Annotated in this window: 59 protein-coding genes and 2 tRNA genes (1 of these 61 only partly in view); 47 read left to right on the top strand and 14 right to left on the bottom strand. The window is 59.2% G+C overall.

From position 1 onward, the window contains the following. From CUR33_RS10345 to CUR33_RS10185, 33 genes are all read left to right on the top strand, one after another. Positions 1-191: the 3' portion of a VF530 family protein gene (locus CUR33_RS10345; protein ID WP_108490472.1), read on the top strand. Its footprint begins 31 nt before the window's first position; the window shows 191 of its 222 coding nt (coding positions 32-222); the start codon falls outside the window, past its left edge; it ends in the stop codon at positions 189-191. Between the two features lie 93 nt (positions 192-284). After that, a complete protein-coding gene (fliE, locus tag CUR33_RS10340) occupies positions 285-614 on the top strand; it encodes a flagellar hook-basal body complex protein FliE (RefSeq protein WP_090252062.1) in 330 nt (109 codons plus the stop codon). 15 nt (positions 615-629) lie between these two features. Then, complete coding sequence (gene fliF / locus CUR33_RS10335) at positions 630-2,417, top strand: flagellar basal-body MS-ring/collar protein FliF (protein ID WP_289239555.1); 1,788 nt, start codon at positions 630-632, stop codon at positions 2,415-2,417. Continuing rightward, a complete protein-coding gene (gene fliG / locus CUR33_RS10330) occupies positions 2,410-3,426 on the top strand; it encodes a flagellar motor switch protein FliG (protein ID WP_090252067.1) in 1,017 nt (338 codons plus the stop codon). The genes fliF and fliG overlap by 8 nt, the downstream gene beginning before the upstream one ends. 25 nt (positions 3,427-3,451) lie before the next feature. Next, positions 3,452-4,285, top strand: coding sequence for a flagellar assembly protein FliH (gene fliH / locus CUR33_RS10325; RefSeq protein ID WP_289239554.1), 834 nt, complete (start codon positions 3,452-3,454; stop codon positions 4,283-4,285). Continuing rightward, on the top strand, positions 4,275-5,636 hold the full coding sequence (gene fliI / locus CUR33_RS10320) for a flagellar protein export ATPase FliI (protein WP_282876379.1): 1,362 nt from the start codon (positions 4,275-4,277) through the stop codon (positions 5,634-5,636). The genes fliH and fliI overlap by 11 nt, the downstream gene beginning before the upstream one ends. A gap of 3 nt (positions 5,637-5,639) precedes the next feature. After that, positions 5,640-6,092 (top strand): flagellar export protein FliJ, encoded by a 453-nt coding sequence (gene fliJ / locus CUR33_RS10315; RefSeq protein WP_090252074.1) that lies wholly within the window; start codon positions 5,640-5,642, stop codon positions 6,090-6,092. 144 nt (positions 6,093-6,236) lie between these two features. Then, positions 6,237-6,542: an STAS domain-containing protein gene (locus CUR33_RS10310; protein ID WP_090252075.1), complete on the top strand. Its 306-nt coding sequence runs from the start codon at positions 6,237-6,239 to the stop codon at positions 6,540-6,542. A gap of 14 nt (positions 6,543-6,556) precedes the next feature. After that, positions 6,557-8,251 carry an ATP-binding SpoIIE family protein phosphatase gene (locus CUR33_RS10305; RefSeq protein WP_289239553.1) on the top strand — a complete coding sequence of 565 codons (1,695 nt, stop codon included), beginning with the start codon at positions 6,557-6,559 and terminating at the stop codon, positions 8,249-8,251. Between the two features lie 30 nt (positions 8,252-8,281). Continuing rightward, positions 8,282-8,635, top strand: a complete 354-nt coding sequence (locus tag CUR33_RS10300) for an Hpt domain-containing protein (RefSeq protein ID WP_289239552.1) — start codon at positions 8,282-8,284, stop codon at positions 8,633-8,635. 118 nt (positions 8,636-8,753) lie between these two features. Then, entirely contained in the window at positions 8,754-10,004 is a 1,251-nt protein-coding gene (locus CUR33_RS10295; RefSeq protein ID WP_289239551.1) for a flagellar hook-length control protein FliK, read from the top strand. A 233-nt stretch (positions 10,005-10,237) separates the two neighbouring features. After that, entirely contained in the window at positions 10,238-10,765 is a 528-nt protein-coding gene (gene fliL, locus CUR33_RS10290) for a flagellar basal body-associated protein FliL (protein ID WP_289239550.1), read from the top strand. 13 nt (positions 10,766-10,778) lie between these two features. Then, positions 10,779-11,750 (top strand): flagellar motor switch protein FliM, encoded by a 972-nt coding sequence (fliM, locus tag CUR33_RS10285; RefSeq protein WP_289239549.1) that lies wholly within the window; start codon positions 10,779-10,781, stop codon positions 11,748-11,750. Between the two features lie 32 nt (positions 11,751-11,782). Beyond that, on the top strand, positions 11,783-12,253 hold the full coding sequence (gene fliN / locus CUR33_RS10280; protein ID WP_090252089.1) for a flagellar motor switch protein FliN: 471 nt from the start codon (positions 11,783-11,785) through the stop codon (positions 12,251-12,253). A 2-nt stretch (positions 12,254-12,255) separates the two neighbouring features. Beyond that, positions 12,256-12,687 (top strand): flagellar biosynthetic protein FliO, encoded by a 432-nt coding sequence (fliO, locus tag CUR33_RS10275; protein ID WP_289239548.1) that lies wholly within the window; start codon positions 12,256-12,258, stop codon positions 12,685-12,687. Further along, a complete protein-coding gene (fliP, locus tag CUR33_RS10270; protein WP_160087934.1) occupies positions 12,687-13,472 on the top strand; it encodes a flagellar type III secretion system pore protein FliP in 786 nt (261 codons plus the stop codon). The genes fliO and fliP overlap by 1 nt, the downstream gene beginning before the upstream one ends. A gap of 2 nt (positions 13,473-13,474) precedes the next feature. After that, positions 13,475-13,744, top strand: coding sequence for a flagellar biosynthesis protein FliQ (fliQ, locus tag CUR33_RS10265; protein ID WP_167145319.1), 270 nt, complete (start codon positions 13,475-13,477; stop codon positions 13,742-13,744). A 1-nt stretch (position 13,745) separates the two neighbouring features. Next, on the top strand, positions 13,746-14,522 hold the full coding sequence (fliR, locus tag CUR33_RS10260; RefSeq protein WP_090252099.1) for a flagellar biosynthetic protein FliR: 777 nt from the start codon (positions 13,746-13,748) through the stop codon (positions 14,520-14,522). A gap of 3 nt (positions 14,523-14,525) precedes the next feature. Further along, the gene (flhB, locus tag CUR33_RS10255; protein ID WP_289239547.1) at positions 14,526-15,662 is read left to right on the top strand and encodes a flagellar biosynthesis protein FlhB; all 1,137 of its coding nucleotides are present in this window, start codon (positions 14,526-14,528) and stop codon (positions 15,660-15,662) included. Positions 15,663-15,795: 133 nt separating this feature from the next. Further along, positions 15,796-17,919 (top strand): flagellar biosynthesis protein FlhA, encoded by a 2,124-nt coding sequence (gene flhA, locus CUR33_RS10250; protein ID WP_289239765.1) that lies wholly within the window; start codon positions 15,796-15,798, stop codon positions 17,917-17,919. 15 nt (positions 17,920-17,934) lie between these two features. Next, a complete protein-coding gene (gene flhF, locus CUR33_RS10245; RefSeq protein ID WP_289239546.1) occupies positions 17,935-19,236 on the top strand; it encodes a flagellar biosynthesis protein FlhF in 1,302 nt (433 codons plus the stop codon). A 77-nt stretch (positions 19,237-19,313) separates the two neighbouring features. After that, positions 19,314-20,144, top strand: a complete 831-nt coding sequence (fleN, locus tag CUR33_RS10240; protein ID WP_090252106.1) for a flagellar synthesis regulator FleN — start codon at positions 19,314-19,316, stop codon at positions 20,142-20,144. Next, on the top strand, positions 20,141-20,887 hold the full coding sequence (gene fliA, locus CUR33_RS10235; RefSeq protein WP_167145311.1) for an RNA polymerase sigma factor FliA: 747 nt from the start codon (positions 20,141-20,143) through the stop codon (positions 20,885-20,887). The genes fleN and fliA overlap by 4 nt, the downstream gene beginning before the upstream one ends. Positions 20,888-20,984: 97 nt before the next feature. Beyond that, positions 20,985-21,359 (top strand): chemotaxis response regulator CheY, encoded by a 375-nt coding sequence (locus tag CUR33_RS10230; protein WP_090254048.1) that lies wholly within the window; start codon positions 20,985-20,987, stop codon positions 21,357-21,359. Between the two features lie 19 nt (positions 21,360-21,378). Then, positions 21,379-22,167 carry a protein phosphatase CheZ gene (locus tag CUR33_RS10225; RefSeq protein ID WP_160087926.1) on the top strand — a complete coding sequence of 263 codons (789 nt, stop codon included), beginning with the start codon at positions 21,379-21,381 and terminating at the stop codon, positions 22,165-22,167. An 11-nt stretch (positions 22,168-22,178) separates the two neighbouring features. Next, positions 22,179-24,410, top strand: coding sequence for a chemotaxis protein CheA (locus CUR33_RS10220; protein WP_289239545.1), 2,232 nt, complete (start codon positions 22,179-22,181; stop codon positions 24,408-24,410). Between the two features lie 43 nt (positions 24,411-24,453). After that, the gene (locus CUR33_RS10215; protein WP_289239544.1) at positions 24,454-25,569 is read left to right on the top strand and encodes a protein-glutamate methylesterase/protein-glutamine glutaminase; all 1,116 of its coding nucleotides are present in this window, start codon (positions 24,454-24,456) and stop codon (positions 25,567-25,569) included. Beyond that, complete coding sequence (locus CUR33_RS10210) at positions 25,569-26,309, top strand: flagellar motor protein (RefSeq protein ID WP_090252121.1); 741 nt, start codon at positions 25,569-25,571, stop codon at positions 26,307-26,309. The genes CUR33_RS10215 and CUR33_RS10210 overlap by 1 nt, the downstream gene beginning before the upstream one ends. A 12-nt stretch (positions 26,310-26,321) precedes the next feature. Next, positions 26,322-27,191 (top strand): flagellar motor protein MotD, encoded by an 870-nt coding sequence (motD, locus tag CUR33_RS10205; protein WP_289239543.1) that lies wholly within the window; start codon positions 26,322-26,324, stop codon positions 27,189-27,191. A gap of 50 nt (positions 27,192-27,241) precedes the next feature. Further along, on the top strand, positions 27,242-28,030 hold the full coding sequence (locus CUR33_RS10200) for a ParA family protein (RefSeq protein WP_289239542.1): 789 nt from the start codon (positions 27,242-27,244) through the stop codon (positions 28,028-28,030). Positions 28,031-28,117: 87 nt separating this feature from the next. Then, positions 28,118-28,957, top strand: coding sequence for a CheW domain-containing protein (locus CUR33_RS10195; protein WP_289239541.1), 840 nt, complete (start codon positions 28,118-28,120; stop codon positions 28,955-28,957). Positions 28,958-29,062: 105 nt separating this feature from the next. Then, the gene (locus tag CUR33_RS10190) at positions 29,063-29,542 is read left to right on the top strand and encodes a chemotaxis protein CheW (RefSeq protein ID WP_090252131.1); all 480 of its coding nucleotides are present in this window, start codon (positions 29,063-29,065) and stop codon (positions 29,540-29,542) included. A 3-nt stretch (positions 29,543-29,545) separates the two neighbouring features. After that, entirely contained in the window at positions 29,546-29,950 is a 405-nt protein-coding gene (locus CUR33_RS10185; protein WP_090252133.1) for a DUF2802 domain-containing protein, read from the top strand. An 8-nt stretch (positions 29,951-29,958) separates the two neighbouring features. On the opposite strand, the gene CUR33_RS10180 is transcribed toward CUR33_RS10185, so the two are convergent. Next, positions 29,959-30,285, bottom strand: a complete 327-nt coding sequence (locus CUR33_RS10180; RefSeq protein ID WP_289239540.1) for an EscU/YscU/HrcU family type III secretion system export apparatus switch protein — start codon at positions 30,283-30,285, stop codon at positions 29,959-29,961. Then, positions 30,282-31,826 (bottom strand): flagellar hook-length control protein FliK, encoded by a 1,545-nt coding sequence (fliK, locus tag CUR33_RS10175; protein ID WP_289239539.1) that lies wholly within the window; start codon positions 31,824-31,826, stop codon positions 30,282-30,284. The genes CUR33_RS10180 and fliK overlap by 4 nt, the downstream gene beginning before the upstream one ends. Before the next feature lie 163 nt (positions 31,827-31,989). Between fliK and ccmA the strand changes: the two genes are divergently transcribed. From ccmA to CUR33_RS10125, 10 genes are all read left to right on the top strand, one after another. Continuing rightward, the gene (ccmA, locus tag CUR33_RS10170; RefSeq protein WP_090254051.1) at positions 31,990-32,625 is read left to right on the top strand and encodes a cytochrome c biogenesis heme-transporting ATPase CcmA; all 636 of its coding nucleotides are present in this window, start codon (positions 31,990-31,992) and stop codon (positions 32,623-32,625) included. Continuing rightward, positions 32,622-33,293, top strand: coding sequence for a heme exporter protein CcmB (ccmB, locus tag CUR33_RS10165; protein ID WP_090252142.1), 672 nt, complete (start codon positions 32,622-32,624; stop codon positions 33,291-33,293). Before ccmA ends, ccmB begins: the two co-directional genes overlap by 4 nt. Positions 33,294-33,366: 73 nt before the next feature. Further along, on the top strand, positions 33,367-34,125 hold the full coding sequence (locus CUR33_RS10160) for a heme ABC transporter permease (RefSeq protein WP_289239764.1): 759 nt from the start codon (positions 33,367-33,369) through the stop codon (positions 34,123-34,125). Continuing rightward, complete coding sequence (ccmD, locus tag CUR33_RS10155; RefSeq protein WP_090244811.1) at positions 34,122-34,298, top strand: heme exporter protein CcmD; 177 nt, start codon at positions 34,122-34,124, stop codon at positions 34,296-34,298. The genes CUR33_RS10160 and ccmD overlap by 4 nt, the downstream gene beginning before the upstream one ends. Further along, the gene (gene ccmE / locus CUR33_RS10150; RefSeq protein ID WP_090252147.1) at positions 34,295-34,783 is read left to right on the top strand and encodes a cytochrome c maturation protein CcmE; all 489 of its coding nucleotides are present in this window, start codon (positions 34,295-34,297) and stop codon (positions 34,781-34,783) included. Before ccmD ends, ccmE begins: the two co-directional genes overlap by 4 nt. Further along, positions 34,780-36,753, top strand: coding sequence for a heme lyase CcmF/NrfE family subunit (locus tag CUR33_RS10145; RefSeq protein ID WP_289239538.1), 1,974 nt, complete (start codon positions 34,780-34,782; stop codon positions 36,751-36,753). The genes ccmE and CUR33_RS10145 overlap by 4 nt, the downstream gene beginning before the upstream one ends. After that, complete coding sequence (locus CUR33_RS10140; protein ID WP_090252152.1) at positions 36,750-37,286, top strand: DsbE family thiol:disulfide interchange protein; 537 nt, start codon at positions 36,750-36,752, stop codon at positions 37,284-37,286. Before CUR33_RS10145 ends, CUR33_RS10140 begins: the two co-directional genes overlap by 4 nt. Further along, positions 37,283-37,765, top strand: a complete 483-nt coding sequence (locus tag CUR33_RS10135; protein ID WP_289239537.1) for a cytochrome c-type biogenesis protein — start codon at positions 37,283-37,285, stop codon at positions 37,763-37,765. The genes CUR33_RS10140 and CUR33_RS10135 overlap by 4 nt, the downstream gene beginning before the upstream one ends. Further along, positions 37,765-38,967, top strand: a complete 1,203-nt coding sequence (gene ccmI, locus CUR33_RS10130; protein WP_289239536.1) for a c-type cytochrome biogenesis protein CcmI — start codon at positions 37,765-37,767, stop codon at positions 38,965-38,967. Before CUR33_RS10135 ends, ccmI begins: the two co-directional genes overlap by 1 nt. Further along, the gene (locus tag CUR33_RS10125) at positions 38,964-39,290 is read left to right on the top strand and encodes a hypothetical protein (RefSeq protein ID WP_289239535.1); all 327 of its coding nucleotides are present in this window, start codon (positions 38,964-38,966) and stop codon (positions 39,288-39,290) included. Before ccmI ends, CUR33_RS10125 begins: the two co-directional genes overlap by 4 nt. A 6-nt stretch (positions 39,291-39,296) precedes the next feature. Here the strand turns inward: CUR33_RS10125 and CUR33_RS10120 are convergent, their stop codons facing one another. From CUR33_RS10120 to CUR33_RS10105, 4 genes are all read right to left on the bottom strand, one after another. Further along, positions 39,297-39,740: a MerR family DNA-binding protein gene (locus CUR33_RS10120; RefSeq protein ID WP_090252164.1), complete on the bottom strand. Its 444-nt coding sequence runs from the start codon at positions 39,738-39,740 to the stop codon at positions 39,297-39,299. Between the two features lie 75 nt (positions 39,741-39,815). Next, positions 39,816-40,574: an MlaA family lipoprotein gene (locus CUR33_RS10115; protein WP_167354465.1), complete on the bottom strand. Its 759-nt coding sequence runs from the start codon at positions 40,572-40,574 to the stop codon at positions 39,816-39,818. 10 nt (positions 40,575-40,584) lie between these two features. Beyond that, positions 40,585-41,883 carry a serine/threonine protein kinase gene (locus CUR33_RS10110; RefSeq protein WP_167145281.1) on the bottom strand — a complete coding sequence of 433 codons (1,299 nt, stop codon included), beginning with the start codon at positions 41,881-41,883 and terminating at the stop codon, positions 40,585-40,587. A gap of 136 nt (positions 41,884-42,019) precedes the next feature. Next, positions 42,020-42,592 (bottom strand): hypothetical protein, encoded by a 573-nt coding sequence (locus CUR33_RS10105; protein ID WP_167145279.1) that lies wholly within the window; start codon positions 42,590-42,592, stop codon positions 42,020-42,022. A 104-nt stretch (positions 42,593-42,696) separates the two neighbouring features. Here CUR33_RS10105 and CUR33_RS10100 point away from each other — a divergent pair, with 104 nt between their 5' ends. Continuing rightward, positions 42,697-43,065: a hypothetical protein gene (locus tag CUR33_RS10100; RefSeq protein WP_289239534.1), complete on the top strand. Its 369-nt coding sequence runs from the start codon at positions 42,697-42,699 to the stop codon at positions 43,063-43,065. On the opposite strand, the gene CUR33_RS10095 is transcribed toward CUR33_RS10100, so the two are convergent. The 5 genes from CUR33_RS10095 to CUR33_RS10075 form a co-directional block, all read right to left on the bottom strand. Continuing rightward, on the bottom strand, positions 43,066-44,625 hold the full coding sequence (locus CUR33_RS10095; RefSeq protein ID WP_289239533.1) for a glycoside hydrolase family 17 protein: 1,560 nt from the start codon (positions 44,623-44,625) through the stop codon (positions 43,066-43,068). Positions 44,626-44,730: 105 nt separating this feature from the next. Next, a complete protein-coding gene (locus CUR33_RS10090) occupies positions 44,731-44,955 on the bottom strand; it encodes a DUF2061 domain-containing protein (protein ID WP_289239532.1) in 225 nt (74 codons plus the stop codon). A 263-nt stretch (positions 44,956-45,218) separates the two neighbouring features. Beyond that, positions 45,219-45,295 (bottom strand) — tRNA-Pro (locus CUR33_RS10085). A gap of 9 nt (positions 45,296-45,304) precedes the next feature. After that, positions 45,305-45,380 (bottom strand) — tRNA-Asn (locus CUR33_RS10080). 67 nt (positions 45,381-45,447) lie between these two features. After that, entirely contained in the window at positions 45,448-46,644 is a 1,197-nt protein-coding gene (locus CUR33_RS10075; protein WP_289239531.1) for an amino acid aminotransferase, read from the bottom strand. Between the two features lie 176 nt (positions 46,645-46,820). On the opposite strand from CUR33_RS10075, the gene uvrB reads away from it, so the two are divergent. Then, on the top strand, positions 46,821-48,836 hold the full coding sequence (gene uvrB, locus CUR33_RS10070) for an excinuclease ABC subunit UvrB (RefSeq protein WP_289239530.1): 2,016 nt from the start codon (positions 46,821-46,823) through the stop codon (positions 48,834-48,836). Between the two features lie 80 nt (positions 48,837-48,916). On the opposite strand, the gene CUR33_RS10065 is transcribed toward uvrB, so the two are convergent. From CUR33_RS10065 to CUR33_RS10055, 3 genes are read right to left on the bottom strand one after another with little or no spacing between them, the layout of a single operon-like run. Next, the gene (locus CUR33_RS10065) at positions 48,917-49,816 is read right to left on the bottom strand and encodes an EamA family transporter (protein ID WP_289239529.1); all 900 of its coding nucleotides are present in this window, start codon (positions 49,814-49,816) and stop codon (positions 48,917-48,919) included. Between the two features lie 47 nt (positions 49,817-49,863). Further along, on the bottom strand, positions 49,864-51,354 hold the full coding sequence (locus tag CUR33_RS10060) for an MDR family MFS transporter (RefSeq protein WP_289239763.1): 1,491 nt from the start codon (positions 51,352-51,354) through the stop codon (positions 49,864-49,866). Between the two features lie 49 nt (positions 51,355-51,403). Then, the gene (locus tag CUR33_RS10055) at positions 51,404-52,453 is read right to left on the bottom strand and encodes an HlyD family secretion protein (RefSeq protein ID WP_289239528.1); all 1,050 of its coding nucleotides are present in this window, start codon (positions 52,451-52,453) and stop codon (positions 51,404-51,406) included. Positions 52,454-52,559: 106 nt separating this feature from the next. On the opposite strand from CUR33_RS10055, the gene CUR33_RS10050 reads away from it, so the two are divergent. Continuing rightward, positions 52,560-53,480: a LysR family transcriptional regulator gene (locus CUR33_RS10050; RefSeq protein WP_289239527.1), complete on the top strand. Its 921-nt coding sequence runs from the start codon at positions 52,560-52,562 to the stop codon at positions 53,478-53,480. A 32-nt stretch (positions 53,481-53,512) separates the two neighbouring features. Continuing rightward, positions 53,513-54,994 (top strand): glutamate--tRNA ligase, encoded by a 1,482-nt coding sequence (gene gltX / locus CUR33_RS10045; protein WP_289239526.1) that lies wholly within the window; start codon positions 53,513-53,515, stop codon positions 54,992-54,994. Positions 54,995-55,200 lie beyond the last annotated feature (206 nt).

The following is a 55,200-nucleotide window of genomic DNA, read 5'->3' as shown; positions in this document are numbered from 1 at the left end:
GCGTCACCCTTGAAGCCATTCTCACCGCATTAGTGGCTCAGTATGGCTGGGATGGTCTGGCTGAACGGATTGATATCCGTTGCTTCAAGAGCGACCCCAGCATCAAGTCCAGCCTGACTTTTTTACGCAAGACGCCGTGGGCGCGTGAGAAGGTCGAGGCGCTGTATGTCCGTTCGCAAACACGGAAATAGACGTTAAGTCCTAGTTCGGAATTTGGCACCCTTGTTGCAATACCTCTGCAAACGCCGCGAAGCGTCAAAAAACCGCGGCCAGTGGAGGTAGAGATGAGCCAGGGTGTTGAATTCAATCGCTTGATGCTGGAAATGCGGTCCATGCAGGCCGACGCCATGGCGCGTCAGAAGCCTGTCGCCAGCACGCCTGAACCCGGTGCGCCAAGCTTCTCCGAGATGCTTGGGCAAGCGGTGGGCAAGGTCAACGAAACCCAGCAAGCCTCCAACAAACTGGCAACTGCCTTTGAGATGGGCACCAGTGGCGTGGATTTGACGGACGTGATGATCGCGTCGCAGAAAGCCAGCGTTTCCTTTCAAGCCATGACCCAGGTGCGCAACAAGCTGGTTCAGGCTTATCAAGACATTATGCAGATGCCGGTTTAAGGGTAGGGCTGAATCATGGCTGAAGCCGTCGCTGCAAACGTACCTGCCACCACCGGTGGTGATGAGCCGAAGAAACCGCTGTTCGGCCTGACCTTTCTGGAAAACCTCGCCGATATGTCGATGTTGCGCCAGATTGGTCTGCTGGTCGGTCTGGCTGCGAGTGTGGCCATCGGTTTTGCTGTGGTGCTGTGGTCGCAGCAGCCGGATTATCAGCCGCTGTATGGCAGCCTCGACGGTATGGACGCGTCCCAGGTCATGGAGACGCTGTCCGCGTCTGATATCAAATACACCGTGGAGCCCAATTCTGGCGCGCTGCTGGTCAAATCAGGCGACCTGGCGCGCGCCCGTATGCGCCTGGCTGCGGCTGGCGTTGCACCGAAAGACAATAGCGTCGGTTTTGAGATTCTCGACCAGGAGCAAGGCCTGGGCACCAGCCAGTTTATGGAAGCCACCCGCTATCGCCGCGGCTTGGAAGGTGAACTGGCGCGTACCGTTTCCAGCTTGAATAACGTTAAAGCGGCCCGTGTACACCTGGCCATCCCGAAGAGTTCGGTGTTTGTGCGTGATGAGCGCAAACCCAGCGCCTCGGTATTGGTTGAGTTGTATTCCGGGCGCGGCCTGGAGCCGAGTCAGGTCATGGCCATTGTCAATCTGGTCGCCAGCAGCGTGCCGGAAATGGACAAGGCCCAGGTCACCGTGGTCGACCAGAAGGGCAATCTGCTGTCGGATATTCAGGAAATGTCCGAGCTGACCATGGCCGGCAAGCAGTTCGATTACAGCCGCCGCATGGAAAGCCTGTTCACCCAGCGCGTGCACAACATCCTGCAACCGGTACTGGGCTCGGGTCGCTACAAGGCCGAAGTTTCGGCGGATGTGGATTTCAGCGCGGTGGAATCCACCTCGGAAATGTTTAACCCGGATCAACCGGCGCTGCGCAGCGAGCAGTCGGTCAACGAACAACGTACCAGCAGCCTGCCGCCACAAGGTGTCCCCGGCGCGCTGAGCAACCAGCCGCCTGCAGCCGGTGCCGCGCCGCAGCAAGCGGGTGCCGCTGCGCCGGCCGTACCTGGGCCGATTGCTGCCGGGCAGCCGCTGCTGGATGCCAATGGCGCCCAGATTATCGATCCGGCCACCGGTCTGGCCATGTTGGCGCCGTATCCAGAGGACAAGCGCGAGCAGTCCACACGTAACTTCGAGCTGGATCGTTCAATCAGCTACACCAAGCAGCAGCAGGGGCGCCTGCGCCGGCTGTCGGTAGCGGTGGTAGTGGACGATCAGGTCAAAGTCGACGCAGCCACGGGCGAAACCACACGCGTGCCGTGGAGCAGCGATGACCTGGCGCGGTTTACCCGCCTGGTACAGGACTCGGTAGGCTTTGACGCCAGTCGGGGTGACAGCGTCAGCGTGATCAATACGCCGTTCTCCGCCGAACTGGGCGAAGAGATGATTGATATCCCGTTCTACACCCAACCGTGGTTCTGGGATGTGGTCAAGCAAGTCCTCGGCGTGCTGTTTATTCTCATCTTGGTATTTGGTGTGCTGCGCCCTGTCCTCAATAACATCACCAATGGCGGCAAAGGCCAAAGTGACGGCCGTGATGGCGATGTTGAGCTGGGTGAAATGGGCGCGCTGGGTGGTGATCTGGCTGAGGACCGTGTGAGCCTGGGCGGTCCGCAAAGCATCCTCCTGCCAAGCCCGAGTGAGGGGTATGATGCACAACTGAACGCCATCAAGAGCCTGGTCGCCGAAGACCCGGGCCGCGTAGCCCAGGTTGTGAAAGAGTGGATTAACGCCGATGAGTGATAATCGAACCGCCACTAAATTGAGCAAAGTCGACAAGGCCGCGATTCTGCTGCTGTCGCTTGGTGAAACCGACGCTGCCCAGGTGCTGCGTCATCTGGGCCCGAAAGAAGTCCAGCGGGTCGGTGTGGCCATGGCCGGTATGCGCAATATCCAGCGCGAGCAGGTCGAACAGGTGATGGGGGAGTTTGTCGACATCGTCGGTGATCAAACCAGCCTGGGCGTTGGTGCCGATGGTTATATTCGCAAGATGCTCACGCAGGCATTGGGCGAAGACAAAGCGGGCAGCCTGATTGACCGTATTTTGCTCGGCGGCAGCACCAGTGGTCTCGACAGCCTGAAGTGGATGGAGCCGCGCGCCGTGGCTGACGTGATTCGCTACGAACACCCGCAAATTCAGGCCATCGTAGTGGCTTACCTGGACCCCGATCAGGCCGGTGAAGTGCTCGGGCATTTCGACCATAAGGTACGCCTGGACATCGTCCTGCGCGTGTCGTCACTGGAAACCGTGCAGCCTGCCGCGCTGAAAGAACTCAACGACATCCTTGAACGACAGTTTTCTGGCAGCGCCAATACGTCCCGTGCCGCATTGGGCGGGGTCAAACGTGCGGCGGATATCATGAACTTCCTCGACAGCTCGGTTGAGGGTCAGCTGATGGACTCAATCCGCGAAGTCGACGAAGACCTTTCCAGCCAGATCGAAGACCTGATGTTTGTCTTCGACAACCTGGCCGATGTCGACGACCGGGGTATTCAAGCCCTCATGCGCGAAGTGTCGTCGGATGTGCTGGTGCTGGCGCTCAAAGGTGCTGACGAGGCGATCAAGGAAAAAGTCTTCAAGAACATGTCCAAACGAGCCGCCGAACTGCTGCGCGACGATTTGGAAGCCAAAGGCCCGGTACGCGTCAGCGACGTGGAAACTGCGCAGAAGGAAATTCTCACCATCGCCAGGCGCATGGCCGAAGCCGGGGAAATTGTCCTGGGCGGCAAGGGCGGCGAGGAAATGGTTTAACACATGGCTCGCAATGGTTTGACGCATGTCCAGTAAAGAGCCGCCCAGCGAGCTGATTCGCGCCAAGGATCTCAAAGGCGTTGATGTGTGGGCGTTGCCCAGCTTCGACCCAGAAGTCGAAACACCTGAGCCTAGCGAAGAGGAGCTCGCGTCCGAGCAGCCTATTGATGCGAGCGATCAGGCTACGGCTGAGAGTGAAGAGGTGGCCCTTGAAGACGTCAAACCCTTGACGTTGGACGAGTTGGAGGCAATCCGTCAGGACGCCTACAACGAAGGGTTTGCCACCGGTGAGAAGGACGGTTTTCATGCTGGCCAACTGAAGGCCAAGCAGGAAGCTGATATCGCCTTGGCCGCCAAACTGGCCAGCATGGAGCAGCTGATGACGCAGCTGTTCGAGCCGATTAGCGCACAGGATCAGCAGCTTGAAGAAGCCATAGTCAGCCTGCTTGGGCAAATGGTGCGCCAGGTGATTCAACGCGAGCTGGTCAGTGATTCGAGTCAGATTCGCCAGGTGCTCAGCGAGGCGCTCAAGTTGCTGCCGATGGGCACCGGTAACATCCGTATTCACGTCAACCCGCAAGACTTCGAAATCATCAAGGCCCTGCGCGAGCGCCACGAAGAAAGCTGGCGAATTCTCGAAGATACCTCTTTGCTGCCCGGTGGGTGTCGGGTGGAAAGCGAACTCAGCCGTATTGATGCCACGGTGGAAACCCGCTTGAACCAAGCGATCAAACAGCTGTTCGAGCAGCAGCGTGAGCAGGCAGCGCACCCGCTGGAGGCTGACTTGCATACCGATTTGGATGCGCCAGCGGCGGAGGCTGCGCAGATACACAGCCAGGCGAGCCCGGATGCGCCTTGATCGGGTGAGTTTCGCCAAGCGCCTGGCGGGTTACAGCGAGGCCGTGACACTGCCGACCCAGCCGTTGGTGGAGGGTCGCCTGCTGCGCATGGTCGGTTTGACCCTGGAAGCCGAAGGCCTGCGTGCTGCCCTGGGCAGTCGCTGCCTGGTCATCAATGACGACAGCTATCATCCGGTGCAGGTTGAAGCCGAGGTCATGGGCTTTTCCAACGGCAAAATCTTTCTGATGCCGGTCGGCAGCCTGGCGGGCATCGCCCCAGGTGCTCGTGTAGTGCCGCTGCCTGACACCGGACGCTTGCCCATGGGCATGTCGATGCTGGGCCGAGTGCTCGATGGCACGGGTCGCGCGCTTGACGGTAAGGGTGGCATGAAGGCGGAGGATTGGGTGCCGATGGACGGCCCGGCGATCAACCCGCTCAATCGCCACCCGATCAGCGAACCGCTGGATGTTGGCATCCGTTCAATCAACGGCTTGCTGACCGTTGGCCGTGGTCAGCGCCTCGGGCTGTTTGCCGGTACCGGTGTCGGTAAGTCGGTGCTGCTGGGCATGATGACGCGGTTTACCGAGGCCGACATTATCGTGGTCGGGCTGATCGGCGAGCGGGGCCGCGAAGTAAAAGAATTTATCGACGAGATCCTCGGCCATGAGGGCCTTAAGCGCTCGGTGGTGGTGGCCTCGCCGGCCGATGATGCGCCGCTGATGCGTTTGCGCGCGGCGATGTATTGCACGCGAATTGCCGAATACTTTCGCGACAAGGGCAAGAATGTCTTGTTGCTGATGGATTCGCTGACCCGCTTTGCCCAGGCCCAGCGCGAAATCGCCCTGGCCATTGGTGAGCCGCCGGCAACCAAAGGTTATCCGCCCTCGGTATTTGCCCGCCTGCCCAAACTGGTCGAGCGCGCCGGTAATGCGGAGAAGGGTGGTGGCTCGATTACCGCGTTCTACACCGTGCTCAGTGAAGGTGACGATCAGCAGGACCCGATTGCCGACGCTGCCCGTGGTGTGCTCGATGGCCATATCGTGCTGTCGCGCCGACTGGCCGAAGAAGGCCATTACCCGGCCATCGATATCGAAGCCTCGATCAGCCGGGTCATGCCGCAGGTGGTCAGCGCTGAGCACATGCGCCTGGCGCAGCGTTTCAAACAGCTGTGGTCGCGCTATCAGCAGAGCCGCGACCTGATCAGTGTGGGCGCTTATGTGCCGGGCGGTGACGCGGATACTGACCTGGCCATTGCCCGTCAGCCAGCCATGGTCAAGTACTTGCGGCAGAATCTGCAGGACAACGAAAGCCTGGAAAGCAGCAGCGCACAGCTGGCTGCGACCTTCAATCCCGCTGCAACGGGCGCATAATCCATGGCACAAAGCCGCGCCGCGCGACTGGCCCCGGTGGTCGATATGGCCGAGCGTGCCGAGCGTGAGGCTGCACTGCAATTAGGTCGTTGCCAGGGCCTGCTGCGCCAGGCTGAAGTGCAGTTGGGCGATCTGGAGCGCTACCGCGGAGACTACCAGCAGCAATGGATCAGCGAGGGCCAGCGCGGGGTTTCCGGACAGTGGCTGATGAACTATCAGCGCTTTCTTACCCAGCTGGAAACCGCCATCGGCCAACAGCGCACCAGCGTTGACTGGCACCGCAGCAATATGGAAAAGGTGCGAGAGGCCTGGCAGCAACGCTATGCGCGGTTGGAAGGTTTGCGCAAATTGGTCAAGCGTTATCAGGATGAAGCACGCCTGGCTGAGGACAAGCGTGAGCAGAAACTGCTTGATGAGTTGTCCCAGCGCATATCCGCCCGCGATTCGCAGTCTTAAACGCGAATTACCCACCTGCAACACATCGACACAGCCTAAACAGTTGCTGCCAGCGCATTGCAATGCTACATCTTGATCATGCATAACCTGCTGCCTGGTCCACTGGTATGTGCGGCCTCGTCTTTTCGCTTATAGGAGTAATTCATGGCCATCACCTCGCTGCCCTCATCCGATGGGCAAGAGCTGACCATTCTGATTCAGGGACGCTTCGATTTCGGTGCGCATCAGGAATTTCGCAATGCCTACGAGCGCGTCAACAGCACCCCGCAACGCTACGTTGTAGACCTCAAAGACACCACTTACCTGGACAGCTCCGCGCTCGGCATGCTGTTGTTGTTGCGTGACCATGCCGGCGGCGACAGTGCGCAAATCCGCTTGCTCAACTGCAACCCGGATGTGCGCAAGATTCTCGCAATCTCGAATTTCGAGCAGCTGTTTAAAATCGCCTGATCGAGGCGCATGTCATGGCTGAGCGTCTGTCCATCCTGATTGCCGAGGACAACGCGGCTGATCGCATGCTGCTGTCGACCATCGTCAGTCGCCAAGGGCACCGGGTACTGACCGCCAGTAATGGTTTGGAGGCAGTAGCCCTGTTCGAGCAAGAGCGGCCGCAGTTGGTCCTGATGGATGCCTTGATGCCCATCATGGACGGCTTTGAAGCTGCCCGACGGATCAAGCAGGTGGCCGGCGAAGAGTTGGTGCCGATCATTTTTCTGACCTCACTGACCGAAGGCGAAGCCCTGGTGCGCTGCCTGGAGGCCGGCGGTGATGACTTTCTTGCTAAACCCTACAACCGGGTCATTCTCGAAGCGAAAATCAAGGCCATGGATCGCTTGCGCCGCCTGCAGGATACGGTGCTGCAGCAGCGTGATCTGATTGCCATGCACAATGAACACCTGCTCACTGAGCAGCGCGTGGCCAAGGCCGTGTTTGACAAGGTGACGCACTCCGGTTGCCTGGATGCACCGAATATCCGCTACCTGCAATCACCTTACGCAGTGTTCAACGGCGATCTGCTATTGGCTGCGTTCAAACCGTCGGGTGGCATGCATGTGTTGCTGGGGGATTTCACCGGCCACGGTTTGCCCGCAGCAATTGGGGCGATGCCGCTGGCTGAGGTGTTCTATGGCATGACGGCCAAGGGCTATTCCCTCGCCGAAGTGCTACGCGAGATCAATGCCAAGCTCAAACGCATTCTCCCCGTCGGGGTGTTTTGCTGTGCGACGGTGTTGAATATCAGTTTCCAGCGGCAGGTGGTAGAGGTATGGAATGGCGGCCTGCCGGATGGCTATCTGCTGCGCGGTAGTGGCGAGCGTTTGCCGCTGGTGTCGCGGCACTTGCCGTTGGGTGTGCTGGAACCGGCCGCATTCAACGACAAGTATGAGGTCTACCCGCTGGCGCTGGGTGATCGGGTTTTTCTGCTCTCCGATGGTGTGTTGGAGACCTGTAACAAGCTCGGTGAGTCGTTTGGTGAAGAGCGCTTGCTGGAGGTGATCGCCGCTAACCGGCATCTGCCGGCGTTGTTCACTGAAATTCAGCAGGCGCTGACCCATTTCAGTGGTGAGCAGCAGGACGATGTCAGCTTGCTTGAGGTCAGCCTGGTTGATGATGCGGAGTTGAGCCGCCCGCCACTGGCCTTTGCCGATAATGGGCAGAGTCATTCCCTGGACTGGTCAGCCAGCTTCGAGTTTCGCGGTGAAACCCTGCGTCACTTCAACCCGCTGCCGTTTCTCCTGCAATTACTGCTTGAGGTGCAGGGGCTAAGGCCTCAAGGCGGAGCCTTGTTCAGTGTGTTGGCCGAGTTATATTCCAATGCGCTTGAGCATGGCGTGTTGGGGTTGGACTCAGCGCTCAAGGCAAATGCCGAGGGGTTTGCTGAGTACTACCGCCAGCGCAGTGTGCGCCTGGCTGCGCTGACCGACGGATTTGTGCGCTTTCACCTGCAGCTATTACCTGAAGGCGCAGGAGGGCGCTTGATCGTCCGTGTTGAAGACAGTGGCTCGGGGTTCGATCCTCAACAAGTGCCCGTTGAACCGCGTGACGCACATAGTTTGAGTGGCCGCGGACTGGCCTTGGTCAGGCAACTGAGTGAACGTTGCAGTTGGGGCGACGGCGAACCGGGGGTGCGCGTGGAGTTTTCCTGGTTGCCTGGGGCATAATCCGGGGCACCACGCGAGGGGAGCGAGCCGTTGTCCGATATTCACCTTGATAGCGCAGTATTAGCAGCCTTGCAGGATGTCATGGAAGATGAATATCCGGTGCTGCTGGACACCTTTGTGATTGATTCTGAAGAGCGCCTGCTCGTACTGCGCCAAGCCGAGCAAGCGGCCGATGCGCAAAGCTTGCGGTTGGCGGCTCACAGCTTTAAAGGCAGTTGCAGCAACATGGGGGCGCCGATGCTGGCGGGCCTGTGTAAACAGCTGGAAGAGGCTGGCCGTCGCGAACAGTTGGAGCAGGCTCCTGAGCTGGTCGAACAAATTGAGCGTGAGTTTGCCATTGTGCGCATCCTGCTCAAGTCCGAGCGCCAGCGTTATCGGCATTAACCTTGCTGCGCCTGCCTCCTGACGTTACTGCAGTTCACCTCGCCCTGTCTGCCAATAAACAAGTTGGCCCGCCCCTTGCAGAACCCTTCGCACGACCAATCCCGAGCGGAGAGTATCCATGTCCGTTGCCCCCGATCTGCTGCTCAAGTCAGCACCTGAAGTAAAGCCCAGAGCTGCTGCATCAAAACCGCCGGAAAAGCCCGCGCAGCCTAATAAGAATGAGGCTTCCAGCTTCTCTCAGGTGTATGCCAAAGAGCGGCAGGCTAAAGCGGCTGAACGTAACGACGGGCCAGCAAAGCCGGCACGTGAAAGCAATGTTGATAAAGACGAACCGCTGGATGTGCAGGCGCCGGCTGCCGTTGGGCAAGCCGAGGTTGCCGATAGCGGCAAGCCTTTGCCGACTGATCCGGCAAGCGATGGCGCCGTTCTGGATCCGCTTCTGTTGCTTGGCATCACCGGTGAGATGCCCGTAGCCGAGACGGATGACGTGGCGCTTGAAGCCGAACCTGTGCCGCTGATGGTCACTACGGGTAACTTGACCAGCTCCGGCCCGGCGAGCATGACCGAGGCCAGCTTTGATGCTGAGCTGGATGCGCTCAATCAGCTGCCGGCAGTGCGCATGGCCCTGGAAATGGGGGCGAAGGAGAAGCTGCAGGCCGATCAGGCTGGAGCGCCCTCGGTCCAGGCGCAAAACGTCAGTCAGAGTTTGTTGGCCAGTCAGGTGGTACAGGATGAAACCCCGGTCGAGGGGGATAGCCTGGAACTGCCAGAGTTACAGCTTGAAGCCCTCACCGGTAAAAGCCTGGAGGCGTTGAAGGAAGGCACGGCCAATAACGCGCCAGAGAACTTTGTCAGTAAGCTCAATGCCCTGACTCAGGCGATGAACCAACAAGCGACCCAGGCGCGCGCGCCCTTATTGGCTGGCCAACCGGTGGCCATGCAGCAGGGTGGCTGGAGTGAAGCCGTGGTGGATCGGGTGATGGTGATGTCCAGCCAGAACCTCAAGTCGGCTGAGATTCAGCTGGATCCTGCAGAGCTCGGCCGTCTGGAGGTGCGTATCAGCGTCAACCAGGACCAAAGTCAGGTGACGTTCGCCAGTCCACATGCCGGTGTGCGTGAAGCGCTGGATTCGCAGATGCACCGTTTGCGTGAACTGTTTGCCCAGCAGGGTATGAATCAGCCGGACGTGAATGTTTCTGATCAGTCGCTCAACCGCGGTTGGCAAGGGCAGGGGGGCGATGGCGGCAATAGTCGCGGAGGGTCCTCCAGTGAACTGCTTGGCGGGGATGAGGAACTGCATTCGAGTGCGGTCGAGTCGGCTCGCACGTCATCTGTAAGTGCCCGTGGCTTGGTTGATTACTACGCATAGAGCGCTTGCTGCTGTAGTTGCATGGCCCACTGATCTAAACTGCATTTCGCCCGACTCCCCGTGTGTGGGAGTCGGGCGATTTTGTTTGGGCGTACGTTGATCGAATGCCTTGGTCGCATCACCTTCAGGTGCTGCGCCACTCGTACTGAGCAGGTTTGTTGACAGACTGGCATAACACTTGCTCGTAACCCTTTGAAAACGGATAGAACTCCGAATAACGACGGATTATTGGCATGGCTAAGAAAGAAGCAGCACCGGCACCGGCAAATGCCGAGGCGAAACCAGCCGGCAAAATGAAGCTGATCATTATCATCGTTATTGCGGTGTTGCTCGCTGTAGGCCTTTCTGTGGGGGGAACCTGGTTCTTTTTAAGTAAAAAGGACGCAGGGGCTGAAGAAACCAAGGCAGAAGTCAGCGCCGAACCAGCAGTACCCGTCAAACAGGCTGCAATTTATGAAGAGCTGTCACCGGCCTTTGTCGTGAATTTCAACCACCAAGGCCGCGCCCGCTATATGCAGGTTAGTGTGGCGTTGATGACCCGTGATCAAGTGGCCCTGGATGCGCTCAAGGTGCACATGCCGGTGTTGCGTAACCGCCTGGTGATGCTGTTTTCCGGTCAGGATTTCGGTTCCTTGCTAACCCCGGTCGGTAAAGAAATGCTGCGTCAGCAAGCGACTGCCAGCGTGCAGGAGCTGGCAGAGAAAGAGACCGGCAAAGTCACGGTTGAGCAAGTGCTGTTCACCAACCTCGTGTTGCAGTAATCAGGAGCCATCTATGGCTGTGCAAGACCTGCTTTCCCAGGATGAGATCGATGCCCTGCTGCACGGTGTCGACGACGGCTTGGTTGAAACCGAGGACGAAGCCGAACCGGGAAGCGTCAAGCAATATGACCTGACCAGTCAGGACCGCATTGTCCGTGGGCGCATGCCGACGCTTGAGATGATCAACGAGCGTTTTGCCCGCTATACCCGCATCAGCATGTTCAACCTGCTGCGCCGCTCCGCCGATGTGGCAGTGGGCGGTGTGCAGGTCATGAAATTCGGCGAATACGTGCACTCGCTGTACGTGCCGACCAGCCTCAACCTGGTGAAGATGAAGCCGTTGCGCGGCACCGGTCTGTTTATTCTCGACGCCAAGCTGGTGTTCAAGCTGGTCGACAACTTCTTTGGTGGCGATGGCCGGCACGCCAAGATCGAAGGGCGTGAGTTCACCCCCACTGAGTTGCGAGTGGTGCGCATGGTGCTCGATCAGGCTTTTATTGACCTCAAGGAAGCCTGGCACGCGGTGATGGATATCAACTTCGAGTACGTCAACTCGGAAGTGAATCCCGCGCTGGCCAACATCGTCAGTCCCAGTGAAGTGATCGTGGTATCGACCTTCCATATTGAATTGGATGGCGGTGGCGGCGACCTGCACATCACCATGCCGTATTCGATGATTGAGCCGATCCGCGAGATGCTCGACGCGGGCTTCCAGTCCGATGTCGACGATCAGGACGAGCGCTGGATCAAAGCGCTGCGCGAAGACATTCTTGGCGTCAGCGTGCCCCTGGGCGCCACTGTTGCCCGCCGCCAGCTCAAGCTGCGCGACATTCTGCATATGCAGCCCGGTGACGTGATCCCGGTGGACCTGCCGGAAAGCGTGGTGCTGTGCGCCAACGGTGTGCCCTCATTCAAGGTCAAGATGGGGGCGCACAAAGGCAAGCTGGCTTTGCAGGTGCTCGGCCCCATTGAGCGTAACCGCTAATACCCCTATTCAACGCCAGCCGAGGAAAAACGATGGCAGACGAAAACGAAAATGAAGCCAGCTCGCCCGAGGAGCAGGCACTTGCTGATGAGTGGGCGGCTGCATTGTCTGAAGCCGGCGATGCCGGGCAGGATGATATCGACGCCATGCTCGCCGCCAGCGACCCTGCTCCATCAGCGCCACGTGCGCCAATGGAAGAGTTTGACAGTGCGCCGAAGATGAACCTGCCGGTGAATCTGGATGGGCCGAATTTGGATGTGATTCTGGATATTCCGGTGTCCATTTCCATGGAGGTCGGCAATACCGATATCACCATCCGTAACCTGCTGCAGCTCAACCAGGGCTCGGTGATCGAGTTGGATCGTTTGGCCGGTGAGCCGCTGGATGTGCTTGTCAACGGCACCCTGATCGCCCACGGCGAAGTGGTGGTGGTGAACGAGAAGTTCGGCATTCGCCTGACTGACGTGATCAGTCCAAGCGAACGCATCAAGAAGCTGCGCTAACCATGCTTAGAACCCTTGTGTTGGGCTTGCTGCTACCGGTTGCGGCTCAGGCTGCCGAACCGGCCGCGCAAGCGGCTGTACCCCTTGCTGGAACGGGTATGGGCGGGCAACTTGTGCAGTTGCTGCTGGGCCTGCTGTTGGTGATTGGCCTGATTTTTCTGCTGGCCTGGCTGGTGCGCCGCGTGCAGCAAATCGTGCCGCGGGGTGGCCAGGTCATCAAAGTGCTGGCCACCCAGGCGCTGGGGCCGCGTGATCGCCTGGTGCTGGTGCAGGTGGGTAACGAGCAGGTATTGCTGGGTCTTACCCCAGGCACCATCACGTCGTTGCATGTGCTGCAAGAACCGGTGCATATGCCGGATGTTGAGCCTGCCTCGACTGAGTTTGCTCAGCGCCTGATGGAGCTGTTGGGTAAAGACCAGAAGGACAAGTCGTGATGCTGCGTTTGCTGCTGATGCTGGTTTTTAGCGTGGGTGCGTCACTGGCATTCGCTGCCGATCCGCCGACTGCCAGTACCTTGATTCAGTCGGGCAATAACCCGCTGTCGATTCCGGCCATCACCCTGAGTACCGACACCGCTGGGCAGCAGGAGTACTCGGTCAGCCTGCAAATCCTGCTGATCATGACTGCGCTGAGCTTTATTCCAGCGTTTGTCATGCTGATGACCAGTTTTACCCGGATCATCATTGTCTTCTCGATTTTGCGTCAGGCCCTGGGGTTGCAACAGACACCGTCTAACCAGATCCTGGTTGGTATGGCGCTGTTTTTGACCATGTTTATCATGGCGCCGGTGTTCGATCAGATTAACCGCGAGGCGCTGCAGCCCTACCTGAACGAGCAACTGCCTGCGCAGGAAGCGATTCTCAAGGCCGAAGGGCCGATCAAGAATTTTATGCTGTCACAGACCCGTGAAAGCGATCTGGAACTGTTTGTGCGCCTGTCCAAACGCACGGATATCGCCAGCCCGGAAGAGGCGCCGCTGACCATTCTGGTGCCGGCGTTTGTCACCTCCGAGCTGAAAACCGCCTTCCAGATCGGCTTTATGATCTTTATTCCGTTTCTGATCATCGACATGGTGGTGGCCAGTATCTTGATGGCGATGGGGATGATGATGCTCTCGCCGTTGATCATTTCACTGCCATTCAAAATCATGCTGTTTGTGTTGATTGATGGCTGGGCGCTGATCATGGGTACGCTGGCGGCCAGCTTCGGAGGTACTTAGACATGACGCCTGAAGTTGCGGTGGACTTGGTTCGCGATGCGCTGTGGTTGACCGCCATGATCGTGGCCATTTTGGTGGTGCCGAGCCTGCTGGTAGGGCTGTTGGTAGCCATGTTTCAGGCCGCCACACAGATCAACGAACAGACTTTGAGCTTTCTGCCCAGGCTGTTGGTGATTTTGGTCTGTTTGATTGTGCTCGGGCCGTGGCTGGTGCGTGAACTGATGGAGTACACCGAGAACCTGATCATGAACATTCCGATGCTGATCGGCTGACATGCTCGAGCTAAGCAACGAGCAGATCGGTGCGTGGGTGGGTAGCTTTCTGCTGCCGCTGTTTCGCATTTCAGCTCTGCTGATGTTTATGCCGATCATTGGTACCCAGCTGGTTTCGGCGCGGGTACGCCTGTACCTGGCCCTGGCTATCTGTGTGGTGATTATGCCGACCTTGCCACCGATGCCAGTGATTGATGCCATCAACCTGCAAGCCTTTATCTGGATTGCCCAGGAAATCCTGATTGGCTTGATGTTCGGGTTTGTCCTGCAACTGTTCTTTCAGGTGTTTGTCATTGCCGGTCAGATTGTGGCCATCCAGATGGGCCTTGGCTTCGCCTCAATGATTGACCCGGCTAATGGGATCTCGGTGCCGGTGATCGGTCAGGTGTTCATGATCTTGGTGACCTTGCTGTTTCTCGCCATGAACGCCCACCTGGTGGTGTTTGAAGTGCTGGCTGAGAGCTTCTTCACCCTGCCAGTAGGTGGTGGCTTTCTGGTGGAAAACTACTGGGAAATTGCTAACAAATTAGGCTGGGTGTTGGGGGCTGCTCTGCTTCTGGTATTGCCGGCGATTACCGCGTTGTTGGTGATCAACCTGGCATTCGGGGTAATGACCCGCGCCGCGCCGCAGCTGAATATCTTCTCCATTGGTTTCCCACTGACCCTGGTGTTGGGCATGGTCATCGTGTGGATTGGCATGGCCGATATCCTCGCGCAGTACCAGGTATTTGCCACTGAGGCGTTGCAGTTTCTTCGTGAAATGGCGGGGGCGAGTTAAGCCATGGCCGAATCCGAGAGCGGTGCCGATAAAAGCGAGGAACCCACGGAGAAACGCCTACGCGAATCCCGTGAAAAGGGGCAGATTGCCCGTTCTAAAGAACTCAATACCCTGGCGGTAACCCTCGGTGGTTTTGGCGGGATGCTCGCGTTTGGTGGCAGCATGGCCAACGCCATGCTCGACATCATGCAGGGCAATTTCTCGCTGACCCGCGAGGTGATCATGGATGAGCGCAGCATGTCGCTGTGGCTGGCAGCCTCTGGGCAGATCGCGCTGGAAGCGCTGTTCCCGCTGTTCGTGTTGTTGTTGATTGTGTCGATTGTGGGGCCGATCTCTCTCGGTGGCTGGCTGTTCTCGGCCGAAGCCATGGCGCCCAAACTCAGTCGCATGAACCCTCTGGCAGGGCTTAAACGTATGTTTTCGACCGATGCCTTGGTTGAGCTGCTCAAGGCGTTGGCCAAGTTCACCCTGATTCTGTTGGTGGGGGTGGCGGTGCTTTCGGCCTGGCAAGAAGACCTCCTGGCGATCGTCCATGAGCCGATTGAAGCGGCCATCCTGCACTCCGCAACGGTGGTGGGCTGGAGTGCATTGTGGATGTCCTGCGGGCTGATTCTGATTGCCGCCGTGGATGTGCCGTTTCAGCTCTGGAGCAGTAAGCAGAAGCTGATGATGACCAAGCAGGAAGTGCGCGACGAGTACAAGGACAGCGAGGGCAAGCCCGAGGTCAAGCAGCGTATTCGCCAGTTGCAGCGTGAAATGGCCGAGCGACGCATGATGCAGTCGGTGCCCGACGCTGATGTGGTCATCACCAACCCGACGCACTTTGCCGTGGCCTTGAAGTACGACCCGGCCAAAGGCAGTGCACCGGTGCTGCTGGCCAAGGGCGGTGACTTCACCGCATTGAAGATTCGCGAAATCGCCAACGAGCACAAGGTCATGGTGCTGGAATCACCAGCCTTGGCGCGGGCGGTGTTCTATTCCACTGAGCTGGATCAGGAAATCCCGGCCGGCCTGTACCTGGCCATCGCTCAGGTCCTGGCGTACGTCTACCAGCTGCGTCAGTACCAGGCGGGCAAGGGCAAGCGTCCTGGCCCGCTGCCGGATATGCCTATCCCGCCAGATTTACGCCGCGACGAGTGATTTCATCTGCTGTTACAGCGTGTCCAGGTTTGTTTTGTTGCAACCTGAGGAAGTTGGACAGCTTCTTGCAAAACCCTCCCCAAAGGCGCGCTCAGCGTCAAAAGATTGAATTGGCTGGGGTAGGGATGTGGCAATAAATCGCTCGCAAGTGCTCACTGATGCGCGCAGTAACCTCTCGGGGTTGAAGCAGGGCAATCTGGGCATCCCGCTGTTGCTGCTGGTCATGCTCGGCATGGTCATGCTGCCCATCCCGCCTTTCCTGCTGGATGTGCTGTTCACCTTCAGTATTGCCCTGTCGATCGTCGTCCTGCTGGTGGCGATCTATGCGTTGCGCCCACTGGATTTCGCCGTTTTCCCGACCATTTTGCTAGCGGCGACTTTGCTGCGTCTGGCGCTTAACGTCGCCTCCACCCGGGTGGTGCTGTTGCATGGTCAGGATGGCCATGACGCCGCCGGTAAGGTGATCCAGGCCTTCGGTGAGGTAGTGATCGGTGGTAACTACGTGGTCGGTATCGTGGTGTTCGCGATCCTGATGATCATCAACTTCGTGGTGGTCACCAAAGGTGCCGGACGTATCTCCGAGGTCAGTGCGCGTTTCACCTTGGACGCCATGCCGGGCAAGCAGATGGCCATCGACGCGGACCTGAATGCCGGGTTGATCGACCAGGCGGAGGCCAAGAAGCGTCGCAGCGAAGTGTCCCAGGAAGCCGACTTCTACGGCTCCATGGACGGTGCCAGCAAGTTTGTGCGCGGCGATGCGATTGCCGGCCTGCTGATTCTGTTCATCAACCTGATCGGTGGCATCGCCATCGGTATTTTCCAGCATGACCTGAGTTTCGCCGACGCGGGCCGTATCTACACTTTGCTGACCATCGGTGACGGCCTGGTGGCGCAGATTCCATCGCTGCTGCTGTCGACTGCAGCGGCGATCATGGTGACCCGTGTTTCCAGCTCGGAAGACATGGGTGCGCAGGTCAATCGGCAGATGTTCGCCTCGCCGCGTGCTCTGGCGGTGACGGCTGCGGTGATGATCGCCATGGGCCTGGTGCCCGGTATGCCGCATTTCTCTTTTATCAGCCTGGGCCTGGTGGCTGCGGGTGCCGCGTACTGGATTGCCAACAAACAGCGTACAACCAAGGAAAACGAGATCAAGGAAGTGCAGCGCCAACAGGAATTGCTGCCGGCGCAGAAGGCTCAAGAGGTTAAGGAGCTGGGCTGGGACGACGTAACGCCGGTGGATATGGTTGGCCTGGAAGTGGGGTATCGGCTGATTCCGTTGGTTGACCGTAACCAGGGTGGCCAGCTGCTGGCGCGGATCAAGGGCGTGCGTAAGAAGCTCTCACAGGAAATGGGCTTTCTGATGCCCTCGGTGCATATCCGCGACAACCTGGACCTGCAGCCCAATGCTTATCGCCTGACGCTGATGGGGGTCAGCGTGGCCGAGGCCGAGGTGTATCCGGACCGTGAGCTGGCGATCAACCCCGGTCAGGTGTTCGGGCCACTTAACGGTATCGCTGCCAAGGATCCGGCATTCGGTCTGGAGGCGGTGTGGATCGACCCGAGTCAGCGTGATCAGGCGCAGTCGCTTGGCTACACCGTGGTGGACGCCAGTACCGTAGTGGCGACCCACCTCAACCAGGTCCTGCACAAACATGCCCATGAGCTGCTGGGTCACGAGGAAGTGCAACAGTTGATGCAGCTCTTGGCCAAGAGCTCGCCGAAGCTGGCTGAAGAGCTGGTGCCAGGGATGATTTCCCTGTCAACCCTGCTCAAGGTGCTGCAGAGCCTGCTGCAGGAACAGGTGCCGGTACGCGATATCCGCACCATCGCCGAGGCCATCGCCAACGTCGCGGTGAAGAGTCAAGATCCCGCCGCGATGGTGGCTGCGGTACGCGTCGCGTTGGCTCGCGCAATCGTGCAAAGCATTGTGGGACTAGAGCTGGAGCTGCCTGTGATCACCCTTGAACCCAGGTTGGAACAGATATTGCTCAACAGTATCCAGAAGGCCGGTCAAGGCTCCGAGGAGGGCATCCTCCTGGAACCTGGCATGGCCGAGAAGCTGCAGCGTTCCCTGGTGGAAGCGGCGCAGCGCCAGGAAATGCTCGGCAAGCCAGTGATTCTGCTGGTTGCCGGTCCGGTCCGGGCGATGCTCTCGCGATTCGCGCGGCTGGCGGTTCCGAGTATCCATGTACTGGCATACCAGGAAATTCCGGATAACAAGCAGGTCACCATCGTTGCGACGGTGGGGCAGAACTAACCGAGGTTACAGGCCATGCAGGTCAAACGCTTTTTCGCCGCCGATATGCGTACCGCCATGAAATTGGTGCGTGATGAGCTGGGTGCCGATGCCTCGATCATTGGCAATCGCCGGGTAGCCGGTGGTGTCGAATTGACCGCCGCGCTGGATTATCAGGTGCCAGCCGCACCGGCGCGTCAGCCCAACCCTGCGTTGGAAGCCGAGCTGCGCAAGACTCAGGCGAAAATTGCCACGGCCCAGGCCGAGCTGACCACCCGCACTCAGGTCGATGCCGGCAAAGACCGCCAGCTGTTTGGCGCGGCTGACAGCCTGCCTGCTGACAGCTTTGCGGCCGTGATGCGCAAATCGCATGCAGCGCCAGCTGCAGCAACCGATCAGCGCGCCCTGGACGCCATGCGTTTCGAACTGCATGGCCTGCGTGAGCTGATTGAAGTGCAGCTGGGCTCGATTGCCTGGGGGCAGTTGCAGAACCGTCGCCCGCAGCAAGCCAATTTGTGGCGTCGCCTGCAGCGCATGGGCTTGTCAGCCGAATTGTCGAAAGCGCTGCTGGAGCGTGTGAATACGGTGACTGAACCTCGCCAGGCCTGGCGCATGGTGCTGGCGCATCTGGCTCACGCGATCAAAACGCCGAAGCAGGAACCGATGGAAGAGGGCGGCATAATCGCCTTGGTTGGCCCCGCTGGCATGGGCAAAACCACTACTTTAGCCAAGCTGGCCGCGCGTTACGTGCTCAAGTACGGCGCGCAGCACATTGCCCTGGTCAGCCTGGACAGCTACCGCATTGGTGCTCAGGAGCAGCTCAAGACCTTGGGGCGTATTCTCAATGTCCCGGTGACGCTGGTTGACCCTGGCCAATCGTTGACTCAAGCCTTGGCACCGCTGGCGCGTAAGCGAGTGGTGCTGATTGACACCGCCGGCCTGCCCGCCAATGACCCAGCACTGCGCATGCAGCTGGAAACGCTGGCCAGCCGTGGCGTCAACGCAAAAAATTATCTGGTTATGGCCGCTACCAGCCAGGGCCAAGTGCTGAAAGCCGCCTACCATAGTTATAAGCGTTGCGGCTTGTCTGGCTGCATTCTGACAAAAGCGGATGAGGCCACCAGCCTGGGTGAGGTTTTAGGACTGGCTATTAGCCAGCGTCTACCGGTAGCCTATCTCGCTGATGGGCCACGCATTCCCGATGATTTGCAGATTCCACGCAGTCATCAATTGGTTAGCCGGGCCGTAGGGCTGCAGGCGACCCAGGATCCAAGCGAAGATACGATGGCGGAGATGTTTGCCGGGCTTTACCAGCAACCCGCGCGACGCGTCAGTTAAGCGTCCTGCTGTTGGCAATGAACCGCGCTTAGCCAGCCAAGTGGCTCCAGTCGAAGTTAGACAAGGTGTGTAGAAATATGGGTATGCATCCCGTACAGGTGATTGCGGTGACCGGCGGCAAAGGTGGCGTCGGTAAGACCAACGTCTCGGTGAACCTGGCGTTGGCCCTGGCTGATCTCGGCCGTCGGGTGATGCTGATGGACGCCGACCTTGGCTTGGCTAACGTCGACGTTTTGTTGGGCCTCAGCGCCAAACGCACCCTGGAAGACGTCATCAGTGGCGAATGCGAGCTGCGCGATGTGTTACTGCAAGGCCCTGGCGGCATTCGTATCGTGCCGGCAGCCTCGGGTATTCAGAGCATGGTGCAGCTGTCACCGATGCAGCATGCGGGGCTGATCCAGGCGTTCAGCGATATCAGTGACAACCTCGACGTGCTGATCATCGACACTGCCGCGGGTATCGGTGACGGTGTCGTGAGCTTCGTGCGCGCGGCCCAGGAAGTGCTGGTGGTGGTGTGTGATGAGCCGACCTCGATTACCGATGCCTACGCACTGATCAAATTGCTTAATCGCGATCACGGCATGAACCGTTTCCGGGTATTGGCCAATATGGCCCACAGCCCACAGGAAGGTCGCAACCTCTTTGCTAAGCTGACTAAAGTGACTGACCGTTTCCTTGATGTTGCCCTGCAGTATGTAGGCGCGGTGCCATACGACGAGTCAGTGCGCAAGGCCGTGCAGAAGCAGCGTGCGGTCTACGAAGCCTTTCCGCGTTCCAAGTGTGCGCTGGCGTTCAAGGCGATAGCCCAGAAAGTTGACGCCTGGCCGTTACCGGCCAATCCGCGTGGCCATTTGGAGTTTTTCGTTGAGCGTCTGGTGCAGCAACCGATCGCGGATACGGCTATATGACAGCAGCCTCTGGACTTCGTATGTATAGCAAGGCGCAGGCGCAGGATTCCCAGCACCAGTTGATCGAGCGCTACGCGCCCCTGGTCAAACGCATTGCCTATCACCTGTTGGCCCGCCTGCCGGCCAATGTACAGGTCGACGATCTGATTCAGGCCGGAATGATTGGCCTGCTCGAAGCGTCAAAAAAATACGACTCCAGTAAAGGCGCCAGTTTTGAGACGTTTGCCGGTATTCGCATTCGCGGTTCGATGCTCGATGAAGTGCGCAAAGGCGACTGGGCGCCACGTTCGGTGCATCGCAATAGCCGCATGGTCAGTGATGCAATTAGAAAAATTGAAGCCAGAACGGGCCGAGATGCTAAAGATCAAGAGGTTGCGGCCGAACTCCAATTGAGTCTCGAGGATTACTACGGCATTCTTGGCGACACTTTAGGCAGCCGCCTGTTCAGTTTCGACGACCTGTTGCAGGACGGCGAACACGGTGGGCTGGGTGAAGACGCTGGCAGCAACCACCTCGAACCTTCTCGTGATCTGGAAGATGAACGCTTTCAGGCGGCCCTGGCAGATGCCATTGCCAACCTGCCGGAGCGCGAGCGCTTGGTGTTAGCGCTATATTACGATGAAGAACTGAATCTTAAAGAGATCGGCGAGGTGTTAGGGGTTAGCGAATCACGTGTCAGCCAACTACACAGTCAGTGTGCCGCACGTTTACGTGCTCGACTGGGTGAGTGGCGCGCACATTGAGTTGTATTCGCTGATGCTGGGCCGGTTTCACGATTAAAAGCGCATGCAGGTTGCTGCCTGCGTTTGGGACTGTACGGAGGTCGACTTGGACAAGAACATGAAAATCCTCATCGTTGATGACTTTTCAACGATGCGACGGATCATCAAGAACCTTCTGCGTGACTTGGGGTTCACCAACACCGCGGAAGCGGATGATGGCGTCACCGCGCTGCCCATGCTGCAAAGCGGTAGCTTCGATTTCCTCGTGACTGACTGGAACATGCCTGGCATGACGGGTATCGATCTGTTGCGCGCAGTGCGTGCGGATGATCGCTTGAAAACCTTGCCGGTGCTGATGGTCACGGCGGAAGCCAAGCGTGATCAGATCATCGAAGCAGCCCAGGCGGGGGTTAACGGTTATGTGGTCAAGCCGTTCACAGCCCAAGTGCTGAAAGAGAAGATTGAAAAGATCTTCGAGCGGGTCAACGGCTGATGTTTGCCACGAGGGTGCTATGGAGCATAAAGATTCCGTTCAAGGTGACCTTGAGTCGACCCTGAAATACAACGCTCGCCAACTGGTAGATAGCCTGGAACAAGGCAACTTTGGTGAAGCGGTACAGCTGATACATGAGCTCAATAAGGCACGTGACCGTGGTCTTTACCATGAAGTCGGTAAGCTGACTCGTGAGCTGCATAACGCCATCGTCAATTTCCAGCTCGACCCCCGTGTGCCACATGCCACTGAGGTTTCGCAAATTACCGATGCCACTGAGCGCCTGAATTATGTGGTGACGATGACCGAAAAAGCGGCCAATCGCACCATGGATCTGGTCGAGCAAAGTGCCCCGCTGGTAAATGATCTCAGCGATGAAGCACAAAGCCTCAGCGGTGATTGGGGACGCTTCATGCGTCGCGAAATGAGTGCCGATGGCTTTCGCGAGTTAGCCAAGCGTGTGGAGCTGTTTCTCGCGCGAAGCGAGCGCGACGGTGCCAAGATTTCTGCACACCTCAATGACATCCTGTTGGCTCAGGATTATCAGGACCTGACCGGCCAGGTGATCAAACGTGTAACGCAGCTGGTTACCGAAGTGGAAAGCAACTTGCTGAAACTGGTGCTGATGGCCAGTCAGGTTGATCAGTTTGCCGGCATTGAGCACAACCATGAGTTGCTCCGCGCCGAACAAGAAAAACAAAAAGAGCCTTCGCGTGGTGAAGGTCCGCAGATTCATGCCGATAAGCGTGAAGACGTCGCATCCAATCAGGATGATGTCGACGACCTGCTTTCCAGCCTGGGATTTTAGGAGCACGTCTTATGAGCTTCGGCGCCGATGAAGAAATCCTCCAGGACTTCCTGGTAGAGGCCGGCGAGATTCTTGAACTACTGTCTGAGCAGCTTGTAGAGCTGGAAAGTCGCCCGGACGACATGAATCTACTCAACGCCATTTTTCGCGGGTTTCACACCGTCAAAGGTGGTGCTGGCTTTCTCCAGCTCAATGAGCTGGTGGAATGCTGCCATATCGCAGAAAACGTCTTTGACATCCTGCGTAAGGGTGAGCGGCGCGTCGACTCCGCGTTGATGGATGTGGTGCTGGAAGCACTGGATGCCGTCAACAGCATGTTTACCGAGGTCCGTGAACGTACCGATCTCACTCCGGCTACGCCTGAGCTGCTTGCCGCCTTGGCGCGGTTGGCTGAACCGGCGGGTGCTGATGATGCCGCACCCGTTGAAGCACACGCCGAGCCTGAGCTGGAATCTGAACCTGAGGTTGCAGTCGAGGTTGAAGAGGCCGCTGGCGATATCACGGACACTGAATTCGAGCAGTTATTAGGCGCCTTGGGGGACTCTCCGGCGCCAATGGCTGCGGCTGCAAGCAGTGATGAAATCACTGATGATGAGTTTGAGTCGTTGCTTGATCAGCTGCATGGCAAAGGCCAATTTGTAGCACCTGATGTGGCTGTAGCTCCCGCTGTGCCTGCTGTGGCGGCACCTGCAGCAACGGCCACGGGCGGTGATGAAATCACCGACGATGAATTTGAATCGTTGCTCGATCAGTTGCACGGTAAAGGTCAGTTTGCGCCTCCTCCTGTATCGGCGCCTGCTGCACCTGAAGCGGTGGCTGAGTCCGCTGCTGCGCCGAGTGGCGACATCACGGATGACGAGTTTGAAGCACTGCTTGATCAGCTGCATGGCAAAGGCAAGTTTGTTGAGCCTGAAGCGATCAAACCTGTAACGCCTGCGCCGACTGCCAAGCCTGCAGAGCCTGCCAAAGCAGCCGCCAAACCTGCGGCAAAACCTGCCGCTAAGGTTGAGCTTGCAAAAGCTCCTGCAGTTCCGGTCGCTGCGCCTGTTGCTGAGAAGGCTGCGCCGCCCAGTGAAGCGGAAACCACTGTGCGGGTCGATACCGCACGGCTCGACGAAATCATGAACATGGTTGGCGAGCTGGTGCTGGTGCGAAACCGCTTGGTGCGACTCGGATCGAGCAGTGGCGATGAGGCTATGTCTAAAGCGGTGTCGAACCTGGATGTGGTGACGGCTGACTTGCAGACTGCGGTGATGAAAACCCGCATGCAACCCATTAAGAAGGTGTTCGGGCGCTTCCCTCGGCTGGTTCGCGATTTGGCGCGCAACCTTAAGAAAGAGATCAACTTGGAGTTGGTCGGTGAAGAAACTGACCTCGACAAGAACCTGGTTGAAGCCTTGGCTGATCCGCTGGTCCACTTGGTGCGCAACGCGGTTGACCATGGCATTGAAACCCCGGAAGAGCGTGAAGCCTCAGGTAAGGCGCGTGGCGGTAAGGTGATATTGTCCGCCGAGCAGGAGGGTGATCACATCCTCTTGTCGATCTCTGACGATGGCAAGGGCATGGACGCGGATGTACTGCGCGCCAAAGCCGTGGAGAAAGGCTTGCTGGATAAAGACGCTGCCGACCGTCTCAATGAGTTCGAATGCTACAACCTGATCTTTGCCCCGGGCTTCTCGACCAAGACTGAGATTTCCGATGTGTCTGGGCGCGGCGTGGGCATGGATGTGGTGAAAACCAAGATTTCCCAGCTCAACGGCACGGTCAATGTGTTTTCGGTCAAGGGACAGGGCTCAAAAATCGTTATCAAGGTGCCGCTGACCCTGGCGATTATGCCAACACTGATGGTGATGTTGGCCAATCAGGCGTTTGCTTTCCCACTGGTCAACGTGAACGAGATTTTCCACCTCGATCTGTCGCGAACCAATGTGGTTGACGGCCAGGAAGTGGTGATCGTGCGCGACAAGGCGTTGCCGCTGTTCTATCTCAAGCGCTGGTTGATCGGCAGTGCAGCACACGTGGAGCAGGGTGAGGGGCATGTGGTGATTCTCACTGTTGGCAGTCAGCGTATTGGCTTCGTGGTCGATCAACTGGTCGGACAGGAAGAAGTGGTCATCAAACCGCTGGGCAAAATGCTGCAGGGTACGCCAGGCATGTCGGGTGCAACCATTACCGGTGATGGTCGTATTGCCCTGATTCTTGACGTGCCGAGCATGCTCAAGCGTTACGCGCGGCGCATCTGATTGTTAGCGGCGCAGCTATCTGTGGCGCCGTTTAGGAGTGTTTATGGCTGTTAAGGTGTTGGTGGTTGATGACTCCGGTTTTTTCCGCCGGCGCGTGTCGGAAATTCTTTCAGCCGACCCGAATATCCAGGTAATCGGCACCGCCACTAACGGCCGTGAAGCCATCGAGCAGGCGCAGGCGCTCAAGCCCGATGTGATTACCATGGATTACGAGATGCCGATGATGGATGGCATCACCGCTGTACGTAACATCATGCAGCGCTGCCCGACACCCGTACTGATGTTCTCCTCGCTAACCCATGAAGGTGCGCGAGTGACGTTGGATGCGCTGGAAGCCGGTGCGGTGGATTTTCTGCCGAAGAATTTTGAGGACATTTCGCGCAATCCAGAGCGAGTTAAGCAACTGCTTTGCGAGAAAATTCATACGATTGCCCGCAGTAATCGTCGCAGTTTCAGCCCATCGCCTGTCTCTACTCCCGCAGCTATACCCGCTGCAGCAGCCAAGCCTGCGGCGCGTCCAGTAACCTCTGCCAGCACGCCAAGCCGTCCAGCTGTGGCGCCTGCCCCCGTTGTTGCCAGTGCGGCGCCAAAACGTAAATCCTACAAGCTTGTTGCGATCGGTACTTCCACCGGTGGGCCGGTTGCGCTTCAGCGGGTACTGACTCAATTGCCGGTGAATTTTCCAGCGCCAATCGTGCTGATCCAGCATATGCCGGCTGCCTTTACCAAAGCCTTTGCCGAACGTCTCGACAAGCTCTGCCGCATCAGTGTCAAGGAAGCTGAGGACGGTGATGTCTTGCGTCCCGGTCTGGCACTGCTCGCACCGGGTGGCAAGCAGATGATGGTCGATGCGCGGGGCGTGGTGAAAATCCTGCCTGGCGATGAGCGCCTGAATTACAAACCCTGTGTCGATATCACTTTCGGTTCCGTTGCCAAGTCTTATGGTGACAAGGTGCTGGCAGTGGTGCTCACAGGTATGGGGGCGGACGGCCGTGAGGGCGCTCGCCTGCTAAAGCAGAGTGGAAGCCAGGTGTGGGCGCAAGACGAAGCCAGCTGCGTGATCTACGGCATGCCGATGGCTATTGTAAAAGCCAACCTGGCTGATGCGATTTATCCGCTGGATGATATCGGCAGGCACCTGGCGGAGACCTGTATTTAATGGATGTACTGAGCCTTATTGGGGTCATCCTGGCGTTTGTCGCCATTCTTGGCGGCAACTACCTCGAAGGGGGCCATGCTGCGGCCCTGCTCAATGGGCCGGCTGCATTGATTGTGATTGGCGGTACCTTGGGTGCGGCTTTTTTGCAGGCACCCGTGCATGTGTTCAAACGGGCGCTGGCCATTATTAGTTGGATATTCTTTCCGCCGCGCGTGGACCTGGCCGGTGGTATTAACCGGGTGGTTGGTTGGAGCATGACTGCCCGCAAAGAGGGTTTGCTCGGTCTTGAGGCCGTGGCAGATGCCGAACCCGATCCCTATGCGCGCAAAGGCTTGCAGCTGTTGGTCGATGGCGCCGAGCCTGAGGCTATTCGCAGTATTCTCGAGGTCGATCTGTACACCCAGGAAGGCCGTGATATTCAGGCGGCAAAAGTGTTTGAAAGCATGGGTGGTTATGCGCCGACCATCGGGATTATCGGTGCGGTGATGGGCTTGATCCATGTGATGGGTAACCTGGCCGACCCAAGCATGCTTGGCAGCGGAATTGCCGTGGCGTTCGTGGCAACCATCTACGGTGTTGGCTTTGCCAACCTGTTGTTATTGCCCATTGGTAACAAGCTCAAAGCTATCGCTCAGCGCCAATCCCGTTATCGCGAGATGCTGCTTGAAGGCATCCTGTCGATTGCGGAGGGTGAAAACCCGCGCTCTATCGAACTGAAGCTGCAAGGCTTCATGGATTGATGGGGACACCTTATGGCCCGCCGGCGTCATCAAGAAGAGCATGAAAATCATGAGCGGTGGCTAGTCTCTTACGCCGACTTCATTACTCTGCTGTTCGCCTTTTTTGTGGTCATGTACTCGATTTCCTCGCTCAATGAAGGCAAGTACAAAATTCTTTCTGACAGCCTGACCGGGGTGTTCAATCAACCTGATCGCGCTATCAAACCGATTCCGGTTGGTGACGAGCGTCCGCGGACCACGGAGTCGGACCGTTCCTTGGTGGATGAAGAAAGCGCTCAGTCTTCGGCTGATGATCTGCAGAATATTGCCAACAGTGTGCGCGAGGCTTTCGGCGACTTGATTCAGTCGGATCAGCTGAAGGTCAGTGGAAATGAGCTGTGGATCGAGATTGAGCTCAGCTCTAGCCTGTTGTTCACCAGCGGCGATGCCATTCCTAACAATGCAGCGTTCGATATTATCGAAAAGGTAGCCAAAATTCTGGCGCCGTACGAAAATCCAATACACGTGGAAGGCTTTACCGATAATCTGCCGATTCAGACGGCTCAGTTCCCGACCAACTGGGAGCTTTCTACCGCAAGGGCTGCGAGTATCGTGCGTATGCTGACGATGGATGGGGTCAACCCCAGCCGCCTGGCAGCGGTCGGTTATGGTGAGTTCCAGCCCGTCGCGGATAACACCACCGCTGAAGGGCGCGGGCGCAATCGTCGCGTCGTGTTAGTGATCTCGCGTAATCTAGACGTACGTCGCAGCGTTAGCGGTGTGGGCAGTGCCAATGCTAAGCCTGATGCGGCGTTGCAACGTGCTGGCACGCAACCTGCAAAAGCCCCAGCAGCGCCGGTCCCGCAAGCGGGTGCCGTCAATCCCCCGTCGCCGGCCCCATAGGGTGGCCCCGTTCTCGGTCAGGCTGCAGCTGAACCGGGAGGATGATAACGATGAGAGTCTGGGCAGTAGCCAATCAAAAAGGTGGAGTCGGTAAGACCACCACATCAATCGCTCTGGCAGGCCTGTTGGCAGATGCCGGCAAGCGTGTGGTGATCGTTGATCTCGATCCCCATGGGTCGATGACCAGCTACTTCGGGCACGACCCGGACAGCCTGGAACACAGCAGCTTCGATTTGTTCCAACATAAAGGCGCTGTACCGCGCGGTTTGCCCCAGCAGCTGCTCCTGCCCACCAGTGATGAGCGTATCTCCCTGCTGCCGTCCAGCACTGCACTGGCCACCCTGGAGCGCCAGTCACCCGGGCAGAGTGGCTTGGGTTTGGTGATAGCCAAGAGCCTTGCGCAGCTTTGGCAGGATTTTGATCATGCGGTGATCGACAGTCCGCCCTTGCTTGGCGTGCTGATGGTCAATGCCTTGGCGGCAAGTCAGCAGCTGATAATTCCTGTGCAGACTGAATTTCTGGCCGTAAAAGGCTTGGAGCGGATGGTCAATACCCTGGCGATGATCAACCGTTCGCGTCAGCAGGCGTTGCCGTACACCATCGTACCGACCCTGTTCGACCGTCGTACCCAAGCGTCGATGGGCACGCTGCGTGTGTTGCGCAACAGTTACCCTGATCACCTGTGGCCGGCCTATATTCCGGTTGATACGCGTTTACGTGATGCCAGTCGGGCAGGGGTGACCCCGTCAACGTTTGATAGCAACAGCCGCGGTGTACTTGCTTATCGCGCCTTACTCAAACACCTGCTTTCTCAGCAGATTGCTGCTCAGGTCGCTTGAGATGAACGACTATGCTGAAGATATGGGCTCAAGTCTGTCGCTAGCGCGGCCGATAGTCTGTACAGATTGTTATTGCGAGTTGTCTTGATGAGTCGTCCTTTAGCCACCGCTACACGTTCGCAACAGGTCTTGCAGTCCTATTTGGATGGCTTGTTGCAGGAGGCTGCGGTCGAGTTTGTCGATAGCATCACGTTGGATGAATTCGAGGCCGCGGTGCTGGAAGAGCAGGTGCGCGATGCGCGCAGCATGCCGCAGGTGAGCGTCGCTAAGGTCAAGCCTCTGGCTGAGCTGGCGCCACGTCCATTGGTGCTGCCCACTTTCGAGATGCCCACTGCGCACGTTGAAGTTCACGTCGAGTCGCTGCCAGAGGTTGTAGAAACTGTTGTAGTGACTGAGTCGGTGAAGTCAGAGCCGCAGATGTTGGTGGTACCTGAGGCGGTACCGCAGGGGCGGCCTGAATGGGCGCAAGGGTCTTTCGAATGCCTGTTATTTGATGTGGCTGGGCTGACCTTAGCCGTTCCGCTGGTGTGCCTGGGTTCGATTTATCCCCTGGAGGGTCAGGAGCTGACACCATTATTTGGTCAGCCTGACTGGTTTCTCGGCATACTGCCGAGCCAGGCCGGTAACCTGAAAGTGTTGGATACAGCGCGCTGGGTGATGCCTGACCGTTATCGCGATGATTTTCGCGAAGGGTTGCAGTATGTAATTTCCGTTGAAGGTTATGAGTGGGGGCTGGCGGTGCATCAAGTCAGCCGCTCGATTCGGCTGAATCCCGACGAGGTTAAATGGCGCAGCCAGCGTACGCAGCGTCCGTGGCTCGCGGGTACGGTGATTGAACACATGTGTGCCTTGCTGGATGTCGAATCCCTGGCCGAGTTGATTGCCAGTGGTGCTGCCAAGCGCATGGCGGCCAAGCAGGTGCATTGAATAACGCGGGGCTGTGCGAGGTGCGCAGCTTTGCATCTATAGTAATCACAGCGGGGTATACACCCGCGATCGCCGCCGCGAGCGGTTCATGACGAGGCTAGGGACATGAAGAAAAGTTCTGCACAAGGTTCTGATGATCCGATTCTGCAGTGGGTAACGTTCCGCCTGGATAACGAAACCTATGGCATCAATGTGATGCAGGTTCAGGAAGTCCTGCGCTACACCGAAATTGCCCCTGTGCCGGGTGCGCCGAGCTATGTGCTGGGCATCATCAACCTGCGCGGCAATGTGGTCACAGTCATCGATACACGTCAGCGCTTCGGGTTGGACTCTACCGAGGTGACCGATAATACCCGTATCGTGATTATCGAGGCCGACAAGCAAGTGGTCGGTATCTTGGTCGATAGCGTGGCCGAAGTGGTTTATCTGCGTCAGTCTGAAGTGGAAACTGCTCCGAACGTGGGCAATGACGAATCTGCCAAGTTTATCCAGGGCGTTTGCAACAAGAACGGCGAGCTGCTGATTCTGGTTGAGCTGGACAAGATGATGAGCGAAGAAGAGTGGTCCGATCTGGAGAGCATCTAAGTCATGCTCGAAGCGCTGCTGGTCGCATTAGCCCTGGTCTGCCTGGGGCTGGTATGCGTCAGTATCTGGCTCGTCAGGCAGTTGCGCGACTTTATCAAGTTGCAAGGTGAGCGTGACGCAGTCCGTGATCGCCGGCTCAAAGAACTTAGCCGGCGGCTGGATGCCTACCTGACTGGTAGCGTGCAGATGGGTGAGGAGTTGCACGAATTGCGCAGGGTTGTTGCACCTTTGCCGGACAAACTTAATCAGATTGAGCAGCGTGATCCCAGCAGCCTGTCATTCACTCAGGCTGCACGTTTGGCGGGTATGGGTGCCAGCGTGGATGATCTGACCCAGTCATGCGGTCTGAGTAAGGCCGAGGCTGAGTTGGTCAGCAAGATGCAGCAGGCCAAACTGCAGCGCTCCTGAGGCTGCCTTCACTCTGGCGGTCCTGCCAATAAACGCAGCGGCGGTGTGATGTCGGTATCCCGTTCGCTACCGGCCGGTGCCTTACCTTTCAAATACCATGCAAAGGCGATGATTTCCGCGATACAGCGATACAGCTGCTCGGGAATTGCATCACCCAGTTCCAGTCGCGCCAACAATCGCACCAGCTCGGCATTTTCATAGATCGGTACTTCGTACTCGCGGGCAATCGCCAGAATGGCTTCGGCCAGTTCGTCATCGCCTTTGGCACTGAGTACGGGCGCTTTCTGGCCGTCGTAGGTGAGGGCGATGGCTTGGCGGGGTGCGGTCTTCTTCATGCGGTTTCATCCACCCAGCGCTGTTCCAGCGTCGTGCGCGGCCCGCGTGGCGGCGTGCCTTGGTTGCAAGCCAGCTCGCCAACCTGCACGCCGGCGGCATTCAGGCGTTGACGCAGGTTATCCAGCTCCGCATCGATCAGGTTGACGGTGCTGCTGCGCTCAGCCCACAACTGACTAGAAAGACGGCCATGGGCCAATTGCGCCCGCACCTGCAAGGGCCCTAGCGGATCCAGATCAAAGGCCAGTTCGACTTTCCACAGGGTTTCCTTTTTATCGGGTTTGCCTTGTGGGTTGCTTTCATCGCGCTGGATTTTTACCTGCAGTGGAACCAATTCCTGATGATTGCGCATCGGCAGTTCCAGTTGCCAGGTGGTCAGCAGGTTGCCATCCGGGCCGACTTGGCTCTGCGCAAGGCTGGAGAGTTGGTGGGTCTGCAGGCGAGAGAGGGCAGCCGCGGCGAGCTTTAGCATGGTTTCCAGGTCGGCCTCACCTTCCATGGCCTGTAGCAGGCGTGAGGGCAGGGGGAAATTCAGCGCTTGCTGGCGATTCGTGGCTTTGCCCAGGTTGCCGAGCAGGTCGCGTGCGAGGGCGGGCATCGCCTGGGCCAGCGATGTCCCTGCGGTGGCTGCGGCCAGTGGTGTGCCGGTGGACAGGTTCGGCAGTAATTGAGCGATCAGGCGCAGCAGGTTGGCTTTCAGGTCGTTCGGCAGTGCCTGGCCCTGACCGCCAAGTAATTTGCTTTCCAGCAGGATGCCACTGTTTTCAAGGGCGGCAGCCAGGCCTTTGGCGCTGCTCAACTGCGCGGCGTCGGGCATGATGCCGAAGAGTTTATCGATGCTGGTGCGCAGGCCTTCGCTCATGTCGGCATTGCCACGCATACCTTGTAGGGCGCCGAACAGTCCTTCCAGTGAGCCCTGGCGGTTGCTTTGGTTGCCCAGTTGCTGGCTCAGGGCAAGTTGGTCAAGGCGGCCACTCAGAGGCAGGAAATTCAGCGCCTGGCTGCCCTGTACCTGAGCGCTGAGCAGGCTACCCAAAGGCAGTGCCAGTGGGGTTTCCAGAGACAGCTTGCTGCCAGCCAGTGGCGTATTGAGCAAGCTGACCAGCACCTTGTAGATCACCTGTTGCGAGCGGCCCTGCAGCAATTGTTCGCGTGCCACTACCTTGCCCTGCAGTAGGGTGCCAACGGGCAATTGATCGAGGTCCAGGCTGGTCAGAGGTTTGTCCCCTCCCATCAACAGGGACAGAGCCAGGCGGGTTTCCGACAGGGCTGTTACGGCCAGGGATGTGCCCTGGGCCAGCGGGCGCGGGCTGTTGGCCTCAAGGGTCGCCTGATTTCCATTATTCAGGGTCAGCTTGAGCAGCACCTGAAAACTCTGCGCCACTTCCTTGAGTGCGATGACTTCGGCCTTGGCGGTTTCGCCACTGGTCAGCAAGCCTTGCATGGGCTGTAACAGTTTCACTGCCAGGTCCGCCGCGACAGCGCTGGGGCGGCTGCTGGGGGGCGTTGGCGCAATAGGCCGCGGGCTGCTGATTTCGCTCATTGGCGGGTTACACCCTGTCGAAAATGCCCGCTGCGGCAGGCGGAGCTGGGCATGTATAATCGCGCCCCGTCTGGTTCGGCTGCGCATTCCATTTGCGTCAGTATAGCGGCCAAGACGCTGCCGACTTGAACAGCTTTTGCCATCCATCTTAGGTGCCGATGCCTTGACCAGCCCTCTTCTTGAAGCCGTTGCGCTCGCCTGTGAGCGAGACTGGCGCATGCTCTTCGAGCGTGTGGAGCTGCGTCTGGTTCCCGGTGAAATGCTTCAGGTGGCGGGCCCCAATGGCAGTGGTAAAACCAGTCTGCTGCGCTTGCTGGCTGGGTTGATGCAGCCCACTGCTGGTGAGATTCGTCTGAATGGTCGCCCGTTGACCGCGCAGCGCGCCGAGCTTGCGCGCAACCTGCTGTGGATTGGACATGCCGCCGGCATCAAGGGCTTGCTTACCGCCGAGGAAAACCTCACCTGGCTTTGCGCCCTGCATCAGCCGGTAGAGCGCGAGACCATCTGGCAGGCTCTGGCGGCGGTGGGGCTGCGCGGGTTTGAAGATGTGCCTTGCCACACCTTGTCCGCCGGGCAGCAGCGCCGTGTCGCGTTGGCGCGTTTGTATCTGCCAGGCCCGTCGCTGTGGGTGCTGGATGAACCGTTTACTGCGCTGGACAAGGCGGCAGTGGCGCAGCTGGAGAACCATCTCGCCGCGCATTGTCAGCAAGGTGGCCTGGTGGTGCTGACCACGCACCATGAATTGACGGTCAAGCCGGCCGGTTACCGCGAGCTTGATCTGGGGCAGCGTCCGTTATGAGCAATGTCTTTAGCCTATTGCTCGCCCGCGAGGCGCGCTTGTTGTTTCGCCGCCCGGCCGAGCTGGCCAATCCGTTAGTGTTCTTTGCCATTGTGATTGCGTTGTTCCCATTGGCGGTGGGGCCGCAGACGCAGTTGTTACAAAGCCTTTCGCCGGGGCTGGTGTGGGTGGCGGCCCTATTGGCCGTGCTGCTCTCGCTGGACGGGCTGTTTCGCAGTGATTTCGAGGACGGCTCGCTGGAGCAGTGGGTCCTTTCGCCGCACCCCCTGGCTCTTCTGGTTCTGGCCAAGGTGCTGGCACACTGGCTGTTCTCTGGCCTGGCGCTGGTGCTGTTGGCGCCACTGCTGGCGTTGATGTTGGGTTTGCCGGGGCGCTGCCTGCCGGTGCTGCTGATCTCGCTGCTGCTCGGTACGCCGGTGCTGAGCCTACTGGGCGCAGTTGGCGCGGCGCTGACGGTGGGTCTGAAGCGTGGCGGCCTGTTGCTCGCGTTGCTGATTTTGCCGTTGTACATCCCGGTGCTGATTCTCGGCAGCGGTGCGCTACAAGCCAGCCTGCAAGGATTGCCGGCGGTTGGTCACTTGTTGTGGCTGGCCAGCCTCACCGCATTGGCGGTGACCTTGACACCTTTTGCCATCGCCGCTGGTCTGACGATCAGTGTCGCTGAGTAGACAATAAGCCTGAATGGCCGGTTGATCGCGGTGCCTGCCTGCGCCCTGATCAGCCCTAGCACTGATGAGTAACCTGATGAACTGGATGTGGTTTCACAAGCTCGGCTCGCCTAAATGGTTTTATGAAATCAGCAGCCGCTGGCTCCCCTGGTTGGCCCTGGCCGCCGCTGTGCTGTTGGCGGTCGGCCTGGTTTGGGGCCTGGCGTTTGCGCCGCCGGATTACCAGCAGGGCAACAGCTTTCGCATCATCTACATCCATGTGCCTGCAGCGTTTCTCGCGCAGTCGATCTACGTGATGTTGGCGGTGGCCGGCGTTGTCGGGCTGGTGTGGAAAATGAAACTGGCCGATGTCGCCTTGCAGCAGGCCGCACCCATCGGCGCCTGGATGACGGCGATCGCTCTGGTGACCGGTGCGGTGTGGGGCAAGCCGACCTGGGGTACTTACTGGGTTTGGGATGCTCGCCTGACCTCGATGCTGATTCTGCTGTTCCTGTATTTCGGTGTAATCGCCCTCGGCAATGCCATCACCAACCGTGACAGCGCGGCCAAGGCCTGTGCGGTGCTGGCCATTGTGGGTGTGGTGAACATCCCGATCATCAAATACTCGGTGGAGTGGTGGAACACCCTGCACCAGCCGGCCACCTTCAGTGTGGTGGCCAAGCCAGCCATGCCGTTTGAGATGTGGATGCCGCTGCTGATCATGGTACTGGGCTTCTACTGTTTCTTTGGGGCCGTGCTGCTGATGCGCATGCGCCTGGAAGTGCTCAAGCGCGAGGCCCGCAGCAGTTGGGCTAAAACCGAGATCAAGGCGCAGGTGGAGAAGGGGCTATGAGTTTTGCCAGCTTCAGCGAGTTTCTCGCCATGGGCACCCACGGGCCTTATGTCTGGTCCTGTTATGCCATCAGCCTGGCTGTGCTGGGGCTGAATGTGGCGCTGCCAATCCTGGCGCGTCGCCGTTATCTGCAAGACGAGGCGCGTCGTTTGCGCCGGGAGGAGTCGAAGTGAACCCCGTGCGTAAAAAACGCCTGTATATCGTCCTGGCAATCATCGCCGGTGTCGGCATCGCTGTGGCGCTGGCCCTGAGTGCGTTGCAGCAGAACATCAACCTGTTCTACACCCCTACCCAGATCGCCAACGGCGAAGCCCCGCAGGACACCCGCATCCGTGCTGGCGGCCTGGTTGAGGAGGGCTCGGTGAAGCGCTCCAGCGACTCACTGGACACCGATTTTGTCGTCACTGACGGCGCCAAGAGCGTGACCATCCGCTACAGCGGCATCCTCCCGGACCTGTTTCGCGAAGGGCAGGGCATCGTCGCCATGGGCAAGCTCGATGCCAGCGGCGTGCTGATTGCCGATGAAGTATTGGCCAAACACGACGAAAACTACATGCCGCCGGAAGTCATGCAGGCCTTGGAGCAGAGCGGCATGAAACAGCAGCACGACGCGGCCAAAGCGGCCAAGCAAGCGTCCCCATCGGAGTACGCACAATGATCCCTGAACTCGGCCATCTGGGGATGATTCTGGCGCTGTGCATGGCGCTGGTGCAGGCAACACTGCCGTTGATCGGTGCCTGGCGGGGTGACCGGCAATGGATGAGCCTGGCGCAGCCGGCTGCTTGGGGGCAGTTCGTCTTTATGCTGTTTGCGTTCGTCTGCCTGACCTATGCCTTTATGATCGACGACTTCACCGTCGCTTATGTGGCCAACAACTCCAACAGTGCGCTGCCGTGGTATTACAAATTCAGCGCCGTGTGGGGCGCCCACGAGGGGTCGCTGCTGCTGTGGGGGCTGATCCTTGCCGGTTGGACCTTTGCTGTGGCGATCTTCTCGCGGCAGTTGCCGGAAGAGATGCTCGCCCGTGTGCTGGCGGTCATGGGCATCATCAGTATCGGCTTTTTGTTGTTTTTGATCATCACGTCCAATCCGTTCGAGCGGCTGCTGTTTGACACCCCGGCTGATGGCCGTGACCTCAACCCGCTGTTGCAGGACTTCGGTCTGATCATCCACCCGCCGATGCTCTACATGGGCTATGTCGGCTTCTCTGTGGCCTTCGCCTTCGCCATTGCGGCGTTGCTGGGCGGCAAGCTCGATGCAGCATGGGCGCGCTGGTCGCGGCCGTGGACCATCGTCGCTTGGGCCTTTCTTGGCATCGGTATCGCGCTGGGCTCGTGGTGGGCCTACTACGAACTTGGCTGGGGTGGTTGGTGGTTCTGGGATCCGGTGGAAAACGCCTCCTTTATGCCCTGGTTGGTCGGCACCGCGTTGATCCACTCCCTGGCTGTGACGGAAAAGCGCGGCGTGTTCAAAAGCTGGACCGTACTGCTGGCGATTGCCGCGTTCTCCTTGAGCCTGCTGGGCACCTTCCTGGTCCGTTCCGGCGTGCTGACCTCGGTGCATGCTTTCGCCAGTGACCCTGAGCGCGGCGTGTTTATTCTGGTGTTCCTGCTGATCGTGGTGGGCAGCTCCTTGGCGCTGTTTGCCATCCGCGCGCCGGTGGTGAAAAGCCAAGTTGGCTTTGCCCTGTGGTCGCGGGAAACCTTGCTGCTGGTCAACAACCTGATTCTGGTGGTGTCCGCTGCGATGATCCTGCTCGGCACCCTCTACCCCTTGGTGCTGGATGCCACCACTGGCGCGAAATTGTCCGTTGGGCCGCCTTACTTCAACGCCTTGTTTGTGCCGCTGATGGGCTTGCTGATGGCTGTAATTGCCGTCGGTGTGATCGTGCGTTGGAAGGACACACCGGTGCAGTGGTTGCTTGGCATGCTCGCCCCGGTGCTGATCGGCAGCGTGGTGCTGGCTGTTATCGCGACGTTCCTGGTCGGTGATTTCAACTGGGCGGTGCTCGCTGTTTGCCTGTTGTCCGCTTGGGTGGTGCTGGCGGGTGTGCGCGACATCCTTGAGAAAACCCGTCACAAAGGCCTGCTCAAAGGGCTGCCAAGCCTGACCCGTAGCTACTGGGGCATGCAAACTGCGCACTTGGGCATGGCGGTGTGTGCCCTCGGTGTGGTGTTGACCAGCGTGGGCAGCTTTGAGCGTGACATGCGCATGGCGCCGGGCGAGTCGGTCGAAATCGGCGGTTACCAGTTTATCTTCGAAGGGGCTGAGCACTTTGAAGGGCCGAACTTCACGTCGGATAAAGGCACGGTGCGGATCCTCGAAGCGGGCAAACAAATTGCCGTGCTGCACCCCGAGAAACGCCTGTACACCGTGCAGCAATCGGTGATGACCGAGGCGGGCATTGATGCCGGTATCACCCGTGACCTGTTCGTTGCTTTGGGTGAGCCGCTGGAAGACGGTGCGTGGGCGGTGCGTGTCCACATCAAACCGTTCGTCCGTTGGATCTGGTTTGGCGCCTTGTTGATGGGGCTCGGTGGCTTCCTGGCCGCTGCGGATAAGCGCTACCGGATGAAGGTGCGCACCCGTGTGCGTGATGCCCTGGGTATGGCGGGGGCGCAGGCATGAAGCGTTTACTGCTGCTGTTGCCGTTAGTGGTTTTTCTGGGCGTCGCGGTGTTTCTCTACCGCGGCTTGTTTCTAGACCCTTCCGAACTGCCATCGGCGTTGATCGGTAAACCCCTGCCGGCGTTCTCCCTGCCGGCGGTGCAGGATGGCAAGCCGCTTACCGACGCTGATCTCAAGGGCAAGCCGGCGCTGGTCAACGTTTGGGCCACCTGGTGTGTGGCCTGCCGCGTGGAACACCCGGTGTTGAACAAACTGGCCAAGTTGGGTGTGACCATCTACGGGGTCAACTACAAGGACGACAATGCCGCCGCGCAGAAGTGGCTGGTGGAGTTCCATGACCCCTATCAGCTGAACATCAATGATGCGCGCGGCACCCTGGGCCTGGACCTGGGCGTGTATGGCGCACCCGAGACCTTCCTGATCGACAAGGACGGCATCATCCGCCACAAGTTTGTCGGGGTGATCGATGAGCGTGTCTGGCGCGAACAGCTGGCGCCGCTGTATCAGGCACTTGTCGACGAGGCCCAGCCATGAAGCGTCTGCTGAGTGCTGCGGTATTAGGGTTGGCCTTGCTGGGCACTGCTCAGGCCGCAATCGACACTTACGAGTTTGCCAGTGAGGCGGAGCGTGAGCGTTACCGCAACCTGGTCGAAGAGCTGCGGTGCCCCAAGTGCCAGAACCAGAACATTGCCGACTCCGATGCGCCGATTGCCATGGACCTGCGCGCGCAGATCTTCCGCATGCTGGAAGAGGGGCAGAGCAACGAGCAGATCATAGATTTTCTGGTCAGCCGTTATGGCGATTTCGTGCTCTACAAACCGCCGGTCACCGCGCGCACCTTGCTGCTGTGGTATGGCCCGGCCGGCTTGTTGGCCGGTGGTTTTGTCCTGCTGGGGGTCATCCTGTTGCGCCGTCGCAGCAAGCCGGGCGTTACCGCCAGCGGCCTGTCTGCCGATGAACAGCAACGTCTGGCTGCTTTGCTAAATCAAACGCCTGTGGATAAGAAAGACTGATGATTGAATTCTGGTTGTGCGCTGGCCTGCTGTTGCTGACGGCCCTGGCGTTTCTGCTGATCCCGGTGCTGCGTGCACGCAAGGTTCAGGCTGAGGAAGACCGTACGGCACTCAACGTGACCCTTTATCAGGAGCGCTTGCTGGATCTGCAAAGCCAGCACGCTGCCGGGGCACTGAATGCTGAGCAGTTGGCCAGTGGCCGTGACGAGGCTGCTCGCGAGCTGCTCGCGGATACTGAGGGTGCGCTGGCGCAGCCGACCCAGCGCAAGCTGGGCAGCACGGTCCCGTTGATTGCCGCGCTGCTGATGCCGCTGCTGGGTTATGGTCTTTATCAGCACTGGGGCGCTATTGGGGATGTTGAGCGCGCGCAGGTTTTTGCAGCGCAGCCGAAGACCATCGAGGAAATGACCGCACGCTTGGAGGCCGCAGTAAAGAGCAACCCTGAGTCGGCGGAAAGTTGGTACTTCCTGGGGCGTACCTACATGGCGCAGGAGCGTGCCGCCGATGCCGTCGTGGCGTTTGAGCGTGCTGTGGGTGTGGCCGGGCGTGAGCCGGAGTTGCTCGGGCAGTGGGCACAGGCGCTGTATTTCGCCGGTGACAAGCAGTGGACCGCGCAATTGCAGGCGTTGACGGATGAAGCACTGAAAGCCGATCCGGCGGAGGTCACCAGTCTTGGGCTGTTAGGGATTGCGGCCTATGAAAGCGGCCAGTTCCAGAAAGCTATCGGTCACTGGCAGCAGCTGGTAGCGGTGTTGCCGGCGGAAGACCCGTCTCGCCAGGCTATTCAGGGGGGGATTGAGCGTGCTCAGGAGCAATTGGGCGAGCCCGTCACTCAGTCAACACCCGCTACCTCTCCGGGCCTTAAAGTTCGGGTTGAGTTGGACCCTGCGCTGCAGGGCAAGGTGCAACCGGGCGATGCGGTGTTCGTGTTTGCTCGAGCGGTCTCCGGGCCGCCGATGCCGCTCGCGGTCAAGCGTCTGAGCGTGGCTGATTTGCCGGCTGAGGTCAGCCTGTCAGATAGCGATGCGATGATGCCGCAGCTGAAGATATCCGGCTTCGAACAGGTGCAGTTGGTCGCGCGCATTTCGCGCAGTGGTAACGCTACGGCCGGTGAATGGATAGGTAGCAGCCAGCCGCTGGCCAGCAAGACTACGGAATTGCAGCAGCTGCGGATCGACAGTGCCGACAGCAAAGCCCCATGAAGTCGTTACTGCGTGGCGTCGTGCTGATTGGCCTGCTGGGACTCGGTGCTTGCGTGCAAACACCAACGGCTACCGCGCCCGTTACCAGTCCAAGTGGCAGTAGCAACCACCCACGCTTTGCCCCGCCACCTGGGGTGGACAGCCAGTGGAATGCGCAGTTAGGGGTGTACGTGGTGGGTGGTGCTTCTCACCTCTATTACCGTGAGCGCACCTATTACCGCTGGAACTCTGGCTGGAGTTTGGCCGGTAGTCCGCAGGGCCCTTGGTTGCCTACCGACAGCAGCGGTGTGCCGCCGGGCTTATATCGTCGTTACGCTCAGTAAGCGTTTTTAGTGGGCAGGGCAGGGCGTCGCTGGGCGGCGTTCGATATCCGGCTCGAAATCTTCGATCAACCGGCAGATGGCCTGACCATCGGGGGCGCACTCGCCTTTGTCGGCCCAGTCGTCGAAGGCGTTCTGCATCACCAGCGCCAGGCGCTGGCATTCCTCGATATGCGCCTGTAGCGCCGCCAAGCGTTCACTGAGCAGGTCACGGACCTCGGCGCAGGGCGCCTGGCCGTTATCGGCACTGGTGAGTATCTGCTGTGTGTCTTTCAGGCTAAAACCCAAGCGCCGGGCGCGCGCGATAAAACGCAGGCGTTGCAGGTCGGTGCTGGAGTATTCCTGGTAGCCGTTATCCGGGTTGCGCGTAGGCCTGAGCAGGCCGAGATCGGTGTAGTGACGCACGGTCTCACTGCTGACGACGGCGGCTTTGGCCAGTTGGGCGACACGCATCGATAAACACTCCGAAAAACTAAAGGCCGCGCCAGGTTAAAACCTGGGGGCGGCCCTTGGGTCAAGCTCGCAGGCTTATTCGGCGATCTGCAGCTTGCGCGCCTCGTGGTAGAAGAAGCGAATTTTCTCGTACTCGAACGGTGAATTGAGCTGACCGTAGCGGAAGTTCACCGTGGAGCGCTGGTCGACCACTTCCAGCAGGGTAATTTCTGGGTGGCTGACACTGGCTTCGGCAACATTTAACCAATTGACCTGGCTCTTGGCGGCAAAGTCTGCCACCAGACCGCCGGTATCACGCAGGTTCGATGGCCCCAGCAGCGGCAGAATCAGGTAAGGCCCGGCAGGTGTGCCGTAATAGCCAAGGGTCTGACCGAAGTCTTCGCGCTGCTTAGGTAGGCCCATGCGCGTAGCAGGGTCCCAAAGGCCGGCGACACCCAGGGTGGTGTTGAGCAGCAGGCGCCCGGTGGTCTGCATGGCACGCTTGCCCTTGAGCTGCAGCGCGCTGTTGAGCAGGTTGGGTACATCACCCAGGTTGCTGAAGAAGTTGCTGACGCCGGTCTGCACCAGGTTGGGGGTGATATAGCGGTAGCCATCGACAATCGGCAAGAACACCCACTCATCGAAGCGGTAGTTGAAGTGATAGACGCGACGGTTCCACGACTCCAGTGGGTCATAGACGTTGAGCGCGTTGAGGGTCGAGCGTTCAAACTCGCGCTGGTCAAGCCCCGGGTTGAACTGCAGGTGCTGCAGCGGTTGTTTGAAACCGTCGTCATCAACGGTGTGCTGGGCATGCGCCAGGCCGCTACCGAGCGCAAGGGTGAAAAACACGGCAATAAAGGTTGGCTTAGCCACGGAAGAACTCCAGCATGGCGTCGCTATTGACGCGGTAGTTGAGGTTGCCGCAATGGCCACCCAGCGGATAAACGGTCAGGCGATCCCCCAGGGTGCGCCGCAAAAAGCCCAGGTCACCTGGGCCGAGGATGAGGTCATCGGCATTGTGCATAACGGCGATCTTGCTGCTGTTTTTCAGGTAATCGGCGACGCCATACAGGCTGATCTGGTCAATCAGCTGCGCCACGCTGCCACCGTCAGTACGTGCGCGCCACATGGGGATCAGTTGCTCGGTCAGGTAACAGTCGAAGTCGCACTGCAGGGCGCGCCGGAAGAACGGCGTAAGACTAGTGCCTTCGCTGATCGGGTAGTTGATCGGGGTGATCAGTCCGCGGCGGTTGATCAGGTCCGAGGTAAAGGCGATATCGGCAGCTGAGAAGCGAAAAGCCGCGCCAATCAGCATGGCCATCTGCTCGTCGTTGAGCTGCTCGCCGGAGTTCTGGAAGTCATAGAGCAGGGCGTCATTGATGTCGACGTAGCCCTTGTTCTGGAAGTAGCGGGTCAACTTGCCCAACACCAGTTCATAGAATGTGGTGCTGTTGTCGATGCCATCCACCTTGGTCTGCACGAGGCGGTCGAGATTAGTGGTCGAGGTGTAGAGGTTGACCGGCGGGTTGAGCAGCAGCACGCGTTTGAAGTTGAAGCTGCGACGCGTCTCGTCCAGTTCGCTGACAAAGGCTGCCTGCAGCGCACCCAGGCTGTAGCCGGTGAGGTGATATTCACTGACTTTCAAGCGCGGATGCTGGGCGCGCACCGCCTGCATGGTGCGGTACAGATCGTCGGCGTCTTCACGGGTAATGCCGGGCGTGGCAAAGCGTGAGGCGGAGGTCATGAAGTCATAGCTGGTCGGCGATGACAATTGCACCACGTGATAGCCCGCACCGTAGAACAGCTTCTTCAGGTATTCCGGGGTGCTGCTGGCGTAATGCGCGCCCGTACCGGCAATGATAAAGATCAGCGGCGCTTCGCCGGACTGTTTGGCAATGCGGTAGTGCATCTTGGTCACCGGCCAGAAGTTTTCTGGCAACTCAAACTCGCGCTCCGGGCGCAATTTGATCTGGTGGTCACTTTGGTTGATGTCCGCATCGGCCGGCAGTTTCGGACGCAGCTCAGGCGGTGTGGTTGCCAGCGTGGCTTCGAAAGGGTTGCTGATCGGGTAGCCATAACTGCTGGCGTCGATATCGGCGGCGCTGACGGGAGCCACCAGCGCGAGGCAACTGAGAAGGGCAAGCAGACGAGGGACAGGCGACATGGCTAAATCTCTTGAGAGCTAGGACTGATGCAGTGCTTCAGGTGCGGGTCGATTTGACCACATAAGCGTGGTTAAGTGCCGTTTAGTTATAGAACTGTCAGTTTTCAGGCAAAAGAACCATTTGAAACTGGGTGCGTCATGGCAATACGGCCAATTGTTCAACCCAGATTAGTTCGCAGGCGCCGTCACCGGTGTCTTCGCGGCTGAGTGAACTGATCCAGCGATAGCCATCGTCACCGTCGATTCGCACCAGCTGTCCACTCAGGCGAATCTGCTGACCTTCTTTGAGTCCGGCCAGGGTGCTGGCTACCGCCGGGTTGGCGGGTATCAGGTGCATATTGGCGCTGTGGATCTCGATCTGCCGGCGTTCGATTGGCAGTTGTTCGGCGCGCCAGAAGTACCAGCGGTTACGCTGGCTGATAGTGATATGGCGCAGCACCTCCGGATCAGCCATCGGTCCCCAGCCGAGCGCCAGATCGGTTGGCGAGAGCTTGGCGCCGCGGTCAAAGTAATAGTCTTCACGCCCGAGGATGCGCGCTTCCAGTTGGAACGGCTGCAACGTACTGACGGTGTGCGCGGCTAAGCGCCAACTGCCGCTGTGTGATGGGGTGCTGGCAGGCGGGCCGCTGGGCGTGGGCAGCACAATGACCCACAGCATCCAGAGGCCGAGCAAGCTTGCGACGATCAGTATCAGGCGACGTATCAGCATGGCTGGATTCTAGCCGCAGCGGCGGTGAGTAGGCGATCTCGGGGGGTGTTATCCGCGACGCGGCGGCTTATCCTACGCAGCCTTTTCAATTGCCCGAGTTACCCATGTCTCGTTATTTGCCTCTGACTGCTCTGCTGATCGCCGCGGCCCTGTGTCTGGCCCTGAGCTTTGTGCTGCGTTACCAACTGATGGAAGGCGCACAGTGGGTTGGTTTATGCGTTGATGACCCGCAGCAGATGGCTTGCCAGGTGCGTGCCAGCCTTGGCTGGTTGATCCATTTCCGTGTATTGGCTTGGGCTGCGCTGGTCTGTGCGGTGTGGGCATTTGTGTTGCCCGGCGCTTGGGGCAAGCGACTGGCAGTGCCGGCCTTGCTGCTCGGCCTGCCGGCGCTGGTGTTGTACAGCGCCAGCCTGGCAGTTTTTGCCGTCGTGCTGGCGCTGCTGCGTTGGGTGCGTGCGCCGCAAATCGCCTGATTAGGCGGCTTGCGCTTTAACCCGCAGGCTGCGCCACAGCGCCGCCACCAGTAGCACGCAGGTCATCGCCCAGCCGATGGCTTGCCAGTTGCTCAGGGTTTCCTGGTACAGCTGCGGTGCAATGCAGGCGCCGATCAGTAAGGCAAGCAAGGCTACTTCACGGCGGTAGCCGCCTACCGGACGGCACAGGTAGACCAGTGCAGGTAGCAACAGTGCCGCGCTGGGGAAGCTGCGGTAGCGCGCATCCACCACCAGCGCGAGCATCATCACCGCACCGGCAAAGCCGCTCAGGGTCAACCACAGTGCGCCCCGGCTATGCAGCCAGTTGAAGGTGTGTGCGCGCCAGCCATTTCGGCTGCTGAGTAGCAGTGCGCCATGGCTCAGCACCATGAGGTTGAGCACGATCAGTGCCCCTGCCCAGAGCCATTCGCCCACGTAACGGCTGGTGATCAGCGTTAGTTCTGCAAACAGGCCGATACAGGCAGCACCCACTGCCGCGAGCAGCGGTAACAAGAGCGCGGCGCGGGGTGAATGGGGACGGCCAGCCCACAACAGGGTAGCGGCTGCAAGTGCCAGGCTGATCATCAGCCAGGTAGGCCACTGCGGCAGGTTGGACACCGGGCCGGCGAGGATTGATTTGTCCTGGCGATCCGCATCGTAGAGCCCCCAATAACCCCCTACGGCACCTTCACTGACGCGTTTCCACGGCTGGTCAAAGGCCTCGATCAGGTTATAGCGCCAGCCGTTTTGCTCGGCCATGGCGACGAAACCACGAATGAATTTCGCTTGGTTGACCAGGCTGGGTACGGCGGTTTCGCGTTGGCGACCTTCGCTTGGCCAGCCGGTCTCACCGATCAGGATGTCCTTGGGGGCATAGGCGTTGCCAAAGGTCTGGCGGACTTCGGCGACTTCATGCAGCGCATTCTCGATACCCGCCGGGTTGTCTTCCCAATAAGGCAGCAAGTGGATGGTGATGAAGTCCACTGCGGGAGCAACTTCCGGATGCTTGAGCCAGAACTCCCAGACATCGGCATAGGTTACCGGCTGCTTGATCTGTGCCTTGACCTGTTCAATCAACACCACCAGTTGCTGCGGGGTCACTTCCTTGCGTAGCAGCGCTTCGTTGCCGACGATCACTGCTTGCACCACATCCGGGTGTGCGTTGGCGATTTTAACCAGCCCGGCAATCTCAACCGCGGTGTCAGCTGGGTTTCGGCTGACCCAGGCGCCGACGATGAGCTTCAAGCCATGTTTGCGCGCCATGTTCGGCAACTCTTCCAGGCCGGTCACCGAATAGGTGCGCAGGCACTCAAAGCGCTCGGCGAGTAGCGCCAGGTCGGCTTCCATTCGCTCCGGACGCAGCTGCATTGGTTGATCGAAGGGTGATTGGTCTTTGTCGAACGGTGTGTAGGACGCGCACTGCAGTTTATGCGTGGGCGTTGCGGCATCCGCCAATGTGACGGGTTGACCAATGCCGTACCACAGGCCGAATAGCGCAAGGAGGCCAAGCAGGCAGGCAAATGCAAAAGGAGCGGTAGGAAAGCGAGAGGTAGCAGGCATGATCGGGCGCGTATGGTGGTTGAGTCGCGCATAGTAGCGGATTGGCACAGTGCCCCGCTGGCTGTTTTTTATGCCCTGTTCGGGTTTTTACCCTCGCACCAGGCCTCATGCCTGGTGATGCAGCCAGGCATGTGTGGGGCGTTCAGCGGCGGCTTTAGAACGCCCCTCAATACGCTGCCAGACCTTCTCGTGAAAGTAGAAACCCACCGAGTTGCACAGCGGTTCGATAGCCGCCACCAGGCCACTGGCTGCGATACTGCCGGTCAGGGCGTAAGTGACACCAAAGGCGATGCAGAAGTGCATGAGGGTGAAGGTCAGGGTCTTGAGCATGGCGCACCTCGAGTGAGAATTATTCTTCATTGAGGTGTAGCGTAGTGGTGAGGCTGCGATTGGTAAAATGTTTGGATTGAATTGCTTTAATAGTTTTTGGTGATTTATGTTCGTGGTGCGCGCCATAAGATAGGCAATAAAAAACCCGCACAAGGCGGGTTTTTTACATTCAAGCGAACTTGAATGGTGTTGCATGCGAGCTGCGTGTTATGCGAACAGCTGTGTAAAGCCAGCTGCATTTCGCACCACTTGCGACCCAAAAATGGTCGGGGTAGGGGGATTCGAACTCCCGACATCCTGCTCCCAAAGCAGGCGCGCTACCGGACTGCGCTATACCCCGATGAACTACTGGCTCCGCGACCTGGACTCGAACCAGGGACCCAATGATTAACAGTCATTTGCTCTACCGACTGAGCTATCGCGGAACGATGGCGCGTATCCTACTGATTCAAAAAGGGAAGTCAAGCATATGCTGACTTCCTTTTAGCAGGTTTACAGCACCTGGGCGATGGCCTGGGTCACCGCAGGCAGGTTTCGCTGGTTCAGCGCGGCGACGCAGATGCGGCCAGTGCTGACTGCGTAGATACCAAACTCAGTTTTCAAACGTTCTACCTGCTCGGCGGTCAAGCCCGAGTAGGAGAACATACCGCGCTGCTGAGCGACAAAGCTGAAGTCGCGTTTGCAGTTCAATGCAGCCAGCTGTTCAACCATGGCCATGCGCATGCCGCGAATACGCTCGCGCATGCCGGCCAGCTCTTCTTCCCACAGGGCGCGCAGCTCAGGGCTGTTCAGCACACTGGCCACCACGGTGGCGCCATGGGTCGGCGGGTTGGAGTAGTTGGTGCGGATCACGCGCTTGGCTTGCGAGAGCACGCGGCCGGCTTCTTCCTGGCTGCCGGTGACAATCGACAGGGCCCCGACGCGCTCGCCGTACAGCGAGAAAGATTTCGAGAACGAACTGGAGACGAAAAACGGAATACCGGAGGCGGCAAACAGGCGCACGGCAAAGGCGTCTTGCTCGATGCCGTCGCCAAAGCCCTGGTAGGCGATGTCGAGGAACGGTACATGCTCGCGCTCGCGCAGCACGTCCAACACGGCTTTCCAATCGTCCAGCGACAAGTCGACACCTGTCGGGTTGTGGCAGCAGGCATGCAGCACTACAACTGAGCGGGCAGGCAGGTTTTTCAGGTCTTCGAGCATGCCGGTGCGGTTGATGCCGTGGCTGGCTGCGTCGTAGTAGCGGTAGTTCTGTACTGGGAAACCCGCTGATTCAAACAGGGCGCGGTGGTTTTCCCAGCTTGGGTCGCTGATCGCCACCACAGTGTTGGGCAGCAAGCGCTTGAGGAAATCAGCGCCGGTCTTCAGTGCGCCCGTACCGCCAACGGCCTGGGTGGTGATCACCCGGCCAGCGGCGATCAGTTCAGAGTCAGCACCCAGCAACAGTTTCTGCACGGCGCTGTCATAGGCGGCAATGCCTTCGATCGGCAGGTAGCCGCGTGGGGCATGGGCTTCAATGCGGGCTTTCTCGGCTTCGGCTACGGCGCGTAGCAGCGGAATGCGGCCTTCCTCGTTGTAGTAAACGCCCACGCCCAAATTGACCTTGGTCGTGCGGGTATCGGCGTTGAAGGCTTCGTTGAGGCCCAGGATAGGATCGCGCGGAGCCATTTCGACGGCAGAGAACAGACTCATGGATGCGGCAGCTCTGAAGAGGAGAAGTGGGGATCAGGCAACACCCGGCTAGGGGTTGCGTAAGTGCGGCGGTAGTATACCGGCGCATAACCTGTGCTGCGACAACAGGCACACGCTTTTCACCGGTTTTGACGTAGGCTTTCAGGCCGCGTCACATCCGCTTGTCGAGGTCCGTCATGTCCGAGTTTCAACTGGTCACCCGTTTCCAGCCTGCCGGCGATCAGCCCGAGGCGATTCGGCAGATGGTCGAAGGCCTTGAAGCAGGTTTGTCACACCAAACACTGTTAGGCGTGACGGGCTCGGGTAAGACGTTTTCCATCGCCAACGTGATTGCCCAAGTCCAGCGGCCGACGCTGGTGCTGGCGCCGAACAAGACCTTGGCTGCGCAGTTATACGGGGAGTTCAAGAGCTTCTTCCCGAACAACGCGGTGGAGTATTTCGTGTCGTATTACGACTACTACCAGCCAGAAGCCTATGTGCCGTCCTCGGACACCTTTATCGAGAAGGATGCGTCGATCAACGACCACATCGAGCAAATGCGCCTGTCGGCGACCAAAGCGCTGCTGGAGCGGCCGGACGCGATCATCGTCACCACCGTGTCGTGCATCTACGGCCTGGGGAGCCCCGAGTCGTACCTGAAGATGGTGCTGCACGTCGATCGCGGCGACAAAATGGACCAGCGCGCCTTGCTGCGCCGCCTGGCCGACCTGCAATACACCCGTAATGACATGGACTTTGCCCGTGCCACCTTTCGCGTGCGCGGCGATGTGATTGATATTTACCCGGCCGAATCTGACCTGGAAGCCATTCGCATCGAACTGTTTGATGACGAGGTGGAAAGCATTTCGGCCTTTGACCCGCTGACTGGCGAGGTCATCCGCAAGCTGCCGCGTTTCACTTTTTACCCCAAGAGTCACTACGTCACCCCGCGTGAAGTGCTGCTGGAGGCAGTGGAGAAGATCAAAGTCGAGCTGGTTGAGCGCCTGGAGTACCTGCGCAGCAATAACAAGCTGGTGGAAGCGCAGCGCCTGGAGCAACGCACCCGTTTTGACCTGGAGATGATCATCGAGCTGGGTTATTGCAACGGCATCGAAAACTACTCGCGTTACCTCTCTGGCCGAGATTCTGGCCAGCCGCCGCCGACGCTGTATGACTACCTGCCAGACCAGGCGCTGCTGGTGATCGACGAGTCCCACGTCTCGGTGCCGCAGGTCGGCGCGATGTATAAGGGCGACCGTTCGCGTAAGGAAACCCTGGTCGAATACGGTTTCCGCCTGCCGTCGGCGCTGGATAACCGCCCAATGCGCTTCGAAGAGTGGGAGGCCGCCAGCCCGCAGACCATCTTCGTTTCCGCCACGCCGGGCAACTATGAAGCCGAGCATGCTGGGAGGGTGATTGAGCAGGTGGTGCGGCCGACTGGTCTGGTTGACCCGCAGATCGAGGTGCGCCCGGCGTTGACCCAAGTCGACGACCTGCTCTCGGAAATTCACAAGCGCGTGGCCATTGAGGAGCGCGTGCTGGTCACCACCCTGACCAAGCGCATGGCCGAAGACCTGACCGATTACCTTGGGGATCACGGCGTCAAGGTGCGTTACCTGCACTCCGATATCGACACCGTAGAGCGCGTCGAGATCATCCGCGACTTACGCATCGGCGCGTTCGACGTGTTGGTGGGTATCAACCTGCTGCGCGAAGGCCTGGATATGCCGGAAGTGTCGCTTGTTGCGATTCTTGATGCGGACAAAGAGGGTTTCCTGCGTTCCGAGCGCTCGTTGATCCAGACCATTGGCCGCGCCGCCCGTAACCTCAACGGTCGGGCGATTCTGTATGCCGACCGCTTGACCGGTTCGATGGAGCGCGCCATCGGCGAAACCGAGCGGCGGCGCAACAAGCAGATCGCCTTCAACGAAGCCAATGGCATTACCCCCAAGGGCGTGTTCAAAGACGTTAAGGACATCCTGGAGGGGGCCGTGGTGCCTGGCGCGCGCAGCAAGAAGCGCAAGGGCATGGCCCAGGCGGCCGAGGAAAGTGCGCGTTACGAGAACGAACTGCGCTCACCGAGCGAAATCACCAAGCGCATTCGTCAGCTGGAAGAGAAAATGTACGCCCTGGCCCGCGATCTAGAGTTCGAGGCCGCCGCGCAGTTGCGTGATGAAATCCAGAAACTGCGCGATCGATTGCTGCAGGTCTGATTGGCTGGGTGTGGAAGGGGCTTTCGCCGCGACAGGCTGACTGTTTGTCCGCGGCTAAAGCCCCTTTCTCAGCTGTGCGATTAACGCCGGCCGAAGATAATCAGCACTACACCGCCGAGGGTGATGCCGCAGGCCAGCAGTGCCATCAAGCTGAGCCGTTCGCCCAGCAGCAGGTAGCCGAGCAGCAAGGCCACCACTGGGTTGACGAAGGCGAAGGTCGACACCAGGCTCGGGCGCACTTCACGCAACAGCCAGAAATACGCGGGATACACGCCCAGGCTGACAGGTAGCACCAGATACGCCAGCCACAGCCAGGCATTGCCGCTAATTGCGCGCAGGTCCAGCGCTTGCCAGTCGCCATGCCACAGGCCGAACAACGCCAGCAATAGCGCGCCGATCAGCATCTGCAGGCTTAGTCCCAGCCAGCTGGAACGAAACGGCGGGCGCTGGCGCATAAGCCAGGCTCCGCCGGCCCAGAGCAGTGTGGCGAATACCACCAGCAGGCCGGCAAACCATTGCTCAGTCGACGCGCGTTGGTCCAAGCCGTTGTTCATCAACAGGACAATCCCGCTGCAGGCCAGCGCCAGCCCACACATTACCCACAGCGGCGGACGCTCACCGAGCAGCCATTCCAGCGCCACGCTCCACAGCGGCAGTGTGGTGTAGAGCATGGCCAGCATGCCGGTGGGCAGGTACTGGTTGGCGTAGATCAGCGCGCCCTGGCCGACGGCAATCAGCGCCAGGCTGCCAATCAGTACGCCGCCCAAGTCGCTGCGCTGGATGCGCAATTGGCCGCTGAGCAGCACCCAGGCCAGGGCGAGCAGGCCGGCAATCGAGAAACGCAGGCTGCCAATGACAAAGGGCGGGACTTCCAGCAAGAGGAAGTGGTTGGCCAGGTAAGTCGTGCCCCAGCCAATGTAGATAATGGCGAAGGCACCGATCAGCAGCAGGGAGCGGGTGCGCGAAGCGGATGCGGACATGGATGACCTGAAACAGCAGCGCGCCGGTATGCGGCGCGCGGAATGGATTAGTGCGCGGCACCACCGGTAGTGCCTACGGGCAGTTTACGTGTCAGCAGAACTGCCAGCATGCTGATGCCGAGGGCGATGCCGATGCAGTGGAAGGCGTCATTGTAGGCCATGATCGCCGCCTGCTGATGGGTGATCTCGCTGAGTTTGGCCAGTGCCGCTTGTTCGCTGCCGAGCTTTTCAGTCAGTAGCGCCAGGCGCTCGGCGACCTGCGGGTTTGTCGGTACCAGCGACTCGCGCAGGTAGTCGAAATACACCTTGGCACGGCTGTCCAGCAGGGTCGCGAGCAGGGCGATGCCAATGGCGCCGCCGAGGTTACGCAGAATGTTGAACAGGCTCGATGCCGAGCCGGCATCCTGCGGTAGCGTATAAGCAGTGGCGATCAGTGAAATGGTGACCATCACCAGCGGCTGGCCCAGCGCACGCAACAGCTGGATGTGGTTGAACTGCTCGCCGGCGAAATCCGGGTTGAGTACCCCGGAGAGGAAGCTGGCACTGCCGAACAGGCCAAACCCCAAGGCGCACAGCCATTTCGGCGAGATCTTCTTCATCAGCAGCGGCACCAGCGGAATCAGAAACAGCTGTGGCACGCCCATCCACATGATCACCTCGCCGATCTGCAGGGCGTTGTAGCCCTGGACCTGCGCCAGGTACAGCGGCAGTACATAGATCGAGCCATACAAGCCCATGCCCAGGCCGATGCTGGAAATACTCGACAGGCCGAAGTTGCGCTCACGCAGCACGCCGAGGTTGATCAGCGGGTTGGGACGCGAGATTTGCAGGATGACGAACAGCACCAGGCTGATCGCGGCGATGCTGCCCAGCCCGCTGATCAGACTGGACTCCAGCCAGTCCTTGCGATGGCCTTCTTCGAGAAACACCTGCAGGCAGCCCAGGCCCATGCCGAGGGTGACGATGCCGGCGTAGTCGGTACTTTTCAGCAGCTGCCAGTCTGCGGGCTTTTTCTCCAGGCCGTACATCAGCCCGGCGATCATCAGCAGGCCGGGCGGCACGTTGATGTAGAAGATGTATTCCCAGCCAAAGTTTTCCGTCAGCCAGCCGCCCAGGGTTGGGCCGATCGAGGGGGCGAAGGTGGCCGTCAGGGCGAACAGCGCCATGCCCTTGGCGCGGTGGTGTTCCGGCAGTTTGATCAGCGTCAGGGTGAACGCCAGGGGAATCAACGCGCCGCCGGTAAAACCCTGCATGGCACGGAACACGATCATGCTCTCCAGGCTCCAGGCCATTGAGCAGAGCAGCGAGGAAGCGAGGAAACCCAATGACACCCACACCGCCAATCGGCGTGCCGACAGCAACTGCACCAGCCAGGCGGTGAGCGGGATCATGATGATTTCCGCCACCAGGTAGGAGGTGGAAATCCACGAGCCTTCCTCCAGGGTGGCCGACAGCGCGCCCTGGATGTCCTTCAGCGATGAGTTGGTGATCTGGATATCCAGTACCGCCATAAAGGCACCGAGCATCACGCTCATCACCGCGATCCAGTCGCGCCGGCTCGGCTCGCCGGTCGGGCGGATCAGCGCATCAGCTGCCATGGTGCGGCTCGGACTGCAGGTCGACCTTTACCTCGACCGACATGCCTGGACGAATCAGCCCCTTGAGTGGGTTGTCGGCGGCAAAGGTAAGTTTCACCGGGATGCGCTGCACCACTTTGGTGAAGTTGCCGGTGGCGTTATCCGGCGGCAGCAGGCTGAACTGCGCACCTGAGGCGGCGAATAAACTTTCGATGCGGCCTTCGATCGGCGTGTCAGGGAAGCTGTCGAAGGTCAGTTCGGCACTCTGCCCAGGGCGCATGTGGCCGATCTGGGTTTCTTTGAAGTTGGCCTGAATCCAGATGTCCTGATCCGGTACCAGTGACAGCAGGTAGGCGCCGGTCTGCACATATTGGCCGTGGCGTGCGGCGCGCTGGCCGATAAAACCGCTGATGGGCGCGCGAATTTCAGTGCGGGCAATATTCAGCTCAGCCTGGGCCAGGTCGGTACGGGCGCTGCTGATCTGCGCTTCCAGACGCTTGATCTCGGCTTGCAGGGTGCTGACCTGCTGACGTTGGGCTTGTAGATCGGCTTGCGCTTTGCTCACTTGCGAGCGGGCAATGCGGCTGTCGGCGGCCAGGGTGGTGACGCGCTCCTCGGAGACGAAACCCGGCTTGCGCAGGGTTTGCGCGCGTGACAGGTCAATCTGCGTGCGGCCCAGGGTGGCTTCGCTGGCCGACACATCGGCACGGCTGGCAGCAATCAGGCTGTCCTGTTGGTTCAGGGTGCTGCGCGCCTGGCTCAGCTCGGCCTCGCGGGTGGCCAGGGTGGCTTCGGCGCGTTGCTTGGCCAGCTCAAAGTCGGCGCTTTCCAGCACCAACAGCAGCTCACCCTGCTCGACATGCTGGTTGTCTTGCACCAATACCTTGTCGATGCGTGCGCCCAGCTGGCTGGACACACGGGTGATTTCACCTTGTACATAGGCGTTGTCGGTGCTTTCAAGGTGTCGGCCGATCAGCCACCAATGGCCGAAAAAGACGGCAGCGATGAGGCTGAGAAGAAGCAGGAAGACAAACAGGCGGCGTTGCAGTTGGGCAGGCATGTTGGGCGCTCGAAGCTCGGGCAAAAGTGTAAGCAAATCTAACAGTGTTCCTTTCGTGCCTGTAGTCGTTAGACTTCGGAAACTTTGTTGCTTATGAGGAACAATCATGGGGCTGGATGATGCGCTGATCTTCACACGGGTGGTCGAGTGCCACAGCTTCACCCTGGCAGCGCAGGGGTTGGGCATGCAGAAGTCGACCGTCAGTCGACGCATTGTTCTGCTCGAAGAGCGTCTTGGTGTGCGCCTGCTCAATCGCACCACACGCAAGCTGCGCCTAACGGAAGTCGGACAGGCCTATTACGAGCGCTGTCGGCAGATCATGCTCGACTTTGCCGAGGCCGAGCAGGCAGTGATGCAATTGCAGTTGGAGCCCTCGGGATTGCTGCGCATCACTGCACCGATTGAATTTGGTCAGCTGTTCCTTGGCAGGGTGCTGGGTGACTTCATGCGCCAGTACCCGCAGATCAGCGCCGAGGTGGAGTTGACCTCGCGGCATGTCGACCCCGTTGAGGAAGGGGTGGATATCGCCATTCTGGTGGGGCAGCCGCAGGACTCCACCTTGATTGCACGCAAGATGTTCGAGACCAGTCGGCGTCTGTATGCCAGTCCGGATTACCTGGCTCGGCACGGTACGCCGCGAACGGTCGAGGAATTGACGGGGCATCGCGCCGTTATGTTGCCGCGCGACTCGTCGCGTTATTGGCCGTTGGCGGGCGAAAACATCACCTGCCAGAGCGTGCTGTCGTGCAACAACATCACCTTTGCCCGAGAAGCCGTCATGGCGGGGGCGGGAATCGCCGGGCTACCCGTGATGATCTGCGGTGCTGCGGTAGAGACGGGGCAACTGGTTGAACTGTTGCCCGAAGCGCGTCTGACGGTCGGCGAACTCTATGCGGTCTATCCATCACGGCGGTTCCAGGCCATGAAGGTGAAAACTTTCCTGGATTTTCTGATACGCAGTCTGTCGTTGTCGGGTGGTCACCTGCTGGAGCCGCCCACGGCTGGCCTGTTACCATCGCCGTCTTAATCCGCGTTCACTGCAACTCTTCGAGACTTTCCATGACCACCGTCCGCACCCGTATTGCGCCGTCGCCCACTGGTGATCCGCACGTAGGCACCGCCTATATCGCCCTGTTCAACCTGTGCTTTGCCCGTCAGCACGGTGGCGAATTTATCCTGCGTATCGAAGATACCGATCAGGTGCGTTCGACGCGTGAGTCTGAACAGCAGATCTACGACGCCCTGCGCTGGCTGGGCATCGAGTGGAGTGAAGGTCCTGATGTCGGCGGCCCGCACGGCCCGTATCGGCAAAGCGAGCGCGGCCACATCTACCAGAAGTACAGCGCCGAGCTGGTCGAGAAGGGGCATGCCTTCCACTGCTTCTGCAGTGCTGAGCGTCTGGACAAAGTGCGTGCCGAGCAGATGGAGGCCAAGCAAACGCCGCGTTATGACGGCCATTGCATGCACCTGTCCGCCGACGAAGTGCAACAGCGCCTGGCGGCTGGCGAGCCGAATGTGGTGCGGATGAAGGTGCCGACCGAAGGCGTGTGCGTGGTGCCGGACATGCTGCGCGGCGAAGTGGAGATCCCATGGGATCGCATGGACATGCAGGTCCTGATGAAGACCGATGGCCTGCCGACCTATTTCCTGGCCAACGTAGTCGATGACCACTTGATGGGTATCACCCACGTGCTGCGCGGTGAAGAATGGCTGCCGTCGGCACCCAAGCTGATCCTGTTGTACGAGTACTTCGGCTGGGAAAAACCGCAGCTGTGCTATATGCCGCTGCTGCGTAACCCTGACAAGAGCAAGCTGTCCAAGCGTAAGAACCCTACCTCGATCACCTTCTACGAGCGCATGGGCTTTTTGCCGCAGGCGATGCTCAACTACCTCGGGCGTATGGGCTGGTCGATGCCTGATGAGCGCGAGAAGTTCAGTCTCGACGAGATGGTTGAGCACTTCGATATCAACCGTGTATCGCTGGGCGGGCCGATCTTCGACCTGGAGAAGCTGTCCTGGCTCAACGGCCAGTGGATGCGTGAACTGAGCGTCGAAGACTTCGCCGCTGGCGCGCAGAAGTGGGCGTTCAACAACAACTACCTGATGCAGATCGCCCCGCATGTACAGGGCAGAGTAGAGACGTTTAGCCAGATCGCCCCGCTGGCCAGTTTCTTCTTTGCGGGCGGCTTGACGCTGGACGCCAAGCTGTTCGAGAGCAAAAAGCTCAGTGCCGATCAGGTACGCCAGGTCATGCAGTTGATCCTGTGGAAGCTTGAAGCGCTGCGTCAGTGGGAAAAGGACAGGATCACTGGTTGCATTCAGGCCGTGGTGGAGCACCTGGAGCTGAAGTTGCGTGACGCCATGCCGTTGATGTTTGCTGCTGTCACCGGTCAGGCCAGCTCGGTATCCGTACTTGATGCCATGGAAATCCTCGGCCCGGATCTGACTCGCTTCCGTCTGCGTCAGGCCATTGAGCTGCTCGGTGGTGTGTCGAAGAAAGAAAACAAAGAGTGGGAGAAGCTGCTGGCTGCCATTGCCTAAGCAGCTGAATGCCCCGTCCGGCCGTCGTTTTGGCGTGCCGGTATGGGGTAAGTGGTTGTTCTGTCAGCATAAAGAATGCAGATGCGGGTAAAAATTTTGTTGACAGGTGTGGGGCGCACTCTTAACATGCGCCCCGTCCTTGAGATGGGGCTATAGCTCAGCTGGGAGAGCGCTTGCATGGCATGCAAGAGGTCAACGGTTCGATC

The sequence above is a fragment of the Pseudomonas sp. FEMGT703P genome (assembly GCF_002786345.1).
GTDB classification, from domain to species: Bacteria; Pseudomonadota; Gammaproteobacteria; order Pseudomonadales; family Pseudomonadaceae; genus Aquipseudomonas; species Aquipseudomonas peli.
This window is presented reverse-complemented; position numbering and strand designations above follow the sequence as displayed.

Excerpts from the sequence above, each read along its gene's own strand:
- fliE (WP_090252062.1), top strand. The coding sequence starts at position 285 with ATGAGCCAGGGTGTTGAATTCAATCGCTTGATGCTGGAAATGCGGTCC.
- fliF (WP_289239555.1), top strand. The coding sequence starts at position 630 with ATGGCTGAAGCCGTCGCTGCAAACGTACCTGCCACCACCGGTGGTGAT.
- fliG (WP_090252067.1), top strand. The coding sequence starts at position 2,410 with ATGAGTGATAATCGAACCGCCACTAAATTGAGCAAAGTCGACAAGGCC.
- fliH (WP_289239554.1), top strand. The coding sequence starts at position 3,452 with ATGTCCAGTAAAGAGCCGCCCAGCGAGCTGATTCGCGCCAAGGATCTC.
- fliI (WP_282876379.1), top strand. The coding sequence starts at position 4,275 with ATGCGCCTTGATCGGGTGAGTTTCGCCAAGCGCCTGGCGGGTTACAGC.
- fliJ (WP_090252074.1), top strand. The coding sequence starts at position 5,640 with ATGGCACAAAGCCGCGCCGCGCGACTGGCCCCGGTGGTCGATATGGCC.
- CUR33_RS10310 (WP_090252075.1), top strand. The coding sequence starts at position 6,237 with ATGGCCATCACCTCGCTGCCCTCATCCGATGGGCAAGAGCTGACCATT.
- CUR33_RS10305 (WP_289239553.1), top strand. The coding sequence starts at position 6,557 with ATGGCTGAGCGTCTGTCCATCCTGATTGCCGAGGACAACGCGGCTGAT.
- CUR33_RS10295 (WP_289239551.1), top strand. The coding sequence starts at position 8,754 with ATGTCCGTTGCCCCCGATCTGCTGCTCAAGTCAGCACCTGAAGTAAAG.
- fliL (WP_289239550.1), top strand. The coding sequence starts at position 10,238 with ATGGCTAAGAAAGAAGCAGCACCGGCACCGGCAAATGCCGAGGCGAAA.
- fliM (WP_289239549.1), top strand. The coding sequence starts at position 10,779 with ATGGCTGTGCAAGACCTGCTTTCCCAGGATGAGATCGATGCCCTGCTG.
- fliN (WP_090252089.1), top strand. The coding sequence starts at position 11,783 with ATGGCAGACGAAAACGAAAATGAAGCCAGCTCGCCCGAGGAGCAGGCA.
- fliO (WP_289239548.1), top strand. The coding sequence starts at position 12,256 with ATGCTTAGAACCCTTGTGTTGGGCTTGCTGCTACCGGTTGCGGCTCAG.
- fliP (WP_160087934.1), top strand. The coding sequence starts at position 12,687 with ATGCTGCGTTTGCTGCTGATGCTGGTTTTTAGCGTGGGTGCGTCACTG.
- fliQ (WP_167145319.1), top strand. The coding sequence starts at position 13,475 with ATGACGCCTGAAGTTGCGGTGGACTTGGTTCGCGATGCGCTGTGGTTG.
- fliR (WP_090252099.1), top strand. The coding sequence starts at position 13,746 with ATGCTCGAGCTAAGCAACGAGCAGATCGGTGCGTGGGTGGGTAGCTTT.
- flhB (WP_289239547.1), top strand. The coding sequence starts at position 14,526 with ATGGCCGAATCCGAGAGCGGTGCCGATAAAAGCGAGGAACCCACGGAG.
- flhF (WP_289239546.1), top strand. The coding sequence starts at position 17,935 with ATGCAGGTCAAACGCTTTTTCGCCGCCGATATGCGTACCGCCATGAAA.
- fleN (WP_090252106.1), top strand. The coding sequence starts at position 19,314 with ATGGGTATGCATCCCGTACAGGTGATTGCGGTGACCGGCGGCAAAGGT.
- fliA (WP_167145311.1), top strand. The coding sequence starts at position 20,141 with ATGACAGCAGCCTCTGGACTTCGTATGTATAGCAAGGCGCAGGCGCAG.
- CUR33_RS10230 (WP_090254048.1), top strand. The coding sequence starts at position 20,985 with ATGAAAATCCTCATCGTTGATGACTTTTCAACGATGCGACGGATCATC.
- CUR33_RS10225 (WP_160087926.1), top strand. The coding sequence starts at position 21,379 with ATGGAGCATAAAGATTCCGTTCAAGGTGACCTTGAGTCGACCCTGAAA.
- CUR33_RS10220 (WP_289239545.1), top strand. The coding sequence starts at position 22,179 with ATGAGCTTCGGCGCCGATGAAGAAATCCTCCAGGACTTCCTGGTAGAG.
- CUR33_RS10215 (WP_289239544.1), top strand. The coding sequence starts at position 24,454 with ATGGCTGTTAAGGTGTTGGTGGTTGATGACTCCGGTTTTTTCCGCCGG.
- CUR33_RS10210 (WP_090252121.1), top strand. The coding sequence starts at position 25,569 with ATGGATGTACTGAGCCTTATTGGGGTCATCCTGGCGTTTGTCGCCATT.
- motD (WP_289239543.1), top strand. The coding sequence starts at position 26,322 with ATGGCCCGCCGGCGTCATCAAGAAGAGCATGAAAATCATGAGCGGTGG.
- CUR33_RS10200 (WP_289239542.1), top strand. The coding sequence starts at position 27,242 with ATGAGAGTCTGGGCAGTAGCCAATCAAAAAGGTGGAGTCGGTAAGACC.
- CUR33_RS10195 (WP_289239541.1), top strand. The coding sequence starts at position 28,118 with ATGAGTCGTCCTTTAGCCACCGCTACACGTTCGCAACAGGTCTTGCAG.
- CUR33_RS10190 (WP_090252131.1), top strand. The coding sequence starts at position 29,063 with ATGAAGAAAAGTTCTGCACAAGGTTCTGATGATCCGATTCTGCAGTGG.
- CUR33_RS10185 (WP_090252133.1), top strand. The coding sequence starts at position 29,546 with ATGCTCGAAGCGCTGCTGGTCGCATTAGCCCTGGTCTGCCTGGGGCTG.
- CUR33_RS10180 (WP_289239540.1), bottom strand. The coding sequence starts at position 30,285 with ATGAAGAAGACCGCACCCCGCCAAGCCATCGCCCTCACCTACGACGGC.
- fliK (WP_289239539.1), bottom strand. The coding sequence starts at position 31,826 with ATGAGCGAAATCAGCAGCCCGCGGCCTATTGCGCCAACGCCCCCCAGC.
- ccmB (WP_090252142.1), top strand. The coding sequence starts at position 32,622 with ATGAGCAATGTCTTTAGCCTATTGCTCGCCCGCGAGGCGCGCTTGTTG.
- ccmD (WP_090244811.1), top strand. The coding sequence starts at position 34,122 with ATGAGTTTTGCCAGCTTCAGCGAGTTTCTCGCCATGGGCACCCACGGG.
- CUR33_RS10145 (WP_289239538.1), top strand. The coding sequence starts at position 34,780 with ATGATCCCTGAACTCGGCCATCTGGGGATGATTCTGGCGCTGTGCATG.
- CUR33_RS10140 (WP_090252152.1), top strand. The coding sequence starts at position 36,750 with ATGAAGCGTTTACTGCTGCTGTTGCCGTTAGTGGTTTTTCTGGGCGTC.
- CUR33_RS10135 (WP_289239537.1), top strand. The coding sequence starts at position 37,283 with ATGAAGCGTCTGCTGAGTGCTGCGGTATTAGGGTTGGCCTTGCTGGGC.
- ccmI (WP_289239536.1), top strand. The coding sequence starts at position 37,765 with ATGATTGAATTCTGGTTGTGCGCTGGCCTGCTGTTGCTGACGGCCCTG.
- CUR33_RS10125 (WP_289239535.1), top strand. The coding sequence starts at position 38,964 with ATGAAGTCGTTACTGCGTGGCGTCGTGCTGATTGGCCTGCTGGGACTC.
- CUR33_RS10120 (WP_090252164.1), bottom strand. The coding sequence starts at position 39,740 with ATGCGTGTCGCCCAACTGGCCAAAGCCGCCGTCGTCAGCAGTGAGACC.
- CUR33_RS10110 (WP_167145281.1), bottom strand. The coding sequence starts at position 41,883 with ATGTCGCCTGTCCCTCGTCTGCTTGCCCTTCTCAGTTGCCTCGCGCTG.
- CUR33_RS10105 (WP_167145279.1), bottom strand. The coding sequence starts at position 42,592 with ATGCTGATACGTCGCCTGATACTGATCGTCGCAAGCTTGCTCGGCCTC.
- CUR33_RS10100 (WP_289239534.1), top strand. The coding sequence starts at position 42,697 with ATGTCTCGTTATTTGCCTCTGACTGCTCTGCTGATCGCCGCGGCCCTG.
- CUR33_RS10095 (WP_289239533.1), bottom strand. The coding sequence starts at position 44,625 with ATGCCTGCTACCTCTCGCTTTCCTACCGCTCCTTTTGCATTTGCCTGC.
- CUR33_RS10090 (WP_289239532.1), bottom strand. The coding sequence starts at position 44,955 with ATGCTCAAGACCCTGACCTTCACCCTCATGCACTTCTGCATCGCCTTT.
- CUR33_RS10075 (WP_289239531.1), bottom strand. The coding sequence starts at position 46,644 with ATGAGTCTGTTCTCTGCCGTCGAAATGGCTCCGCGCGATCCTATCCTG.
- uvrB (WP_289239530.1), top strand. The coding sequence starts at position 46,821 with ATGTCCGAGTTTCAACTGGTCACCCGTTTCCAGCCTGCCGGCGATCAG.
- CUR33_RS10065 (WP_289239529.1), bottom strand. The coding sequence starts at position 49,816 with ATGTCCGCATCCGCTTCGCGCACCCGCTCCCTGCTGCTGATCGGTGCC.
- CUR33_RS10055 (WP_289239528.1), bottom strand. The coding sequence starts at position 52,453 with ATGCCTGCCCAACTGCAACGCCGCCTGTTTGTCTTCCTGCTTCTTCTC.
- CUR33_RS10050 (WP_289239527.1), top strand. The coding sequence starts at position 52,560 with ATGGGGCTGGATGATGCGCTGATCTTCACACGGGTGGTCGAGTGCCAC.
- gltX (WP_289239526.1), top strand. The coding sequence starts at position 53,513 with ATGACCACCGTCCGCACCCGTATTGCGCCGTCGCCCACTGGTGATCCG.